The sequence below is a fragment of the Thauera sp. genome (genome assembly GCF_047601425.1).
Classification (GTDB): domain Bacteria; phylum Pseudomonadota; class Gammaproteobacteria; order Burkholderiales; family Rhodocyclaceae; genus Thauera.
Genome location: NZ_JASGJL010000001.1, coordinates 1,692,414 through 1,749,814 on the forward strand (window position 1 = coordinate 1,692,414; position 57,401 = coordinate 1,749,814).

A 57,401-nucleotide genomic window follows, 5' to 3' on the forward strand; every position below is an offset into this window, starting at 1 on the left:
GACACGCCGTCGATGATCGAATCGGGCCGCGCCAGGTAGACGAATTCGAACATGCACGGCGCCTGCACGGTCTGCTCGGCACACTGGCGGCTATGGAAGTTGCCATCGGTATCGATCAGCACCGCCTCGCCCGGCGCGACGTCGCGCAGCAGCTTGAAGCCCAGCACGTCGAGCGCCACCGATTCGGACGCCACCAGCCATTCGGTACCGGCTTCGGCCTCGTTGCGGCCGATCACCAGCGGACGGATGCCATAGGGGTCGCGGAAGGCGAGCAGGCCGTAGCCGGCGATCATCACCACCACGCCATAGGCGCCGCGGCAGCGGCGATGGACACCGGCGACGGCACGGAACACCGCCTCCTCGTCGAGCTTCAGGCCGTTACAGGCCGCCTGCAGCTCGTGCGCCAGCACGTTCAGCAGCACTTCGGAATCGCTGCTGGTGTTGATGTGGCGCAGGTCCGACAGGAAGATCTCGCGCTTGAGCGCGTCGGAATTCGTCAGGTTGCCGTTGTGCGCCAGCAGCAGGCCGAAAGGCGAATTGACGTAGAAGGGCTGGGCCTCCGCGGCGTTGTATGCAGAGCCCGCAGTCGGATAACGAACGTGCCCGATGCCCCAGTTGCCTTCGAGATTGCGCATGTTGCGCGTGCGGAACACGTCTCGCACCAGGCCCGAGCCCTTGTGCATGTGGAAACGCCCGCCTTCGGCGGTGGCGATGCCTGCCGCATCCTGCCCGCGGTGCTGCAGCACCTGGAGGCCATCGTACAGAAGCTGGTTCACCGGAGAGGTCGCGACGACCCCGAGAATTCCGCACATGAGGATTTCGCCTATCTGAATCGAATCTTGTCGGCCACCACTTCGGGCAGCCAGGGTTTGGCGGCAAGAACCGCCGTTTCCAACGGTGGCGAGAACAAGGCCTGCGACCACCAGGGCTCGCGGGACAGACCGGCGAGCCCGCCGATCAGCACCACCACCAGCGCCACCAGCAAGCCACGCGCGATGCCGAACAAGGCACCGAAGAAGCGATCGGTCGCGCCCAGGCCTGCAGCGCGCAGCAACTGGCGCAGCAGGTAGCGGACCAGCGCCACCAGAATCAACACGCCCACGACGACCAGTGCGCCGCCTGCCACCTGCCGCCACAAGGGTTCGGCAATGAACCCGGCAAAGACCCAAGCCGCCTGTTCGTTATAGCGCCAGGCAGCGAAAAGCGCGAGCACCCAGGCGGCCACGGCCATGACCTCGCTGACCAGGCCACGCCACATGCCCACAGCCGCGGACAAGGCCAGGATGCCGAGAAACACGTAGTCGAATACCGTCATGCGGAAGCAGTCAGCGCGGCGTGATCACGGTACTGTAACCCAGCGCCCGCAGTTGCTCGGCCATCTTGTCGGTGGCGCTCCTGCCGGTGACGGGGCCGACGCGCACGCGCGTGACGTTGCCGGCCTTTTCGGTATAGGCCGCAAAGCCCTGCTTCTTGAGATCGGCAGCAACGCGCGCAGCCTTGGCTGCATCGCCAAAGGCACCGATCTGCAGGACGAAGGTTTCGCCCTTGGACGCCTGGGCCTTCGGCACTTCGCGGCCTTCGATCGCTGCACGCGCGCGCGCGGCTTCGGCCGCTTCATCGGCAGCAGGCCGTGCCAGTGCAGGCTTGGGCGCTTCGGGCTTCGGCGCCGCAGGCCTCGTGGCAGGAACGGCCGGCGATCCGGTGGCCGGCAATCCGGCGGCCGGCACCTCTGCCCGGCTTTCGGGTTTCGCCGGCGCAGGCGGCGGCGCTTCGACGACCGAAGGCGGCGCCTGTTCCTCCGGCGCAGGCGTGGCTGCAGCCGCGAGTGCAGGTTCTTCCGCAGCCGCATTCGGACGCTGGCCGACAGCGGCATCGCGGTCCGGAATCGTGATCTGGATGTCGCCGCTGACCGGATGGGGCTCCTGCTCCATCATCATCGGCAGAATGATCGCAGCCAGCAGCGCAAGTGCGATCGCGCCCACCAGCCTGCGCCGGGCACGTTTCTTTATATCGAGGTTTTCTGCGTCGCTCACGAAACGATCTCGTCAGTGTCTGCCCGCTTTCACCACGTCGAGCACTTCGGCAACGGTCAGGAAGGAGCCGAAGGCCACGATTCTATCACCCTCCCCCGCCTCCTGCTGCGCCGCAGCATAGGCATCTTTCGGCGAAGGGAAGCAGCGGATGCCGGCTTCGACGCCTGCCATGTGCAGGCGCAGCGCCAGCTCCTCGGCCTTGAGGCCGCGCGGACCGGGCAGATCGGCAAGCAGCCAGTGATCGATCCGGCCCTTGAGCCGCGCCACGACACCTTCGACGTCCTTGTCACCAAGCATGCCAAGCACCGCCCAGGTTTCCGGATGAAAGCCCATGCTTCCCAGATTCTCGGCCAGCACGCCCGCAGCCTGAGGGTTGTGGGCAACGTCCAGCACCACCGCCGGACGGCCCGGCAGGACCTGGAAGCGGCCGGGCACCTCGACCAGCATCAGCCCCTGGCGAATGGCCTGCATCGACACGGGGATGCGCCCACGCACGGCATCGAGCACCGTCATCACCGCAGCAGCGTTGAGCAGTTGGTTGGCGCCGCGCAATGCCGGATAGGCGAGGCCGCCGCGCTTGACCAGCGCGCCCTGCGCCGGCGGCGCCTGGTAGCGCCAGTAGCCCCACTGCTGGCGGTCGCCGCCGAAGCCGAAATCGCGGCCGCTGATCCACAATTGCGCGCCGATCGCCTCGGCATGGTCGAGCAGCGTCGCCGGCGGTTGCGGATCGCCGCACACGGCGGGCCGACCGGCACGGAAGATGCCGGCCTTCTCGAAGCCGATCGCTTCCCGCGTGTCACCGAGGTAATCCATGTGGTCGAGCGCGATGCTGGTCACCAGCGCACAGTCGGCGTCGAACACATTCACCGCGTCCAGCCGGCCGCCCAGGCCGACTTCCAGGATGACGACGTCCGGCGCTTCCCTGCGGAACACTTCCCAGGCGGCCAGCGTGCCGTGCTCGAAGTAAGTCAGCGGCGTGTCGCCACGGGCGGCCTCGACCGCATCGAAAGCCTCGACCAGCACCCCGTCGGCAACCTCCCTGCCATCAACGCGGACGCGTTCGTTGTAGCGCAGCAGATGAGGCGAGGTGTAACAGCCGACACGATAGCCTTCAGCCAGCAGGACGGCCTCCAGCATTACGCAGCACGAACCCTTGCCATTGGTCCCGCCCACCGTGATCACCAGCGCATCGGGGTCGGGCCCGAGCGCAGCCCGTACCCGCGCGACACGCTCCAGCCCGAGCTGGATGGTCTGCGCATGGCGCTGCTCGAGCAGTTGCAGCCAGCCGGCCAGCGTGTGCGGCAAGACGGCAGCGGACGGAGAAACCATCAGGCAGCCGAAGCGCTGGGCTGACGCAGCAGCAGTGTCAGCAAGCGAGCCAGTTCCTGCCGCATCTCGCGGCGATCGACGATCAGGTCGATGGCGCCCTTCTCCAGCAGGAATTCTGCGCGCTGGAAACCTTCCGGCAGCTTCTCGCGCACCGTCTGCTCGATCACGCGCGGGCCGGCAAAACCGATCAGCGCGCCCGGCTCGGCAATGACCACGTCGCCCATGAAGGCGAAGCTGGCCGATACGCCTCCCATGGTCGGATCGGTCAGCACGGTGACGAAGGGCAGCCGGCGCTCGGCCAGACGCGTGATCGCCGCCGTGGTCTTGGCCATCTGCATCAGCGAGAACAGGCCTTCCTGCATGCGCGCACCCCCCGATGCGGTGATGCAGAGGAAAGGCACACGCTGTTCATAGGCGGCCTTCGCGCCACGAACAAAGCGTTCGCCGACCACCGAACCCATCGATCCACCGAGAAATTCGAACTCGAAGCAGGCCACCACCACCGGCACGCCGCCGATCAGGCCCTGCATCACGACCATCGCATCGGCCTCGCCGGTATCCGAGCCCGCTGCCGACAGGCGCTCGGGATATTTGCGCGAGTCCTTGAACTTCAGTGCATCGACCGGCCGTACTTCGGCACCGATCTCGACGCGCCCTTCGATGTCGAGCAGCATGTCCAGCCGCTGCCGCGCGCGCAACCGGTTGTGGTGCCCACACTTCGGGCACACGCCCTGGTTGCTGTCGAGGTCGGAACGATAGAGCACGGCTTCGCATGCGCTGCACTTGCTCCACAACCCTTCAGGAATCGTCGATTTGCCGCGCCCAGCACTGTCGCTGCGCTTGATCTTCGGCGGCAGCAGTTTCTGCAACCAACTCATGATTTCACTCCTGTTGCCGGCTCGATGGCATCGAGCGCTTCGCGGATGCCGCGCATGAAGACGGTGACGCGTGCGACGGCTTCGCCCTTCGGGGCCTGTTCGATTTCCTCGATGATCCGGCTGCCGATGACGACCGCGTCGGCCACGTCACCGATGCGCCGGGCGCTCTCGGCATCGCGGATGCCGAAGCCGACGCCGACCGGCATGCCGACCGCGGCACGGATCTGCGGAATGCGGCGCGCCACCTCGTCGATATCGAGCTTGCCGCTGCCGGTCACGCCTTTCAGCGAGACGTAGTAGATATAGCCGCTGCCCGCCGCGGCAACATCGGCGAAACGCTGCTCGGTCGAGGTCGGCGCCAGCAGGAAGATCGGATCCAGCCCCGCGGCCTTGGCCGCGCGGGTGAAGCCGGCACATTCCTCGGGCGGGTAATCGACCACCAGCACGCCATCCACGCCTGCTTCGCTGGCCGCGGCGACGAAGTTTTCGACCCCCATGGCTTCGATCGGGTTGGCGTAGCCCATCAGCACCACCGGCGTATCCACGTTCTCGGCGCGGAAGGCGCGGACGGTCTCGATCACCTTGCGCAGGCTCATCCCCTGCTCCAGCGCACGTTCCGATGCACGCTGGATGGTCGGGCCGTCGGCCATCGGGTCGGAGAAAGGCACGCCCAATTCGATGATGTCGGCGCCGCCTTCGACCAGCGCACGCATCAGGGGCAGCGTCAGCGCAGGCTCGGGAAAACCGGCGGTGACGAAGGGAATCAGCGCCTTGCGGCCTTCGGCCTGCAAACGCTGGAAAACGGTCTGGATTCTTGACATGTCAGGTCTCGATCACGCAGCGGGCCGCAAAGCGGCCCGGAGGAAGTTCAGAACTGGATGCCGGAACGTTCGGCGACGGTGTGCATGTCCTTGTCGCCACGGCCCGACAGATTCACCAGCAGGATCTTGTCGCGCGGCAGCGTCGGCGCCAGCTTGGCCGCATGGGCCAGTGCGTGCGAGGACTCCAGCGCCGGAATGATGCCTTCGTAGCGGCACAGGTCGTGGAAGGCCTGCAGCGCTTCGGCATCGGTCGCGGCGACGTACTCGGCGCGCTTCGAATCCTTCAGCCAGGCGTGCTCCGGCCCGACACCCGGATAGTCCAGGCCGGCGGAAATGGAATGCGTCTCGATGATCTGGCCGTCCTCGTCCTGCATCAGGTAGGTACGGTTGCCGTGCAGCACGCCAACGGGCGCATCGGTGGTCAGCGGTGCCGCATGACGCCCCGTTTCCAGGCCGTCGCCCGCTGCCTCGACCCCCACCAGGCGCACGCCTTCGGCGCCGATGTAGGGATGGAAGATGCCGATCGCGTTGGAACCGCCGCCGACGCAGGCGATCACGTAGTCGGGCTGGCGTCCGGCCATCTCCGGCATCTGCACCAGGCATTCCTTGCCGATCACGGTCTGGAAGTCGCGGACCAGCAGCGGATAGGGATGCGGGCCGGCCACGGTGCCGATGATGTAGAAGGTGTCGGCCACATTGGTGACCCAATCGCGCATCGCTTCGTTCAGCGCGTCCTTCAGGGTCTTCGAGCCGGACTCGACCGGCACCACGGTGGCGCCGAGCAGCTTCATGCGATAGACGTTGGCGGCCTGGCGCTTGACGTCCTCCGAACCCATGTAGACGACGCACTTCAGGCCGTAGCGTGCGGCGATGGTCGCGGTGGCGACGCCGTGCTGCCCCGCGCCGGTCTCGGCGATCACCCGCGGCTTGCCCATGCGGCGGGCGAGCAGCGCCTGACCGATGCAGTTATTGACCTTGTGTGCGCCGGTGTGGTTGAGGTCTTCGCGCTTGAGATAGATCTGCGCGCCGCCGAGCATCTCCGACCAGCGCTTGGCGTGGTAGATCGGGCTGGGACGGCCGACGTAGTGCTTGAGCTCGTATTCGAACTCGGCCATGAAGGTGGGGTCGGCCTGGCACGCGGCATAGGCCTCGCGCAGCTCGGCCAGTGCCGGCATCAGGGTCTCGGCGACGAAGATGCCGCCATGACGGCCGAAATGCCCGCTCGCGTCGGGAAACTGGTAAGGCGTGTCAGCCATCTGCTTGTCGAACTCCATCGATGAACGCGGCGATCCGGGCCGCATCCTTGATTCCCTTGCCGCTTTCGACTCCGCTCGACACGTCAACCGCCCACGGACGCAGGCGCCGAACCGCATCGGCGACGTTGTCCGCATCGAGCCCGCCGGAAAGCACGAGCGGCCGCACGAACCCGTCGGGAATGAGCGACCAGTCGAAAGTTCTTCCTCCGCCGCCATAGCCCTCGACGAATGCGTCGACGAGGATTCCGCTGGCGCGCGGATGCGAAGCCGCGAATTCTACCAGATCGACCCCCGGCCGCATCCTTGCAGCCTTGATCCATGGCCTGCCATGGCCAGCGCAATCGGCATCGGTTTCGTCGCCGTGGAATTGCAGCAACTGCAGCGGCACTCGCTCGAGCACGGCCCGGATCTCTTCCCGAGAAGGATTCACGAACAGGCCGACGGCGGTGATGAAAGGCGGCAGCAGAGCAACAAGCTCGGCCGCCTGATCGATGCCCACTGCGCGTAGACTGGGCGGATAGAAGACGAAACCGATCGCATCGGCGCCAAGTTCGACGGCGGCACGCACGTCCTGCGGGCGGGTCAAACCGCAGATCTTGATTCGGGTACGGGGCATTCAGATGAGGGGGAGCTGAGGCAGCGCGATGATACGCCCATCGCCTGGGAGCGGCCAGCGCGGCGGATAGGCCACGCCGCACAGGTACAGGCCGTCCGGCGCAAAGGTGGGCGCGGCGCGGCTGCGGTCGCACGCTTCGAGCAGCGTCCGCATCCAGCTCGCCGGATAACGCCCCTTGCCGACATAGACCAGCGCCCCGACCAGGTTGCGGATCATGTGGTGCAGGAAACCGTTGGCACGGAAATCGAACAGCAGGTACTCGCCCTGGCGGGCGACGCGGGCTTCATGCATGACACGCACCGGCGTCTTCGACTGGCAGCCGGCAGCACGGAAGGAGGAAAAATCGTGCGTGCCGACCAGGCATTCGGCCGCCTCGGCCATCCTCAGCTCGTCGAGCGGCACATGGAACCAGCCGACGCGCCCGGCCAGCATCGCCGGCCGGGTCGGGCTGTTGTGCAGGATGTAGCGGTACTGGCGCTCCACGGCGAGAAAGCGGGCATGGAAATCCTCATCCACCTCAACCGCCCAGCGCACCACGACCGCAGGCGGCAGCAAGGCATTGACGCCACGCACCCAGGCCGTCATCGGCCGTAGGGCATCGGTGTCGAAATGGGCGACCTGGGCGCTGGCGTGGACACCGGTATCAGTGCGTCCGGCGCAATGCAGCCGCACCGGCCCGGCGGCGATCTCCGTCAAGGCCTGCTCAAGCACGTCCTGTACCGTGCGGCCGTGCGCCTGGCTCTGCCAGCCACAGAAAGCGTCACCGGCATACTCGATGCCAAGCGCTATGCGGCCCATGGCAGCCCCAGCAAGAATACCGCCAGCCCCAGCAGCCCCAATGCAGCGGCAATGGCAGCATCCAGCAATCCCATGCGCTCGCGGACGAGCCTGACTGCTTGCAGCTCGCCACTGCCATCGTCGTCGCGCAGCCAGTCCTTCCAGTTCGTCGCGCTGCCGCGGGGCGTGGCCTCGACGAAGCGAAGCACCAGCATCAGGCGCAGGGCCAGATCACCGGCACGCAGGCCGATCACGGAAAAAGGACGGCTCAGGCTGTAGAGCCCGCCGACCAGGCGCTCAACCGGCAGACGTTCGAGCAGCAGCGCCACTGCGCACACCACCGCGACCAGACGCCCGGCATGGACCAGGGCCAGCAGCATCCCCTCGCGGCTGGGCGAGAGCTGTGGCCAGGGAGCGAATATCGCCTCGCCCGGCGTGAACCAGCCGAACAGCAGCACGATGGCGAACATCAGCACCCGTACCCGGCGCAGCAGGCGCAGCGCCCGGGCACGGGCGAAAGCAAGCGCAAGCGCCAGGCTGGCGGCGGCCACCCATGCCAGCGCCGCGGGGGGCAGGAACTGCACCGACGCCACACCGGCAAACCACAACGACAGCAGAAGTCCTGAATGCATGCCTGTAACAAGGAAGCCCCCAGCGGGAGCGAAGTGGAAGCAATATTTGCTTGAGGCGCGCTAGCCTGGGCGCACATTCTGCCCGCTGACGCTTCCTGCGGCAAAAAAGACGCGCCGCCGCAGAGCGGCGACTCTGCGGCGGCGCATCCGGACTCACGCTCAGGAAAGGCGTGCAATCATCTCGCGGGCTGCCGCCTGCTGCGTCGCGGAGCCCTCGCGCAGCACTTCATCCAGCAGTTCGAGCGCACCTTCCTTGTCACCCATGTCGTCATAGGCACGCGCCAGTTCGAGCTTGGTTTCCACCTCATCACCGGAAGGAGCCATATCGGCATCGAGCGTGTCGATCGAGCCGAAATCAACCTGGGACTGGCCAAGCTGCGTCGCTTCGATCGAGATCGGCACGGTCTTCCCTTCACCGGCCGAAGAGGTATCGAAGTTGTCAAGATCCAGATCGATCGAGGTCAGATCGAGACCCGCAGCACCTGATGCCGGCGGCGATAGCGGCGTATCGATGTCGAAATCGAAATCCAGCAAGCTGCTGTCGAAGCTTGTCTGCTCGATATCGACGACCGGCGCGGGCGTATCGTCCACTTCTGGCTGCGGGCTGCGGTTCGGCAGGCGTCAGATCGAGATCGGGCAGCTCGAAGTCGAGCGCGGACGCCAGCCCCACGTCCTCGGCAGGGCCCGAATCCGAAGGCACATCAGGCACGGTCGTGAGGCCTGCTGCGGCGCTGGTGGCACTGTCCGGTTCGTCGATCTCGAGATCGAAAGTCAGCCCTGCATCCTGCGGCGCTTCCGCCAGGGGCATCTCTGTCGGGGGCTCGTCGTCCAGATCGAGTTCGAAATCGATCACCCCGGTATCGAGCCCTCCGTCGGTTTCGGTCTCCGGCGCAGAAACGTCGGCAGCAGCTTCGATCGCAGCCAGGGTCTGCACAGGATCGGGCAAGGCGTCGTCGCCTTCCTTGTCGCCGCCCAGCTGGCTCAGGTCGCCAGGCACCATCCAGGTATCGCGCATCTGCGACTGGCTGGGTGCAGTCGGCAAGGAACTGGTGAAATCGAGATCGGCCAGTGATGCAGGCTCGGAAACCGGCACGGCCGCGGATTCAGCGATGGGGCCGTCGGCCGGCGCCGGCACCTCCGCCGCAGCAGCCGATCCGGCGGCGCTGGCAAGCGCAGCGGTTGCCGCCGCGCCCGCCGCAACACCCAGGGGCAGTTCGGTCGGAATCTCGCTCTCACCCGATTGTTCGGCATACAGGGGATTCTCGGCATCCAGCTTGCGGCCCATCGCCGCAGCCTTCTCCCAGTCGCTGCCCTGGCCGCCTGACTGCGCGAACAGCTCGGAGGCAACCGTCTCGAACTGGCGCGCATCCTTGCGCTGCGCATAGATCTCCAGCAGCTTGAGGTGAATGGCGGTACGCGACGGATCGGCCTTCAACGCGTCCTGCAGGATCTCCTCCGCCTGCACGTCGCGGCCATATGCCATGTAGACATCCGCTTCCGCGACCGGATCGACCCCTTCGTCGGCATCGATCGCCGACAGCCCGGTCTGACTGAAATCGGTCTGCATGATGCTGCTGGCACCGGTGTCGACACTCTGCCCGCCCGTCGCCGCGAACACGCTCTGTCCGCCCTGGGCCAGCTCGCTGACGGCCTCCGGCGCAGGGGCAACAGCAGCCTTGCGCCGATTCCGCAACTTGAGGCCGGCATAGCCGAGCAGCAAGGCCAGGATGCCGCCACCTCCTGCGATGACGGAGGGATCTTCCATCATCGACTCCATGAAGCTCGGCTCGGGCGGGGGCGGCGGTGGTGGAGCCCTGCGCACCGGCCGCTTCGGCGGCGGCGCGGCCGCTTCCTGTGCAGTGGCAGGCGGCGTGTCGCTCGCTTCAGCGGGCTTGGCATCGGCCACTTCGGCGGCATCAGGCTTGGCAGCCTCCGCGCTGGCGGCTTCGGCCGAAGCCGCCGCATTCTGAACTGGCTCGGCTGGCTGGGAAGCCGCTTCCGGTGCAGCTGCTGGCGCCTCGACCACGGCAGGCGTAGCCGCCACGGCCGCCGGCAGCTGTGGTTCGGGCGCGGCTGCCGGCGGCTGCGGCGTGGCCGACTGCCCGGCCGCCGGCGGCGCCCCCTCCGCCTCCTGCTGAAGCTGGGCGAGCGGCGCGCTACGCAATTCGAGCAGCTTCTTCATGTCGTTGATGCTCGCCTCGAGCTGAGCCAGCCTGGCATTGGCCTCTTCCAGCGCCCGCTCGCGCGCGGCCAGCTCTTCCTCCAGTGCCTGCAGGCGTCCGCTGGCATCGGCAGTGCCTTCCTGCGGCTGGCTGCGGGAAATCCTGACCTGGTCGCCACTATCGGCTGCCGCCTGCGGCTCTTCGACGCGCGGCACGATCCTGCCTGCACTCTGCTGTCCGGCCTCGGCCTGCTGCGCCGGTGCGCGGCGGGCTGCAGCGCCCGCCAGTCCGCGGCGATAGGCATCGAAGTCGGCCGAATGGACGCGGATTTCGCGCCGCGCCTCGGCAGGCGCAATGCTGCGGGCTGCATCGGCATCGGGCATGGCAAGCACTTCACCCGCGCGCAGGCGATTGATGTTGCCGCCATCGAAGGCATTGCGATTGGCCCGGTACAGCGCCACTAGCATCTGGTCGAGTGTCACGCCCGGCAGCGCATTGGCACTGGCAATCCGGTTCAGGGTATCGCCGCGGCGAACCGTGTAGGAATCGACCGGCACTCGCGCAGCAGGCGCCGGCACCGGCCGTGCCGACGCTTGGCGAGCTGCCGCGGGCATGGCGGGCATCTCGACGGCAGCCGCCAGCGGCTGGGGCGCAGTCAGATCGACCGGATCGAGCAGGAAAGTGTATTCCCGCGCAACACGGCCATTGGCCCAATCGAGTTCAACCAGGAGGTTGACAAAAGGATCATTGATCGGCCTGTCGCTGGACAGGCGAACGACAGGACGGGATGCCCGCGCATCGACGCTGACCCGGACTGCTGCGGCCGCGGCAGAGTACGCGATGCTTGCACGCTGGAAAGCTTCGGGCGGCGCGATTCTCGCAGTCAGCGATTGCAATTCCTGCGCAGTCGCATTGATCTGGATTTCAGCGCGCAGAGGCTGGCCCAAGCCGCTGAAGACGTTGATCTGCCCGAGGCCGGCCGCCTGGGAACCCAGCGGAATCGAAGCGACAGCCAGCGCGATCAGGGATGCCTTGAGCGAGGTTTTCATCTTGGTATTCAAACTGCATTTCCCCCGAAAGCCGAGCTTTTTTCGTCAAAAAGCATAGTGGTTTGGGCTAGGAATCTAGCATTTTCCCGAGCATGCCGCAGCAATCTGTAACGATTTGCCGAGCATCCACCGTGACTTAGTTCCGCGTAAACGACAGCTTCGGCAAAAAATGAAGGGGGCCGCAGCCCCCTTTGCCCGATCGTGCGGAACGTACCGCTCAGCGCTCGACGAGAATGCGCAGCATGCGGCGCAGCGGCTCGGCAGCGCCCCACAGCAACTGGTCTCCGACGGTGAAGGCACCGAGATAGTCCGGCCCCATCGCCATCTTGTGCAGGCGGCCGACCGGCACGGTCAGCGTGCCGGTGACGGCGGTCGGCGTCAGTTCGCGCTCGGTGATCTCACGCTCGTTGGCCACGACCTTCACCCACTGGTTGGCGCCGGCGATGATGTCGCTGATCTCGTCGAGCGGCACGTCCTTCTTCAGCTTGATGGTCAGCGCCTGCGAATGGCAGCGCATCGCGCCGATGCGCACGCACAGGCCGTCGATCGGGATCGAGCCCGGGGTGCGGAACGCCGGGTTGCCGAGGATCTTGTTGCACTCGGCGCCGCCCTTCCATTCTTCCTTGCTCTGGCCGTGCTCGACCGGCACATCGATCCACGGGATCAGGCTGCCGGCAAGCGGCGTGTTGCGGAAGTTCTTCTTCGGGAAGGCGTCGGAACGCATCGTCTCGGCGACCTTGCGGTCGATGTCGAGGATGGCCGAAGCCGGATCAGCCAGCAGATCCTTGACCGAGTCGTGGATCGTGCCCATCTGGCTGATCAGTTCGCGCATGTTCTGCGCGCCGGCGCCCGAGGCCGCCTGGTAGGTCATCGCCGAGATCCATTCGACCAGACCGTGGCGGAAGAGGCCGCCAAGGCCCATCAGCATCAGCGACACCGTGCAGTTGCCGCCGATCCAGTTGCGGCCGCCCTTGTCCAGCGCGGCGTCGATGACGTTGCGGTTGACCGGGTCGAGGATGATCACGGCATCGTCATTCATGCGCAGCGCGGACGCGGCGTCGATCCAGTGGCCGTTCCAGCCGGTGGCGCGCAGCTTGGGGAAGACTTCCTTGGTGTAGTCGCCGCCCTGGCAGGTCACGACGATGTCGCAGCTCTTCAGCGCGTCGATGTCCGTCGCGTCCTGCAAGGGCGCAGCCGCTTCCTTGCCGCCAAAGGCCGGCGCCTTGCCGCCAGCGTTCGAGGTGGAGAAATACACCGGCTCGATGAAGGCGAAGTCGCCTTCTTCGACCATCCGCTGCATCAGCACGGAACCGACCATGCCACGCCAGCCAACCAGACCGACTCGATTCATGTTCATCACTCTCAGCAAAAACGTTTTTTTCGAAGAATCCGTTCGGACTCGACAGCTTACAGGGCCGCGAGCACCGCGTCGCCCATTTCGCGCGTACCGACCCTTTGGGTGCCCGGCTCGTAGATGTCACCGGTGCGCAGGCCTTGCGCGAGCACCTTCTTGACCGCGTTCTCGATGCGCTGTGCCGCTGCTTCCTGATTGAAGGTGTAGCGCAGCAGCATCGCTGCCGACAGGATGGTGGCGAGCGGGTTGGCGACGCCCTTGCCGGCGATGTCCGGCGCCGAGCCGTGCGACGGTTCGTACAGGCCCTTGTTGTTGGCGTCGAGCGAGGCCGACGGCAGCATGCCGATGGAGCCGGTCAGCATCGAGGCTTCGTCCGACAGGATGTCGCCGAACATGTTGCCGGTGACCATCACGTCGAACTGCTTGGGCGCGCGCACCAGTTGCATCGCGGCGTTGTCGACCAGCATGTGGCTCAGTTCGACGTCCGGGTAGTCCTTGGCGACTTCCTCGGCGATGTCGCGCCACAACTGGGTGCATTCGAGCACGTTCATCTTGTCGACCGAGCACAGCTTCTTGCCGCGCTTCTGCGCCGCTTCGAAGGCCACCTTGAGGATGCGGCGGATTTCGTACTCGGCGTAGATCATGGTGTTCCAGCCCACGCGCTGCTGGGTGCCTTCAACTTCGCGGGTCTCGATGCCGCGCGGCTGGCCGAAGTAGATGTCGCCGGTCAGTTCGCGCACGATCAGGATGTCAAGGCCGGCAACGACCTCGGGCTTCAGCGAGGAAGCGTTGGCCAGTTCGGGATAGAGGATGGCCGGGCGCAGATTGGCGAACAGGCTCAGATCCTTGCGGATGCCGAGCAGGCCGCGTTCCGGACGCTGTTCGCGCGGCAGGTTGTCCCACTTCGGGCCGCCGACGGCGCCGAGCAGCACCGCGTCGGCTTCGCGCGCGAGCTTCTGCGTGGCTTCCGGATAGGGCGAGCCGGTCGCATCCACGGCGCAACCGCCGAGCAATGCTTCTTCCATCTCCAGCCCGAGGTCGAGCGCGTTCAGCACGCGCACCGCCTCTGCCATGATCTCCGGACCGATGCCGTCACCCGGCAGCACGCAAATCTTCATTCCGTCTTCTCTCCTGTTGGCCCGCGCCGTCACGGCTCAGGCAAAGTAATAGGGGTGCTCGGCGCGCCTACGTTCTTCGTATGCCTTGATCTTGTCTGCGTGGCGCAGCGTCAGGCCGATGTCGTCCCAGCCGTTGAGCAGGCATTCCTTGCGGAAGGGATCGATGTCGAAGCCGATCGCCTTGCCGTCCGGACGGGTGATGCTCTGCGCCGCCAGATCGACGACCAGGCGATAGCCTTCATTCGCCTCGCACTGGCGGAACAGCTCATCGACTTCGGCCGCATCCAGCTTGATCGGCAGCAGGCCGTTCTTGAAGCTGTTGTCGAAGAAGATGTCGGCGTAGCTCGGCCCGATCAGCACACGGAAGCCGTAGTCCTCAAGTGCCCAGGGCGCGTGCTCGCGCGAGCTGCCACAGCCGAAGTTGTCGCGCGTCAGCAGGATCTGCGCGCCCTGGTAGCGCGGCTGGTTGAGCACGAAGTCCGGGTTCAGCGGACGCTTGCTGTTGTCCTGGCCAGGCTGGCCGACGTCGAGATACCGCCATTCGTCGAAAGCGTTGGGTCCGAAGCCGCTGCGCTTGATCGACTTCAGGAATTGCTTGGGAATGATGGCGTCGGTGTCGACGTTGGCACGGTCGAGCGGCGCGACCAGGCCGTCGAGCTTGGTAAATGGATTCATTATTTCACTGCCCTCTGGATGGCTTCGCCACCCTTTTCGATATCCTTGCCAATGCCATGCACGATGTTGCAGGCGCCGAGCGACAGCCCGGCAAGCACGGCGGCGAGGACCATTGCTGCTCCTCTCATCGGGACACTCCTGGCGAACGCGCGGCTCAGCCGAGCTGGCGCACGTCAGTGAAGTGGCCGGTCACCGCGGCCGCCGCGGCCATCGCCGGGCTGACAAGATGCGTGCGGCCGCCGGCGCCCTGCCTGCCTTCGAAGTTGCGGTTCGAAGTCGAGGCGCAGCGTTCGCCCGGCTCCAGCCGGTCGGCGTTCATCGCCAGACACATCGAACAGCCCGGTTCACGCCACTCGAAGCCGGCAGCGGTAAAGACCTCGTGCAAGCCTTCCTCTTCGGCCTGGCGCTTGACCAGCCCGGAACCCGGCACCACCAGCACGCGCTTGACGCTGTCCGCCTTGCGCCGGCCCCTGGCCACTGCGGCCGCTTCGCGCAGGTCCTCGATGCGGGAGTTGGTACATGAACCGATGAAAACCTGGTCGACGGCGATCTCGGTGATCGGCGTGTTCGGCTCCAGCCCCATGTACTTCAGCGCCCGCTCGATGCCCTCGCGGCGAACCGGATCGGTCACCGCAGCCGGATCGGGCACACGGCCATCGACCGTGGTGACCATTTCGGGCGAAGTGCCCCAGGTCACCTGCGGTAGGATGTCCCCGGCCTTCAGTTCGACGACCTTGTCGAACTGCGCGCCTTCGTCGCTCTTCAGCGTGCGCCAGTAGGCCACCGCCTGCTCCCAGGCCTCGCCCTTGGGCGAGAACGGGCGATCCTTGAGGTATTCGATGGTGGTTTCATCCACACCGACCAGACCGGCGCGCGCGCCCGCCTCGATCGCCATGTTGCAGATCGTCATGCGGCCTTCCATCGACAACGAACGGATCGCGCTGCCGCCGAACTCCATCGCGTAGCCGGTGCCGCCGGCAGTGCCGATCCTGCCGATAATCGCCAGCACGACGTCCTTGGCGGTGACACCCTTGCCAAGCTGGCCGTTGACCTTGATCAGCAAGGTCTGCGACTTCTTCTGCAGCAGGCACTGCGTCGCCATCACGTGCTCGACTTCGGACGTGCCGATGCCGTGCGCCAGACAGGCGAAGGCGCCGTGCGTTGACGTGTGCGAATCGCCGCAGACGACGGTCATGCCTGGCAGCGTGGCGCCGTTTTCAGGGCCGATGACGTGCACGATGCCCTGGCGTTCGTCCTTGAACGGGAAGTAGGCCAGCGAGCCCACTTCGCGGATGTTGGCGTCCAGGGTCTCGACCTGCTGGCGCGACACCGGATCCAGGATGCCCTTCTCCCAATGGTCGGTAGGCGTGTTGTGGTCGGCGGTAGCGACGATCGAGCTGATCCGCCACGGCTTGCGCCCGGCCAGCTTCAGTCCTTCGAAAGCCTGCGGGCTGGTGACTTCGTGCACCAGGTGGCGATCGATGTAGATCAGGGCCGTGCCGTCTGCCTCTTCATGGACGACGTGGCTGGACCAGAGCTTTTCGTACAGGGTTTGCGCTGCCATCCCAAGTATTCCGTACAAAAGAGATTGATTATTTCACAAAGCTGCCGGGGCAGGCCATAGCCGGCCGGCCTCACGACCATTCAGCGCCGCGCCGCCTGGTACAACGGCATGACCCGCGCCGCGTATTCGCCCAGGTCGCGCTGGCGGGTGCTGTGCGACGGGTGGGTGGACAGCCACTGCGGCGGCGAGCCGGACGACTGCGCGGCCATCTTGTCCCACAAGCTGACCGCAGCCCGCGGATCGTAGCCGGCACGCGCAGCCAGTTCCACGCCCATGCGATCGGCCTCGGTTTCATGCTCGCGCGAATTCGGCAGCTCGAAGGTGACCTGCGCCACCTTGCCCATCAGGTCCTGGCCCACCTGCCCGACGCCGAGCACCGCGCCTGCCACCGACAGGCCGATGCCGGTCGCCATCGACTTCGAAATCTGCTCGCGGGCATGTTCGCGCAGAGCGTGGGCAATCTCGTGCCCCATCACCGCAGCAATTTCGTCGTCACTGAGCTTCAGGCGATCGATCAATCCGGTGTAGATCGCCATTTTGCCGCCGGCCATGCACCAGGCGTTGAGATCGTCGGAGGTCAGCACATTGACCTCCCAGTTCCAGGCCGGCGCATCCTTGCGGAACACACCGGTCTGCGACGTCAGCCGGCCAACGATGCGCCGCATGCGCTGCACCGTGGCCGCGTCGCGGTTCAACGCATTCTTGCTGCGCGCTTCGTTCATCACCTGCTGATACTGCTTGCTCGAGGCCTGCTCGACCTCTTGCGCCGACACCATCATCATCTGCGAACGCTGCACACCAACCGCGCCGCCCTGCGTGGTCTGCACCGTCTGGCAAGCGACCGTGATCGTCGCCGCCAACACGGCCGGCAACAGGCTTCCGTATATGGATTTCATGTCTTCACCACCTCCAGGCACATACCGATTCAGAAACTCCGCACCTCGTTCTGCACGGACGCAGGCCAGCCGCGCACAAGCCAGACGAGCCCCAGCAACGCGAACACGGAGCCGAAGGTGAAAGTCCACTCCGGCCCCGGATTGTCCCAAGTGTAACCACTGAACAAGGCCCCCAGCATGCCGCCGGCGCCGAATGAAATGCTGCCGTACAGCGCCTGTCCATGCGATTGGAGTCGGCCGGAGAACCATCGGTTCACCACTGCGATCGCTGCAGCGTGATAGGCACCGAAAGTCACGCCATGCAGCACTTGGGCGAACAGCAGCACCGGCAGGCTGCCCGCCCCCCAGCCAATCAGCACGAAGCGGAGCACCGCGCAGGCGAAGGCAAACACCAGGATGCTGCGCAGGCTGAAGCGCCGCGTGATGCGCGGCATCAGCATGAAGACGATGATCTCCGCCACCACGCCCAGTGTCCACATCCAGCCGACCAGTGCCTTGTCGTAGCCCGTGCCGACCAGATAGATCGAATAGAAGACGTAGAACGCACCGTGGGCAGCCGACATCAGGAAGCAAGCGCCCAACAGCGCCCTCACTTCGCGCCTCCGCAGCACGTTGCGCAAGCTCACCGCCTCATGTCCTGCCTGCACCGGTGCCACGTCGGGGACAAAGAAGGAACACAGCAGCACGCCGGCAAGGATCGCGGCCGCAACCCACAACACCGATTCGATGGCGACATGATCCAGCGCTTGCCCCAGCACCAGGACTGCGACGATGAAGCTGACCGACCCCCATACCCGCACGCTGCCGTAGCGGTGCCCTTCCGCCCCCAGATGGGAGAAAGTCAGCCCTTCGATCAGCGGCAACGCCGCACTCCAGAAGAAGGCCATCAACGCCATCGCCGCGAGCAGGCCGCCGAACCCGGTGGTCATGAAGAAACCTGTGAAACCGGCCAGGCTCATCAGCGCGGACAGCCGCAGGATCGTCACCCGCTTGCCGAAGCGCTCGGCAAGCCGGCTCCACATGTAGGGCGCGACGATGCGCATCAGCTGCATCATCGACATCAGCAAACCGATCTGCGCCGCACTCAGCGAGATCGACTGCAGGTAGAGCGCAAAATACGGCGAGAAGGCGCCGACAAAGCCGAAGTAGAAGAAGTAGTAGGCCGACAGGCGCCAGTAGGGAAACATGGGAGATACCGTCTTGCACATCCTGAACCGCCGCAACTACCTTATTCGAGCGGCTTCAGCCCGGGAGTGCCGAGCCGAGAAGACAGCGTTCGGGGCGGCAACATGGCCATGTTCGCGGCCCGGCCCGGGCTACAAGTCAACCGTTCACGCGATCATTCGAAGAACACCGACAACCGAGACGACAGCTACCCGGCTGCCCCTGCAAGCGGGCTTTTTCGCTCCGGCCAGCCCGGGCTCAGCGCGGCGAGGGCAGGCGCTGCTGCCCTCCGGGCGCCAGCGCGGCGATCTTCGGCGTCGCCGTCGTCACGTCCGCGCACTGGGCGCGATGGCGCAGTGCGTGGTCGATCAGCACCAGCGCCAGCATGGCCTCGGCGATCGGCGTCGCGCGGATGCCGACGCAGGGGTCGTGCCGGCCATGGGTATTGACGGTCAGCGGCTCGCCGCGGCGGTCGATCGAGCAGCGGTCGAGACGGATGCTGGAAGTCGGCTTGATCGCGATGCTGGCGATGATGTCCTGCCCGCTGGAAATGCCGCCCAGCACGCCACCGGCGTTGTTCGACAGGAAACCCTGCGGCGTCATTTCGTCGCCGTGCTCGGTGCCGCGCTGAACGACCGAAGCGAAGCCGGCGCCGATCTCGACGCCCTTGACCGCGTTGATGCTCATCATCGCGTAGGCGATGTCGGCATCCAGCCGGTCATAGACCGGTTCGCCCCAGCCCACCGGCACGCCGCTGGCAACCACGTCGATGCGCGCACCGATCGAGTCGCCCGACTTGCGCAGTTCGTCCATGTAAACCTCGAGCTGCGGCACGATGCCGGCATTGGGCGCGAAGAAGGGGTTGCGCTCGACTTCGTCCCAGCTCACGAACGGAATGTCAATCGGGCCAAGCGCCGTCATGCAGGCTCGGATGACGACGCCGTAGCGCTCCTTCAGCCATTTCTTCGCAATCGCACCGGCAGCGACCCGCACAGCAGTTTCGCGCGCCGACGAGCGGCCGCCGCCGCGGTAGTCGCGGACGCCGTATTTCTGCCAGTAGGGGTAGTCGGCATGGCCGGGACGGAAGGTGTCGGCGATGTTGCCGTAGTCGCGCGAGCGCTGGTCCTGGTTGCGGATCAGCAGGCCGATCGGCGTGCCGGTGGTGTGGCCTTCGAACACGCCCGACAGGATCTCTACTTCATCCGGCTCGCGGCGCTGGGTCACGTGCCGCGAGGTGCCGGGCTTGCGGCGATCGAGTTCGGCCTGGATGTCGGCTGCGCTCAGTGCCAGCCCCGGCGGGCATCCATCGACGACACAGCCGATCGCCGGGCCGTGCGATTCGCCGAAGGAGGTGACGGTGAAGAGGGTACCGAGCGTGTTTCCGGACATGGACTTCCTGCCTGATCAGCACAAAAAGGAAAAGGGATGGGACGCGAGTCTAGCACGCGCCCCATCCCCGTCAGTCGCTGCACCCCTGCGGGCGCGCGGGAGTCAGTGGAAGAAACCTTCCAGCCGCTCGAACACCTCGTGCTCGGCGCCGTGGCGGCGGACGTTCAGCACGTCCTCCAGCTTCTCGACCTGGCGCACCATCTGCTCCAGCCGGTGATCGTCGAACACCAGCAGCCAGATGCGCGAGCGCTTGCCGTCGGACACCGGCATGCACAGGATGCCTTCGACGTTGAAGGCACGGCGGGCAAAGAGATTGCAGATGTGGCTCATCACCCCAGGGTGGTTGTTCACATCCAGCTCGAGGACGACCTTGGCGCAAGCAGCTTGCGGCAGCGGGTCGGCAACCTGTTCGATCATCATCAGCCTCCGATCATTTCGGTGTTGGCGGCACCCGGCGGCACCATGGGATAGACGAATTGTTCGCGATCGATCGTCGCGTGGATCAGGCACGGACCGGGCTCATTGAGCGCCTCGGCCAGCGCCGCGCGCGGATCATCTGCCTTATCGAGATCGATCGCCGGCACACCGAAGCCCTCGGCGATCTTGACGAAATCAGGCTCGACCCGGTAGCGCGAGGCGAACCGGCGCTTGCCATAAAACAGCGTCTGCTGCTGGTACACCAGACCGAGCGCATTGTTGTTCATCAGCACGATCTTGACGTTGAGGCCCTCCTCGGCCAGCGTCGCGAGCTCCTGGATATTCATCTTGAAGCTGCCGTCACCGGTGAAGCACACCACCGTACGCTCCGGCTCGGCCAAGGCGGCACCCATCGCAGTCGGCAAGCCGAAACCCATCGTCCCCAGCCCGCCCGAGGTCAGCCACTGGCGAGGACGGCGGAAGGGATAGGCCTGGGCAACCCACATCTGGTGCTGGCCGACGTCGGTGGCGATCGCCGCCTCGTCGTCGAGCGCATCGGCCACTGCCTTGATCAGGCCGTAGTGACTGCGCGGGTTATCGATGTCGGGAAACTGCATCGGGTAGCGCTGCTTCAGTTCTGCAACCTTGTCCAGCCAGTCCGTACGCAGGGCCGTCTTGACGCGCGGCAGCAAGGCTTCGAGCGCCTCGGTCACGTCGGCATGGATGGCGACGTGGGCATTCTTGATCTTGTGCAGTTCCGAGCGGTCGACGTTGACGTGCACAATCTTCGCATTCGGGCAGAACTGCGCGGCACGGCCGATCGCGCGGTCGTCGAAACGGGCGCCGACACAGATCAGCAGATCCGCTTCCTCGAGCACGAAGTTGGTGTAGCGGGCGCCGTGCATGCCGAGCATGCCGACCGACAGCGGATGGTCGATCGGCATGGCGCCAAGCGCCATCAGCGTCATTGTCGTCGGCAGGCCGGCCTGTTCTGCCAGTCGCACGGCCAGTGGCGAGGCCCCGGAATGGATCACGCCGCCCCCCAGGTAGAGCACCGGGCGTGAAGCCTCGTTGATCATTCGCGCCGCCTCCTCGACGGCCGCCAGATCGAGCTGTGGCGGCATGTCGGCCACAGCCGGCAGGGGCAGCTCCTGAACTTCGACGCTCTGATTCTGGACGTCCTTCGGCACGTCGATCAGCACCGGGCCAGGGCGGCCGGACATGGCGATGCGGAAGGCATCGGGGACGACCTTCAGCAACTCCTCGGCAGAACGCACGAGGAAATTGTGCTTCGTGATCGGCACCGTGATGCCGTAGATGTTGACTTCCTGGAAAGCATCCGTGCCGATCATCGATTGCGGCACCTGGCCTGTGATGATCACCATCGGAATCGAGTCCAGGCAGGCGTCGGCGATCGCGGTGACGAGGTTGGTCGCGCCAGGGCCGCTGGAAGCGATGCACACTTGCGGCACACCAGTCACACGCGCCATGCCCTGGGCCATGAAGCCCGCGCCCTGCTCATGGCGCGCCAGCACATGGCGGATCTGGCTGCTGGCCGACAGGGCATCGTAAAACGGCAGGATGGCGCCGCCAGGCAGGCCGGCGACGGTCTGCACGCCCTGGCGTTCGAGAAGGCGCACGATCAGTTGCGCGCCGGTGAGTTGAGTCATGATGTTCTCCTTCTTCGTTTCAGCGACATCACCGGCGAGCTCGAGAATGCAAAACCCCCGCCGGGCTTGCGCGCCGACGGGGGTTTGGAATCCTGCAGTTCGAGTGTTCTGTCCCGTTACGACGCGCGCATGCCTACGCCTACTACACGTACGGCTACTACTACGGCGGAGAAGAAACGGGAAACGGGACGCATGGTGGCTCGAAATGAATTGCGCTTCGAATGAAACCACGAACACGCCTGCAACACAAGCGCTTCGTGAGCCAAAAACCTCGGCATCGGTGTACCAGATCGCACACGCCCCATCTCATGCCCGCCCATCGCGCAATTCCCGGCGCAGAATCTTGCCGACGTTGCTCTTTGGCAGTTCGTCGCGGAACTCGATCCGGTGAGGCACCTTGTAGCCGGTCAGGTTCTGCTGGCAGTAAGCGATCAGTTCCTTTTCCGTCAGGTTCGGATCCTTGCGCACGACGAAGACCTTGACCGTCTCGCCACTGCGCTCGTCGGGAACCCCGACCGCAGCAACTTCCATCACGCCCGGATGGCCGGCGACGACGTCCTCGACTTCGTTCGGATAGACGTTGAAGCCCGACACCAAGATCATGTCCTTCTTGCGATCGACGATCGAGATGAAGCCCTTGTCGTCGATCACCGCGATGTCGCCGGTACGCAGGAAACCATCCGGCGTGAAGGCGCGTGCCGTCTCCTCGGGAAGCTGCCAATAGCCCCGCATCACCTGCGGCCCGCGCACGCACAGCTCGCCGCGCTGGCCGACAGGCTGCTCGACGTCGGCATCGTCGCGGATACTGATCTCGGTCGATGGCACAGGCAGGCCAATGGCGTGGTTGAACTCGGGCAGATCGAGCGGATTGATCGTGACCGCAGGCGATGTCTCGGTCAGGCCATAGGCTTCGACCAGCGGGATCCCGGTCACCTTGCGCCATTTCTCGGCGACGGCCTGCTGCACGGCCATGCCGCCGCCGAGGGCAACACGCAGGTTCGAGAAGTCGAGCCTGGCAAAGTCGGAGTTGTTCAGCAAGGCGTTGAACAAGGTATTGACGCCTGTGATGACGGTGAACTTGTGCTTGCCCAGCTCCTTGACGAAACCAGGGATGTCACGCGGATTGGTGATCAGCACATTGACCGCGCCGATCTTGAAGAAGGTCAGGCAGTTCGCCGTCAGCGAGAAGATGTGGTACAGCGGCAGTGCGGTGATGATCACTTCCTCCCCCTCTTTCACGAAGGGGGCGATCCAGGCATGGGCCTGCTGCAGATTGGCGATGATGTTGCCGTGGGTCAGAATCGCGCCCTTCGCCTTGCCGGTCGTTCCACCCGTATATTGGAGGAAGGCGATGTTCTCATGCCCAAGTTCCACCGGCAGCAGGCGATGGCGCCCGCCTCGCGCCAGCGCATCGCTGAAGCGCACCGCGCCGTCGAGACGCCAGGACGGGACCATCTTCTTCACTCGGCGGACGACGAAATCGACCAGCATCGACTTCGGGAAACCCAACATCTCCCCAAGACTGGTGACGACCACATGCTTCACCGGTACCTGCGCACGCACCTGTTCGAGCGTATGGGCGAAATTCTCGACGATGACGATGGCGTCTGCACCCGCATCCCGCAACTGGTGCTCGAGTTCCCGCGCGGTGTACAGCGGATTGACGTTGACGACGGTATAGCCCGCACGCAGGGTGCCGAACAGTGCGACAGGATACTGCAGCAGATTGGGCATCATCAGTGCCACACGGGCACCGGCAGGCAGCTTCAGCTCCCCCTGCAGATAGCCGGCGAACTGCGCCGACAGGCGATCGAGCTCGGCGTAGGTGATGCCCTTGCCCATGCAGATATAGGCCGTGCGCGATGCGAAGCGGCGCACGCTCTGCTCGAAGAGATCGACCAGCGAACGGAACTCACTGGTGTCGATTTCGGCAGGCACGCCGGCAGGGTAGCTTTTCAGCCAGATCTTATCCACGGTATCTCCTCCTTTTGTTGGAAAAAAGCGGGTCGAACCAGGTTCGACCGGCCGCCCTCCCAAGGCGTCGGGCGGGAGCCCGTGGCCCCGCCTTCCATTCCAACTGCCATCCCGCCCCTGTTATGTGCTGCGGAGCGTGGATGCCGCGTACCTGAAGCGGTACGCATCGGAGGGGCAACGGCACAAGGCCGCTGCCGCTCTGGGGCTGCTCAGCCCCTCGCCTGTTTCAGCCCTCCTCTTCCTGTGAAGGCCAATTGCGGATGTAGTTCTTCAGCATCCGGTTCTCGAAGCTCTGCTCCTCAAGCACTGCCTTGGCGACGTCGTGGAAACTGACCACGCCGAGCAGGGTCTGCCCGTCCATCACCGGCAGATAACGCTGGTGATGCTCCACCATCAGGCGCCGCAGTTCGTCCATTTCCATGTTCGGCGACGCCGTCAGCGGATTGGCGATCATGACGTCCTCGATGGCGAGCGACTGCCAGTCTGACGCACCGCGCCGCACCCCCTGCAGGACTTCGCGGAAGGTCAGCATGCCGACCATCTGGCCACGCGAGAAGACCACGAGCGAACCGACGTCCTGCTCGTCCATGATTTCCACAGCCTCAGCGACACTCTTGTTCGGCGCAATGGTGAACAACACCTTGCCCTTGATCGCGAGAATTTCGCTAACCAGCATCTCGTCTCCCTGAGGATCATTCGCGTCATCGATGCGCCATCTTAGAGCATCGGCCGATGGCGGGGAAGGCACCCGGCCGCGCACCCCTGCGGCTCAGCGCTTCAGCTCGCCCAGCTTGCCCTTGACCTGCGCCCATTCCTCGGCATCCGGCAGGGAGTCCTTGCGTTCGACAATCGGTTTCCATTGCTTTGCAAGCTCGGCGTTCAAGGCGATGAACTGCTGCTGATCCGTCGGCACATCGTCCTCGGCGTAGATCGCCTCCACCGGGCATTCAGCCACGCACAACGTGCAGTCGATGCACTCCTCGGGATCGATCACGAGGAAATTGGGCCCTTCACGGAAGCAGTCCACCGGGCAGACATCGACGCAGTCGGTGTATTTGCAACGGATACAGGATTCGGTCACTACGTAAGCCATCACTCTCTCCAGCCAGAATCGGCCTCACCCATCGGCAGGCCGCAGCAAACGACAATATAGTGCAGCCGTTTGCGTTTTCACCACGCTCCACGCACGGAACCTCGTTTTCGGAGCATCGATTCTCTTGACGCGCGCCGCGTCATAGCATAAGTTTCGCCGAAATTCTTCGAGAGAAGGCTCTCTGCTTCTCTCCAGGCTAGGCGACTCTGCCTGCCCTGACCCCTCCATACCCGCAGTACCCCACGAGGCGCCTCTGCCTCGTCCATACCCGCCACCCTGATGTGAGGAATCATGAGCGAGCATATCCACTATGTGACCGACGGCAACTTCGACACTGAAGTGCTGCAGTCCCAGACCCCCGTCCTGGTCGATTACTGGGCCGAATGGTGCGGTCCGTGCAAGATGATCGCCCCGATCCTGGACGACGTCGCCAAGGACTATGCCGGCAAGCTCAAGGTTGCCAAGCTCAACATCGACGAAAACCAGGACACGCCAGCCAAGTACGGCATCCGCGGCATTCCCACGCTGATGCTGTTCAAGAACGGCAACATCGAGGCGACCAAAGTGGGCGCCCTTTCCAAATCTCAACTGACCGCCTTCATTGACAGCAACATCTAAGCCGGACCAGTCTCCGGCCCGTTCTCGCGGGGCTTCGCGCGCTCGTCGCCGCGGCGCGCGCAACCGCGACGGTAATCATCCCTCCCAGAATCCGCAGATCGAAGACGACCTGTTCGACGTCGAAAATGCCGGCGAGGAAAACTCCACGCCGCGCGACGCCAACGTCCCTGCCCTTCACCTGTCCGAGCTCAAGGCCCTGCACGTCAGCGAACTGCTGCAGATGGCCATGGAGAGCGGCGTCGAAGGCGCGAACAGGCTGCGCAAGCAGGAACTCGTCTTTGCGCTGCTGAAGAACCGTGCTCGCAAGGGCGAACCGATCTGTGGCGATGGCGCACTCGAAGTGCTGCCTGACGGCTTCGGCTTCCTGCGCTCCCCCGACACCTCGTATCTCGCCGGCACCGACGACATCTACGTCTCGCCATCGCAGATCCGGCGCTTCAACCTGCGCACCGGCGACACGATCGAAGGCGAGATCCGCACGCCGAAGGATGGCGAGCGCTACTTCGCGCTGACCAAGCTCGACCGCATCAACGGCCGCCCGCCGGAAGAATGCAAGAGCAAGATCCTGTTCGAGAACCTCACGCCCCTGCACCCGCAGGAATGCCTGAAGCTCGAACGCGACGTCCGCGGCGAGGAGAACATCACCAGCCGCGTGATCGACATGATCGCGCCGATCGGCAAGGGCCAGCGCGGCCTGCTCGTCGCCCCGCCCAAGAGCGGCAAGACAGTGATGCTGCAGCACATCGCCCATGCGATCACCTCCAACCACCCGGACGTCAAGCTGATCGTGCTGCTGATCGACGAGCGCCCGGAAGAAGTGACGGAAATGCAGCGTTCGGTGAAGGGCGAGGTCGTGGCCTCGACTTTCGACGAACCCGCCACCCGCCACGTCCAAGTCGCCGAGATGGTGATCGAGAAGGCCAAGCGCCTGACCGAGCACAAGTACGACGTGGTGATCCTGCTCGATTCACTGACCCGCCTCGCACGCGCCTACAACACCGTGGTGCCGGCTTCCGGCAAGGTGCTGACCGGCGGCGTCGATGCCAACGCCCTGCAGAAGCCCAAGCGCTTCTTCGGCGCCGCGCGCAACATCGAGGAAGGCGGTTCGCTGACCATCATCGCCAGCGCCCTGATCGACACCGGCAGCCGCATGGACGACGTGATTTACGAGGAATTCAAGGGCACCGGCAACATGGAGCTCCACCTCGACCGGCGCATGGCGGAAAAGCGCGTGTATCCGGCGATCAACGTCAACCGCTCGGGCACCCGTCGCGAAGAGCTGCTGCTCAAGCCGGATGTGCTGCAGAAGGTCTGGATCCTGCGCAAGCTGCTGTACGGCATGGACGACATCGACGCGATGGAATTCCTCCTCGACAAGATCAAGGCCACCAAGAGCAACGGCGAATTCTTCGACGCCATGCGCTCCGGCCGCGGTTGATCGGCACCGGCCTGCTTCGCCAGAGACGAACGCCACCCCTCGGGTGGCGTTCGTCTTTTCCCGGCAAGACAATCGCGGCGCCCGCATCTGCACCGCGCAGGCCCGCTCAGGAATAGTCGAAGAAACCCTTGCCGCTCTTGCGGCCGAGGTAACCGGCTTCCACCATCTCCACCAGCAGCGGTGCCGGACGGTACTTGGGATCCTTGAAACCCTCGAACAATACCTGCATCACCGCCAGCTCCACATCGAGGCCGATCAGGTCGCACAACGCCAGCGGACCGATCGGGTGATTGCAGCCCAGCTTCATCGCCTCGTCGATCTCGGCGGCCGTCGCCAGGCCTTCACCGAGCGCGAAGACCGCTTCGTTGATCATCGGGCATAGCATGCGATTGACGACGAAGCCCGGGCTGTTGCGCACCTTGACCGGCGTCTTGCCCAGCACCGCGGCAAAGGCTTCGACCTTGCCGTAGGTCTCGGTACTCGTCTGCAGGCCATTGATCAGCTCGACCAGCGCCATCATTGGCACCGGATTGAAGAAATGCATGCCAACCACCTGGCTCGGCCGCTTGGTCGCCGCTGCCAGCTTGGTGATCGAGATCGAAGAGGTATTGCTCGCCAGGATAGCATCGGGCCGCATCGCCGCGTCGAGCCTGGCGAACAGGTCGAGCTTCAGTTGCAGGCTCTCGGTCGCCGCCTCGATGACCAGATCGCAGTCTCCGAGCGCATCCACAGAGGTTGCCGTACTGATGCGCGCCATCGCCGCATCCTTCTGCTCGGCGCTCAGCTTGTCCTTCTTGATCAGGCGGTCGAGGCTCGACGCAATCGTCGCCAGGCCGCGTTGCACCTGCGCGTCACCGATGTCCATCATCACCACATCCAGCCCCGAAACCGCGCATGCCTGGGTAATGCCGTTACCCATCGTTCCCGCGCCCACCACACCGATCTTGCCGATACTCATCGTCTTCCTTCTCCAGTCAGGACTCTACTCACGCAATTTCCGCCCAGCTGCGGAATCCATACTGCCGCGTATGGAATAAGACTCTAGCGGATAAATCACGTCGATGCCAGCATGAACAACGCATCAGCATACCCAACTGCCGGCGGAAAGCGGCCTCCAACATCTTGATGAGCGCATGAACACCAGCGCACAGCCCCCGATCCGGGAGTGGATAGAAAAAAGCCCTTGTCCATTTCTGAACAAGGGCTTTCTGATATGGCGGAGTGGACGGGACTCGAACCCGCGACCCCCGGCGTGACAGGCCGGTATTCTAACCGACTGAACTACCACTCCGCACTGACCTGCACCGGCATTCCTGCCAGTTCTGCCTTTCAGCCACTCGGGCTGAAACGCCTTGTATGGCGTCCCCACGGGGATTCGAACCCCGGTTATCGCCGTGAAAGGGCGGTGTCCTAGGCCTCTAGACGATGGGGACTGCGGTACTGCAAAACTACTTCACTTCGTTTGGTGGAGGTAAGCGGGATCGAACCGCTGACCTCTTGCATGCCATGCAAGCGCTCTCCCAGCTGAGCTATACCCCCACAGTGAGCCGGTGATTATAGCAACCCCTGGAGCTCTTCGCAAGATTCTCGGCCTTTGAAAATCTTGCTCGAGCATGGCCCAAATGAAACTGGCGGAGTGGACGGGACTCGAACCCGCGACCCCCGGCGTGACAGGCCGGTATTCTAACCGACTGAACTACCACTCCGCACTGACCTGACCGGCATTCCTGCCAGTTCTGCCTTCCAGCCACTCGGGCTGAAACGCCTTGTATGGCGTCCCCACGGGGATTCGAACCCCGGTTATCGCCGTGAAAGGGCGGTGTCCTAGGCCTCTAGACGATGGGGACTGCAGTACTGCAAAACTACTTCACTTCGTTTGGTGGAGGTAAGCGGGATCGAACCGCTGACCTCTTGCATGCCATGCAAGCGCTCTCCCAGCTGAGCTATACCCCCGTCACCGAAGAGCGCGAATTATAGGATGCAGATTTCGGTCTGTAAACACCTATTTCAACATCAAGCCTTCTTTTCTTTCACCGCCAACACCTTGCCCGGATTCATCAAGCCGCTAGGGTCGAAAGCCTGCTTGATCGCCCTCATCATGTCGATCTCCACTGGCGACTTGTAGCGCGGCAACAGATCGCGCTTGAGCTGCCCCAGCCCATGTTCCGCCGAAATGGAGCCGCCAAGTCCGGCGACGAGATCGTGCACGATCCGGTTCGCCTCGGGAGTCAGGGAGATGAACTCCTGGTTGCCGGCAGCCTCGGGTTTCGACAGGTTGTAATGCAGGTTGCCATCACCAATATGGCCGAAGGCCACAATACGTACATCGGGCCAGGCAGCCTGCAGGGCGGCTCGGGCGCGCTCGAGGAACATTGGGATGCGGCTCACCGGCACGGAGACGTCGTGCTTTATGCTGAAGCCTTCTATCCGCTGCGCCTCGGAAATGTTCTCGCGCAAGGCCCACAAGGCATGTACCTGGGCAAGGCTGCCCGCGATCACGCCATCGATCGCCAGCCCCCGTTCGACGGCGAGGGCAAGCGCCTTTGCGAGCCGATCGTCGAGCGACACATCGGAACTGTCCGAGAGTTCGAGCAACACACTCCATTCCGCCCCGGAAGGCAATGGCGCCCGCATGCCTGGAATATGCGTCAGCACCAGATCGAGCGCACTGCGGCCGACCAGTTCGAAAGCCGTCACCCGGTCGCCGCACGTGTCGCGCATCAAGCCGAGCAGACCAACCGCCGACTGCGGGTCCGGTACCATGATCCAGGCCGTCGAGCGGCTGCGTGTGGCCGGAAACAGTTTCAGCACCGCGGCAGTGATCATGCCCAGGGTCCCTTCCGCTCCGACGAAAAGCTGCTTCAGATCGTAGCCGGTATTGTCCTTGCGCAAACCGCGCAGGCCATCCCAGATGCGGCCGTCGGGAAGCACCACCTCCAACCCGAGCACGAGTTCACGCATGTTGCCGTAGCGCAGAACCTGCACTCCACCAGCATTGGTCGAAAGATTGCCCCCGATCGTGCAACTTCCCTCGGATGCAAGCGACAGCGGAAACAGCCGGCCCGCAGCGGCAGCTGCCTGCTGGACCGCCATCAGGGTACATCCTGCTTCCACCGTGACGGTATTGTTGTCGGCATCGATGGCACGGATGCGATCGAGACGTCGCAGGCTCAACACCACCGCACGCCCATCGCACACTGGCGTCGCACCGCCGCACAAACCGGTATTGCCGCCCTGTGGAACCATCGGCACATCCATCGCAGCGCACTGACAGACCACGTCCGCAAGCTCTTGGGTCGTCGCCGGCAACACCACCGCGCGTGCAGTCCCTTTGTAACGTCCACGCCAATCGACAAGGTAAGGAGCCATATCGCCCGCATCGGTGAGCACATGGCTGTGACCGACGATCAGCCGCAATTCCTGAATGAACCCGTCCATGTTCAAGCTCCGGTTCAGCGTCCCACGCAGGCATGGCTGCCGGCCATCCGGCGATATTCAATCGGCGTCGTGGCCCAATACATAGCGCAGCAGGGGCCGCATGCGCATCACCGCCGCTTCACCCTCGGCGAGCGCTTCCGCTGCGCGGTGGTAATCCATCAAGCCAAGTTGGCCGACACGCGGCGAAATCATGACGTCTGCCGGCTCCCCTGCCAGGCGGCTGCGCGCAATCCGCACCTGCATGATGTTGATGCTCGAGCTGATGACGGATATCAGCGACGGAGCAGCCTCGTCAGTGCTGCCAATGCCATTGCCGAAGCCGAGCCGCGACAACAGGCGCTCGCTCCAGCCCGCTTCGGTTTCTTCGGAGGGAGTCGGTTCGATCGCGGCACGCTGGAAAGCACGGCCCACCATGTCCGAGCCGAGATCGACAGCAATCACGATATCGGCTCCCATCGCCCGGCACAGCGACACCGGTACGGGATTTACCAGGCCGCCATCGACCAGCAACCGCCCTTCGTGCATCACCGGCGTCATCAGCCCGGGCAAGGCGATCGAGGCCCGCACGGCCGCGGAGACACTGCCTTCCTGCAGCCAGATTTCCCGCCCGCTCGTCAGTTCGGTGGCGACGCAGGCAAAGCGCGTTTCCAGTTCGGAAAAGTCCCGATCGACGAAGTTGCGCTGGAAGAAACCGATGAGCTTGTCGCCCTTGATCAGCCCACCTCGCAGCGACACGTCGAGCAGCGAGACAACGTCCTGCCATTTGAGCGTTTCCGCCCACTGGGTGAGCTTGTCGAGATCGCCCGAGGCCGCTGCAGCGCCGACGAAGGCGCCGATCGAGCAACCGCAGATGATCCGGGGCCGAACCCCCTCCTCCGCCAGCGCTCGCAGCACGCCGAGATGCGCCCATCCGCGCGCCGCGCCGCTGCCCAGCGCAAGGCCGATGACCGGCTCGTGCCGGTGGAGCGGCTTGACGCGCGGCTTGACCGGCGCCTGCGGATCAGGCTCATCCATGGCGGATCACCCTGACGCCGGCCACAACATCAGTCGAGCCGCTCGGCGTAGAGATCGTGGACATCGCAATCGGTGATCCGCACACGGACGAAGTCGCCTGTCGCGAGGCCTTCGGCATCCGGGACGATCACCAGGCCGTCGATCTCCGGCGCATCGCCCGGCGACCTGGCCAGCGCGCCTTCCTCGTCGATGTCGTCGACCAGCACCGTCATCTCGCGGCCGATCCGCGCTTCGAGGCGCTGGGTGGAGATGTCTTCCTGGAAATCCATCAGGCGCGCGCGGCGCTCCTCGCGCACCTCGTCCGGCACCGCACCTTCCAGCTCATTGGCTGCCGCCCCTTCCACCGGGGAATAAGCGAAGGCGCCGACGCGGTCGAGCTGCGCTTCCTCGAGGAAGTTCAGCAGCATCTCGAAATCTTCCTCGGTCTCGCCGGGGAAGCCGGTGATGAAGGTCGAGCGGATCGTCAACTCCGGGCAGATGCTGCGCCACTTGCGCACGCGCTCGAGCACGTTCTCGGCATTGGCCGGGCGCTTCATCGCCTTCAGGATGCGCAGACTGGCATGCTGGAAAGGCACGTCGAGATAAGGCAGGATCTTGCCTTCGGCCATCAGTGGAATCAGTTCGTCCACACTCGGATACGGATACACATAGTGCATGCGGATCCAGATGCCGAGCTCGCCCAGCGCCTTGGCGAGATCGTAGAGCTTGGTCTTCAGCGGCTTGCCACCCCAGAAGCCGGTGCGGTACTTGACGTTGACACCGTAGGCCGAGGTGTCCTGCGAAATGACCAGGATTTCCTTGACGCCGGAAGCGGCCAGCGCCTCGGCCTCGCGCATCACCTCGTGGATCGGGCGGCTGACGAGATCGCCGCGCATCGACGGGATGATGCAGAAGGTGCAGCGGTGGTTGCAGCCTTCGGAAATCTTCAGATAGGCGTAGTGCTGCGGCGTCAGGCGGATGCCTTGCGGCGGCACCAGGTCGGTGAAGGGGTCGTGCGGCTTGGGCAGGTGCTTATGCACCGCGTGCATGACCTCTTCGGTGGCATGCGGACCGGTCACTGCCAACACCTGGGGATGGGCCGCCAGCACCACGTCATCCTTCACCCCCAGACAGCCGGTGACGATGACCTTGCCGTTCTCGTTCAGGGCTTCGCCGATGGCATCGAGCGACTCTTCCACTGCGGCGTCGATGAAGCCGCAGGTGTTGACCACGACGAGATCTGCGTCGTCATAGGAGCCTGTGATGGCATAGCCCTCGGCGCGCAGCCGGGTCAAAATGTGTTCGGAGTCGACCGTCGCCTTCGGACAGCCGAGCGATACGAAGCCGACGCGCGGCAGGTCCGAGGTCTTGAAAGTGCTCATGCTTGATTGGCCTGTCGGGGTCGGCGCAGGACGAGCCTGCGCAAGCGTGTCTTATCTGTGTGAGCCGCTCTTGTCCGAAGCCGGGCGGCCGGAAGGCGGGGTTTCGTCGCTCTGCACACCGTAATTCGGGAACTTGAAGCCGGTGAACATGTTGCGTGTCTGGCTTTCGAGCTGTTCCTGCATCTGCTCGAACATCTTCTTGGACTGATCGACGTAGGCGCCCATCATGCTCTGCAGCGCCGGCCCCTGGAAATTGAGGAACTGGGCCCAGAGATCCTGGCCGACCGGGCTGTTGTCGCCGTAGATGGAACGTGCCTGCTCCTGCAACTTGCCCTGCATGTCGGTGAAGGCCTTGATGTTGTTCTCAAGGTACTTGCCCATCATGCCCTGCATGGCATTGCCGTAGAAGCGGATCATGTGCGCCAGCAGGTCGCTGGTGAACATCGGCGCCCCACCCGCCTCTTCTTCCAGGATGATCTGCAGCAGGATGCTGCGCGTCAGATCCTCGTTGGTCTTGGCGTTGACGACCTGGAACTCCTCATGATTGAGGACGAGTTCCTTGACGTCGGCAAGCGTGATGTACGAACTGGTGCGGGTGTCGTACAGACGGCGGTTCGGATATTTCTTGATCAGGCGCGACTGCTCGGGCATTTCCCCATCTCCTCGGCGGTGGCCACTCCGCTCTTTGGTCTTGAATGTCAACTTCGATTATATCGCGCTGCGAAAACGAAACCCCGCCTTCCGACGGGGTTCCGTGATTTCGCGCATGACACGGTGCAGCATCAGCACATGTGCAGGCCACCGTTGATGTTGATGGTGGCGCCGGTGATGTAGCCAGCCTTGTCGGACGCCAGGTAGGCGCACAGGTCGCCGATTTCGTCCGGACGGCCCAGGCGCTTCATCGGCACGGTGTCGATGATGCTCTGACGGATGTCGTCGCGGATCGCCATGACCATGTCGGTGCCGATGTAGCCGGGTGCGATCGCATTGACCGTCACGCCCTTGGTGGCCAGCTCGGCCGCCAGGGCCTTGGTGAAGCCCAGCACGCCAGCCTTGGCGGTGGAATAGTTGGTCTGGCCGGCCTGGCCCTTGACGCCATTGACCGACGAGATGTTGACGATGCGGCCCCAGCCGCGCTCGGCCATCTTGGCGGACACGTGGTGGGTGACGTTGAACAGGCTGTTGAGGTTGGTGTTGATCACCGCATCCCACTGGTTCTTCTCCATCTTCGGGAAGAACTTGTCGCGGGTGATGCCGGCGTTGTTGACCAGCACGTCGATCGGGCCGACTTCGGCTTCGATCTTGGCAACCATCGCGGCGCAGGACTCGTAGTTGGAAACATCACCTTCGGCGGCGACGAAATCGAAGCCCAGGTCGCGTTGGGCAGCCAGCCAGCCATCCTTCTGGTCGAAGTTGGGCAGGCAGTTGGCCACGACCTTGAAGCCATCCTTGGCCAGCGATTGACAAATCGCGGTGCCGAGACCACCCATGGCGCCGGTGACGAGAGCGATTTTCTGCGACATCATGAAATCCTTCTGGATCTGTTTGCGTGACCGAGAAACCATCGCGAAACACGATCCGGACGGACCCCTCGGCGTTCTTGCGGCAGCGCATCAGCTGCTTTGCCATGGCATTATAACTATTGCCAGCAAATTTTGCTGCAACGCAATACGCCCAGGAATGGTGCGCACAATGAAAAGCGGCGCGCCCCGCAAGGGACGCGCCGCCTGTACATGGCGAACCGCAGAAGCGGATCAGAACATGTGCTGACCGCCGTTGATGGAGATGTTGGCACCGGTCACGAAGGCTGCCTCTTCCGAGGACAGGTAAGCGACCAGACCGGCGATCTCTTCCGGCTTGCCCAGACGGGACACCGGAATCTGCGGCAGGATCTTCGAGTCGAGGATCTCCTGCGGAATCGCCATCACCATCTTGGTGCCGATGTAGCCCGGCGAGATCGTGTTGACCGTCACGCCGTTGCGCGCCACTTCGAGCGCCAGCGCCTTGGTGAAACCATGCATGCCGGCCTTGGCGGCCGCATAGTTGGTCTGGCCGAAAGCACCCTTCTGGCCGTTGACCGACGACACGTTGATGACGCGGCCCCACTTGCGCTCGACCATGCCGTCCATGACCTGCTTGGTCATGTTGAACACCGAATCGAGGTTCGTGCTGATGACTGCATCCCAGTCGGCCTTGCTCATCTTCTTGAAGGTCATGTCGCGGGTGATGCCCGCGTTGTTGACCAGCACGTCCACCGGACCGACTTCGGCAGTCACCTGCTCGATGCAGGCCTTGGCCGAATCAAAGTCGGCGACGTCACAAGGGTAGGCCTTGAAGCCATAGCCCATGTTGTTCATCGTTTGCAGCCATTCGGCCGCCTTGCTGTTACCCGGCGAGTGGGTGGTGACGACCTTGTAGCCCAGTGCCGCAAGCTTGATGCAGATCGCTTCACCCAGACCGCCCATACCGCCAGTGACCAATGCAACTCTCGACATGAATTTCTCCTCTCCCTAATGGGTTTCTTATGGGGGCGGGTGGAACATGGACCGGGCAGCGCCCTCCCCACTCACTGCGGTCCCGTTGATCAACAACGCTCAGGCGCGCTCCTTCACGTAGCGCCCCGGCGCCGGCTCGATCGGCTCGTACTTGGTGCTGCCGAGGCGGCCACGTGCGGCAACCTGCTTGCCGCCATGCTGCCCCAGCCACTCGATCCAGTGCAACCACCAGCTGCCCTTCTGCTCGCCGGCTTGCTCCAGCCATTCGTCCGGATCGGTCGGCTTGCTCTCCGCCGTCCAGTAGCTGCGACGATTCTTCGAGGCCGGATTGATCGCCCCGGCGATGTGGCCGCTGGCGCCGAGCACGAAGGTGGTGTCGCCGCCGAGCAGGTTGCGCGCCAGATAGGCACTCTTCCACGGCACGATGTGGTCTTCGCGCGCGGCCATCAGATAAGCCGGCATGTCCACCTTCGCAAGGTCGATCTTTTCGCCCAGCATCTTGAGCTTGCCGGGAACGCGCAAGTTGTTCTCGAGATACATGTTTCGCAGATACCAGGCCAGGAACGGACCAGGCAGGTTGGTCGAATCGGAGTTCCAGTAAAGCAGATCGAACGCCTGGGGCTTGTTGCCCTTCAGGTAGTTGCCGACGACATACTGCCAGATCAGGTCGTTGGCACGCAGCGACGAAAACACATTGGCCAGTTCCTGACCGCGCAGCACTCCGCCCTTGCCGATCGTGGCTTCGCGTGTCGCGACACTCGCTTCGTCCACCAGGCAGCCGATCTCGCCGGCATCGGCAAAATCGAGCAGCGTCGTCATCAGCGTCAGGCTGGCGACAGGCTCTTCGCCCCTGGCACGCGCCACCGCCAGCGCAGAGGTGAGCAAGGTGCCACCGACGCAGAAGCCGAGCACGTTCGGCTTCTTGACCCGCGTCACCGAACGCACCACCTCGAGCGCCGTCAGCGGGCCCTTCTCGAGATATTCGTCCCAGGTATGGTGGCCACCGGATTCTGGCCGCGGATTCTTCCACGACACCAGGAACACCGTGAAACCCTGTTCGACGATGAAGCGAACCAGGGAATTCTCCGGCTGGAGATCCATGATGTAGAACTTGTTGATGCAGGGCGGAATGATCAGCAGCGGCACTTGCGCGACCTTCTCGGTCAGCGGCGAGTACTGAATCAGCTGCATCAACTCGTTCTCGAAAATCACCGACCCCGGGGTCAGCGCGAGATTGCGCCCGACCTCGAAGGCTTCGTCGTCGGTCATCGAGATGCGCCCCTTCTCGAGGTCGCCGAGCATGTTGCGCACGCCGCGCGCGATGCTCTCGCCCTTGGTCTCGATCGCGGTCTTGATGAACTCGGGGTTGGTCGCGGCGAAATTGGTCGGCGACAGCGCCTCGATGTACTGCCGGGTCAGAAATTGGATGCGTGATTTCGCGCGTCCGTCCGCGATCGGCAGCGCATCGGCCATCTCCTTGAGGAAACCGGCATTCAGCAGGTAGGCCTGGCGGACGTAGTCGAAAACGGGGCTCTCGGACCACTCCGGCGCGTTGAAGCGGCGATCACCCGGCTCAGGCCGCACCACCGGTGCAGCTTCGCCGTCAGGCTTGCGCGAAAGCATCGACGACCACAGCGCCACATGCTTTTCGGCGAACGCCTGCTGCATGCGCGCCATCTCGGCGGACTCCGGCATCGGCAGCTTGGGTACTGCAACACCCGAAGAGTCCTGCATCGCAACCTGCTGGCGCGCCAGCGCATCGAAGAAATTCTGCGCCATGGCCTGACCAGCTGCCAGCATTGCCTGCATGCCTGCCGTCAACTGACTGCCTGCGGAATCCGACATTCTTATCTCCTCTATCCACGGGCAACGGAACGCCTGTGGGTTTGCCTTGTTATCAGCGCCTGACTACCTCGGACGACCCGAACGGTAGAATGGCGCCATGTACCTTATCGCAATCGCCTGGCTTTATGTCGCGCTGCTGGCAAGCATCACCGAAAACACGGTCGTCGGGGGCGTGTTGACCTTCATTTTCTTCGGCCTTGCTCCAATGGCGTTGTTCTTCTGGCTGTTCGGAACACCGACCCGGCGGCGGCGACAGCGCGAGCGGGAATCGAGAGGGCTCAACGATAGAGCCGAATCGGACGCCGATCAATAGCCAGCGCTCAGCCACGCCTGCAAAAATGATCTAAGCCGGCGGCTCCAGCCAGACGAGCGTGGCAAAACGCCCTGTCTGCCGGTCCCGCCGATACGAGTAGAAGCGCTCCGGGTTCCCGACCGTACACACTCCGCCACCTTCGATGCGCTCGACGCCCGCCGCCAGCAGACGCTGCCGGGCCAGCATGAACAGATCCGCCAGCCATTTGCCCGGCGTCCGCGCCTGGACGAAAACCTGTGCAGCTTCGGGATTCATGCTCACGAACACCTCACGCACTTCGTCACCGACCTCGAAGCTGCCGGGCCCGATCGCAGGCCCGAGCCAGGCCCGCAAGCGGGCGGGCGGAACCGCCATCTTTGCGATCGCAGCCTCGAGCACACCGCCTGCCAATCCCCGCCAACCGGCATGGGCTGCCGCCACCACCGAGCCATCGTCGTCACAGAACAGCACCGGCAGGCAGTCTGCGGTCATGACGACACAGACCCGTCCCGGCTCGCGCGCCACCGCAGCATCTGCAACCGGCACGCCAGCCACAGGCACGTCCGCGTCGGCCACCGCACAGCCATGCACCTGCGACAGCCACAAGGGCTCGGCAGGCAGCATTTCCCTCAACATCGCGCGGTTGCGCGCAACCGCCTCCGGCTCGTCGCCGACATGCTCGCCAAGGTTGAAGCTGTCGTATGGAGGCAAACTGCAGCCGCCGAGGCGCGTGGTCAGCAAAGCCCGCACGTTGGCCGGCATGGACCAGTCGGGCCGGATCACGCCTGGAAAGGCGCCTGTCGACGAACCGCTCATGCTTCTGCCTTCACGCGTTTCAACAGCGTGGCGAAATCGGCTGCCATCGGCGCCTCCCACTGCATGAACTCCCCACTGGCCGGGTGTACCAGGCCGAGCTGGAAAGCATGCAGCGCCTGACGCACGAAGCCTTCGCATGCCGGATCGGGCAAGCGCCGCCCCCCATAGACCGGGTCACCCACCAGCGCATGGCCGATGTGCGCCATATGCACCCGTATCTGGTGCGTGCGCCCCGTTTCGAGCCGGCACTCCACCAAGGTCGTTCTTGCGAAGCGTTCGACCACCGCGTAATGGGTCAGCGCCGGACGCCCATTGCCGACCACCGCCATGCGCGTCCGCTGCGTCGGATGCCGCCCGATCGGCGCGTCGACACTCCCTCCCGAATGGAGCACGCCCTGCACCAATGCCCAGTAGTGCCGCGTCACCGTGCGCGCCTGCAACTGGCGGACCAGATCGGTCTGGGCCTGCAGTGTCTTGGCCACTACCAGCAGCCCGCTGGTGTCCTTGTCCAGCCGATGCACGATGCCGGCACGCGGCACTTCCGCCACCGCCGGGGCATGATGGAGCAAGGCATTGAGCAAGGTTCCGCTCCAGTTGCCGCTGCCCGGATGCACCACCAGCCCGGCAGGCTTGTCGATCACCAGCAGGTGCGCATCTTCGAACACCACCTGAAGCGGAATGTCTTCGGGCTGTTCCGCTCCTGGTGTGGGCACCGGCGCAGCATCGACTTCGACACACTCGCCGCCATGCACCTTGCTGCGCGCATCGGGAGACGCGCCATCGACGCGGATGCGCCCATCCTTCAGCCAGGCCTGCAGGCGGCTGCGGGAATGCTCGGGGAAAAGCCGGGCCAGAGCCTGGTCCAGCCGCAAGCCAGCCAGATCGACGGGAATCATCTGCACTACGGGCAGGTTCGACTCGTCGGCTGCTATATAATCGGCGCGTTCATTCAAGCGAGTTTCTTCGATGGCCAGGTTCACCCTTGGAAGTGTAGCGGGAAAAGCAGCGCTGATCGGCGCGCTGATGCTCGGCGGCTGCGGTCTGCTGCCCGAACAGGTCGATGAGACGACCGGCTGGAACGCCCAGCGACTCTACTCCGAAGCCAAGACCTCGATGTCCGAAGGCGCCTACGACCGCGCCATCCAGATGTTCGAAAAGCTCGAGGCGCGCTATCCCTATGGCCGTTATGCGCAGCAGGCCCAGATCGAGGTTGCCTACGCGTATTACAAGCAGGGCGAACAGGCACTGTCGCTGGCCGCGGCGGACCGCTTCATCAAGCTTCACCCCAACCACCCGAACGTGGACTACGTCTACTACCTGAAGGGGCTGGTGAACTTCAACGAGGATCTCGGCCTGCTCGCCGGCCTGTCGCGCCAGGATCTGTCCGAACGCGACCCCAAGGGCGCTCATGAAGCCTTCGAAAGCTTCCGCGACCTCGTCACGCGCTTCCCGGAAAGCCGCTACGCGGACGACTCCCGGGCACGCATGCAGTATTTGGTCAATTCGCTCGCTGCCCACGAAGTCCACGTCGCGCGCTACTACTACAATCGTGGCGCCTATGTCGCCGCGATCAACCGCGCCCAGACGGCCGTAGCCAACTTCCCCCAGGCGCCCTCCAACGAAGAGGCGCTGTTCCTGCTGGTCAAGAGCTACGACGCGCTCGGCATGACCCCGCTGCGTGACGATGCCGACCGGGTGATGCGCACCAATTTTCCCGATAGCGTTCTACTTCTCCGGCGGCCCGGAGAGCGACAAACCGTGGTGGCAGCTCTGGTAAGCCTTCGGGCTGGATGAAGGCGGGCACAACCCAGGCGCCTGGCCCTTCCATCGATCGGAGCAGGCCATGAGGTGGATTTATCTGGCTATCGCCATCGTCGCCGAGGTGATCGCCACCTCATCGCTGAAGGCGAGCGACGGTTTCACCAGGCTGTGGCCCTCCGCCTTGTCGGTAGCCGGCTACGGCCTGTCGTTCTTCTTTCTGTCGCTGACGCTCAGGACGGTCCCGGTCGGAATCGCCTATGCGATCTGGTCTGGCGCCGGCGTGGCGCTGATATCGCTCATTGCATGGCTGATGTTCGGGCAGAAGCTCGATGCTGCAGGCCTGATCGGCATCGGGCTCATCGTTGCCGGCGTCATCGTGCTCAACGTATTCTCGAAAACCGGCAGCCATTGAACTTCACTCCCCGACGCCTGCGCCGGGGTACCGCGACTCATTCAGCTCAACGCAGCAGTTCCGGCGGGATGGCGCACACCGGGATCGGATTGATCTTGTGCTGCATCGCACGGTGCAGGCGGTCGTAGATCTCGAACACTTCGCGCTCGCGACCGCTGAAATCCTCGGCACGGTGGCCGTCATGCACCGACATCGCCCATTCCAGCTCAGGGTAAGTAGCGCCCATCTGCTCTTCGTCGGTCCTGTCGGTATCCCACAAACCATCGGTCGGCGCCGCATCCTGGATGCTCTGCGGCACGTCCAGCGCCCTGGCCAGTTCATAAACCTGGGTCTTGAGCAGATCGGCAATCGGGCTGATGTTGACGCCGCCATCACCGTACTTGGTGAAAAAACCGACGCCGAAATCCTCGACCTTGTTGCCGGTACCGGTCACCAGCAGGCCATGCTGCTGGGCGTGGTAATACAGCGCAATCATGCGCAGGCGGCTGCGGGCATTGGCCAGCGCCAGATGGGTATGCGGCTGGCTCTCGTCGTCGATGCCGACAGCACGGACGAAGGCATCGAAAGTGCCGCTCAAATCGACCCACTGCTCTTCCACATTGCTGTAGCGCCCTCTCAGCTGCCCGATGTGCTCCTGGGCACGGCTCACCTGGTCCGCCTTCTGGCGGATCGGCATTTCCAGCACCAGGGTTTGCAGTCCGGTCCTGGCGGCCAGCGTGGAAACCACGGCGGAATCGATGCCGCCCGACACCCCCACCACGAAGCCGTTTACACCAGCCTTGACCGCATAGTCCCTCAGCCACCGGACGATATGGTCGATCACCGCCGTCGTCTGCATGATTCATCCCCGTCGATAGAATTGTGCACGGCAGCAATATACTGCCATTGCCGGCTGCCTGGAAAGAATGGCGCGGCGCCTCCGGCATCGATGCAGCAAACAGCGGGAAATCAGCATCGCATCGACAACCCAAAAAAAGAGCGGCCCGAAGGCCGCTCAAGCTGCTGTCTGCATCCGCGGCGCCAGGCACCCCGACACAGTGAAACTCATTCGGTAAACGGCAGGGGCTGCATGCCGAAACCTTCATCCAGATCGCGGATCTGCAACAGAAGCCCATCCAGCTCGTTCTGCAGGCGCTGCAGTTCCTCTACCTCGAGAAGACGAAGCCCTTCGACCAGCACACCCCTCGCCGGCGACGGCGCTCGGCCGAGCATGGCCTCCCCTTCGTCGGTGAGGTACAGCCGCACCACCCGCTGGTCGGCACTGGTGCGCTCCTTGCGGATCAGGCCGCTGGTCTCGAGGCGATCGACCATGTTGGACGCCGTTCAACTGATGCAGCGCCATGCGCTTCGCCAGTTCCCCGACGCGCAGCCCCGGCGCCTCGATCAGCTCCTGCAGCACCCACAGCTGTGCCCCCGTCACACCACTCTGCCGCTCGATCCATTGGGAATGCCGCTGGGCAGTCCGGATCAGAACCCTGAAACGCTGAAGAACCGACAGCGGTGTCGCCGGAGGCGCGGGTTTCTTTGTCTTCTGTTGCGTTTCCGCCATTTGAATCTTGCTCCAACTATATTTGCCTGAATCAGTATTGTCAAAATTACTGTAAAACCGCACGCTCGCGCCCCGCATGGTAGCGATATCGTCCACCTTCCGCATGATGGGGATGTCGCATCGCCGCATCATGTAGCCGACACGCCACTCCCCCACTGCCCGAACATGGACACGCCGCAGTCCCCTCCCCCTTCCGATACGCGCACCCCCCTCTTATCGAATCCGTTTCGCAGCCTCGCCCGTGGTGGCCGCCGCTATGCATTGCCCTGGCTTTCCATCCGGCGCTGGCACAAGCGCCTGCTGCTGGTCGGCGCGGCACTGTTCGCGGGCCTGATCGCAATCGGCTTCGCACTCGGCGCCGACACGGCGATCGAAATCCATTCGCACATCATGAAGGAGCGGCCCTGGCTCACGCTGCTGGTCGCACCGGCGGGCTTCGCCGCGGTGGCGTGGATTTCGCGCAGATTTTTCCCCGGCACCGAGGGCAGCGGCATTCCCCAGGCAATTGCCGCATCGCAGTCGGACGACCGCAGGGTGCGGCGGCAATTCCTGTCGCTGCGGATCGCCCTGGCCAAGGTCGTACTGACCCTGGGCGGCCTGCTGTCGGGCGCCTCCATCGGCCGTGAAGGGCCGTCGGTGCAGGTCGGCGCATCGGTGATGCACATGCTGGCAAAACGCCGGCGCATCGCCTCCAGCCGAGATCTGATCGTCGCCGGCAGCGGCGCAGGCATCGCGGCGGCATTCAACACCCCGCTGGGGGGCATCATGTTCGCAATCGAGGAGATGTGCCGCCACCGGGTGTTCCAGGCCAACAGCACCACGCTGACCGCGGTGATCTTCGCCGGCCTGATGTCGCTGGCCGTTCTGGGCAACTACACCTATTTCGGCCGCACCCCGGCGGCGCTGAGCTGGCCCGACGGCATCTGGCCGGTACTGGCCTGCGGCATCGCCGGCGGTCTGCTGGGCGGCGGTTTCTCTCGCCTGCTGATCGCCTCGGTACGCGGCCTGCCGGGCAGGCTCGGCGCGTTCGCGCAATCGCGCCCGGTCGCCTTCGCCGCCGCCTGCGGACTGGCGACAGGCATCATCGGCCTCGCCAGCGGCGGCATCACCTACGGTACGGGATACGCCGAATCCAAGGCTGCGCTCGAAGCGTCGGCGGCGCTGCCGATGCTGTTCTTCGCCATGAAGCTGGCCGTGATCTGGCTGGCTTTCGTCTCACGCATTCCGGGCGGAATCTTCGCCCCCGCGCTCGCGGTCGGCGCCGGCCTGGGTTCGGACATTGCCGCCCTGCTGCCGGGCGGCACCGAGGTTGACGCCGCCATCATGGTGCTCGGCATGGTGGCCTTCCTCGCCGCGATGACGCAGACCCCGATAACGTCCTTCGTCATCGTCATGGAGATGACCGCCAACCACGAGATGCTGCTGCCGCTGATGGCGACCGCCGTGGTTGCCCACGGCGTTTCACGCTCGGTGGCGCCGGTACCGCTCTACCACGCCCTCGCCTACCCCATGCTGCGGCGGGCCGAGGGGCGGGTGTCTCCCGCCGCCCCGGCAAAAGACGCTTAGCGGATACCCGCGCGCTGGATCAGCGCCTGCAGTTCGCCGACGATGCCGCGGCGGAACAGCAGCACGCAGATGACGAAGATCACGCCCATGATCACGGTGACCCACGAGCCCACCGAATCGGCCAGCTCGGTCTGCAGCGAGACGATGGTGGCTGCGCCGACCAGCGGGCCGAGAATGGTGCCCAGGCCGCCGAGCAGGGTCATCAGCACCACCTCGCCCGACATGTGCCAATGCACGTCGGTCAGGGAGGCAAGCTGGAACACCAGGGTCTTGGTCGCACCGGCCAGGCCGGCCAGCGAAGCCGACAGCACGAAGGCCAGCAGCTTGAACTTGGCCACGTCGTAGCCCAGCGACACCGCGCGCGGCTCGTTCTCGCGGATCGCCTTCAGGATCTGGCCGAAGGGCGAATGGATAGCGCGGTAGATGATCGCAAAGCCGATGCAGAACACCGCGAAGACGAAGTAGTACATGGCGATGTTGTTCGACAGGTCGATGATGCCGAACAGGTGGCCGCGCGGCACGCCCTGCAGGCCGTCCTCGCCGCCGGTCGCCTTCCACTGCAGCACGATGAAATACACCATCTGCGACAGCGCCAGCGTGATCATGGCGAAGTAGATGCCGGTACGCCGGATCGCCAGCACGCCGAACACCCAGCCCAGCGCCCCCGCCGCCAGCGTGCCGCCGATGACGCCGACTTCGGGCGTCACGCCGAGATCGCGCACCAGCATGCCGCAGATGTAGCCCGCGCTGCCGAGAAAGGCCGCATGGCCGAAGGACAGCAGGCCGACGAAGCCCAGCAGCAGGTTGAACGCGCAGGCGAACAGGCCGAAGCAGAGGATCTTCATCAGGAAGGTCGGGTACATCGCGAACGGCGCCACCAGCCCGATCACGAACAGCACGCCGAACAGCAGCGGCGTGGCGCGGGCGAACATCGAATTCGTATTGTTCATCTGTCTCTTTTCCCCGGTTCGCTCAAGCTGCCTTGCCGAACAGCCCGGCCGGCCGCACCAGCAGCACGATCACCATGATCACGAACACCACCACCGCCGAAGCCTCGGGGTAGAACACCCGTGTCAGGCCTTCGATCAGGCCGAGGCCGAGGCCGGTCAGGATCGACCCCATGATCGAACCCATGCCGCCGATCACCACCACGGCGAACACGACGATGATCAGGTTCGCCCCCATCAGCGGATTCACCTGATAGACCGGCGCCGCCAGCACCCCGGCAAAAGCCGCCAGCGCAACGCCGAAGCCGTAGGTGAAAGTGATCAGCAGCGGCACGTTGATGCCCAGCGCCTGCACGATCTGAGGATTTTCTGTACCGGCGCGCAGATAGGCGCCGAGCTTGGTCTTTTCGATGACGAACCAGGTGCCGAAGCACACCGTCAGCGCCGCCACCACGACCCAGCCGCGGTAGATCGGCATGAACATGAAACCGAGGTTGACGCCGCCCTGCAGCGCTTCAGGCACCGGATAGGACTGGCCGGAGATGCCGTACTGGTCGCGGAACAGGCCTTCGAAGATCAGCGCCAGACCGAAGGTCAGCAGCAGGCCGTAGAGATGGTCCAGCTTGTACAGCTTGCGCAGCATCGTGCGCTCGATCAGCACGCCGAGAGCGCCGATGACGATCGGCGACAGCAACAGCGCCACCCAGTAATTGACGCCGAACTTGGTCAGCGCGATCCAGGCGACGAAAGCCCCCATCATGTACTGCGCCCCATGGGCGAAGTTGATGATGTTGAGCAGGCCGAAGATGATCGCCAGGCCGAGGCTGAGGATGGCGTAGAACGAGCCGTTGATCAGGCCGACGAGCAACTGGCTGCCGAGCAGCGCACTGGGGACACCGAATATTTCCATACGAGACTCCCGCACCGGAACGGGCACTCCGTTCCGGTGCGCAGCGAAATGCGGTTCTTTCCGCGATCAGATCACTTCTTGACAAGCGGGCAGACCGATTCGGACAAGGGCAGGAAAGCCTCCTCGGCCGGAATCGTCGCGCGGATGTGGTAGTAGTCCCACGGCCCCTTGGATTCGGCCGGCGTCTTGACCTGGGCCAGGTACATGTCATGCACCATGCGGCCATCCTCGCGGATACGGCCGTTCTTGCCGAAGAAGTCCTTGATCGGCGTCTTCTTCATCTGCGCCATGACCTTGCCCGCATCGTCCGTGCCGACGGCATTGACCGCGCGCAGGTAATGCAGCACCGACGAATACTGGCCCGCCTGCACCATCGTCGGCATCTTCTTGTGCTTGTCGAAGAAGCGCTTCGACCAGGCCCGCGTCTCGTCGTCGAGATCCCAGTAGAAGCCGGTGGTCAGGTACATCGTCTGCGCGGCCTGCAGGCCCAGCGAATGCACGTCGGAGATGAACAGCAGCAGGCCCGCCAGTTGTTGCTTGGGCGTGATGCCGAACTCGGCCGCCTGCTTGATCGCGTTGGTGGTGTCGGCGCCGGCGTTGGCCAGGCCGATGATCTGCGCGCCCGAAGCCTGCGCCTGCAGCAGGAAGGACGAGAAATCCGACGCCGGGAAGGGGTGGCGCACCGAGCCCAGCACCTTGCCGCCGTTGGCGACGACGACCGCGGACGAATCCTTCTCCAGCGACTGGCCGAAGGCGTAGTCGGCGGTCAGGAAGAACCAGTTCTTGCCGCCCTGCTGCGTCACCGCCTTGGCCGTGCCGTTGGCCAGCGCATAGGTGTCATAGGTGTAGTGCACGGTACGGTCGTTGCACTGCTCGTTGGTGATCGGCGTGGACGCCGGGCCGCTCATCAGCGCGATGCGGTCCATTTCCTTGGCGATCTTCATCACCGCCAGCGCGGTGGAGGTGGTCACCAGCTCGGTCACGGTGTCAACGCCGTCTCGCTCGAACCACTGGCGTGCCCTGTTCGATGCGACGTCGGCCTTGTTCTGGTGGTCGGCGGACACCATCTCGATCTTGAACGCCGGCTTGGCCTCGGCGATGAAATCGTCGATCGCCATCTGCGTGGCAACCACCGTGCCCGGCCCGGCCACGTCGGAATACGTGCCCGACATGTCGGTCAACACCGCGATCTTCACCGCATTGCCGGAAATCTGCGCGCTCGCGGCACCGGACAGCATTGCAAAAGCGGCCGCGCAGGCCAGGGTCGTCAGCTTCTTCATCTGCATCGTGGTCTCCCGTCTCTTCCTTCTCGGTTGTGATACGCAGGGCTGGGCAGAATTCCGCTCAAACCCCAAGCGTCTGGTGCAACCAGTCCATCTTGCCGGGCAGTTCCTCGGCGCTGATGGTGGCAATGATCTCCCCGTGCTCCAGCACGTAGTGGCGGTCGGCCAGCGGCGCGGCAAAACGGAAGTTCTGCTCGACCAGCACGATCGTGAAACCGCGCGACTTCAACTCGATGATGACTTCGCCCAGCTTCTTGACGATGACCGGCGCCAGCCCTTCGGTGATCTCGTCGAGCAGCAGCAGCTTGGCCCCGGTGCGCAGCACCCGCGCCATCGCCAGCATCTGCTGCTCGCCGCCGGACAGCTTGGTACCCGGGCTGTTGCGGCGTTCGAGCAGGTTGGGGAACATCCTGTAAATCTCATCCACCGACATCCCGCCGCTGGCCACCTGCGGCGGCAGCATCAGGTTCTCCTCGCAGGACAGCGACGCGAAGATGGCCCGCTCCTCGGGCACGTAGCCGACGCCATAGCGCGCCATGCGGTGCGTCGGCTCGGCGATCACTTCCTTGCCATTGACCATGATCGAGCCGCTGCGCCGCCCGACCAGGCCGAGGATGGACTTCAGCGTCGTCGACCGGCCCGAGCCGTTGCGCCCGAGCAGGGTCACGCATTCACCGCGCGCCACCTGCAGATCGATGCCGTGCAGGATGTGGGATTCGCCGTAGAAGGCATGCAGATCGTGGATCCGCAGCATTTCGGGGTGGGGATGGAAAGCGCTGGTCATGTCTGCGTTCGCAACGGATCAGTGGTGGGCATCGTTGATGTCCTCGGAGCCCACATAGGCTTCGAGCACCTTCGGATTCTTCGACACCTCGGCATAAGGCCCTTCGGCCAGGATGCTGCCGCGGGTGAGCACGGTGATGCGGTCGCACAGGTTGGAGACCACCGACAGGTTGTGCTCCACCATCAGGATGGTCCGGTTGGCCGATACCTTGCGGATCAGGTCGACCACACGCGCAATGTCCTCGCTGCCCATGCCCTGGGTGGGCTCGTCAAGCAGCATCATCTTGGGCTCGAGCGCCAGCGTGGTGGCGATCTCCAGCGCACGCTTGCGGCCGTAGGGCATCTCGGCCGTCACCGTGTCGGCAAAGCCGGCCAGGTCGACCGATTCGAGCAATTCCATCGCCCGGTCGTCGAGCACGCTGAGCGACTTCTTCGAGCGCCAGAAGTGGAACTCCGTGCCCAGCGAGCGCTGCAGGCCGATGCGCACGTTCTCGAGCACCGTCAGGTTCGGGAAGGTCGCCGAGATCTGGAACGAGCGCACCATGCCGCGCCGCGCGGTGGCCACCGGCGCCTCGCGGGTGATGTCCTGGCCTTCGAACAGGATCGTGCCCGAGGTCGGCGGCAGGAATTTGGTCAGCAGGTTGAAGACCGTGGTCTTGCCCGCGCCATTGGGGCCGATCAGGGCGTGGATATGCCCCTTCTGCACTTTCAGGTCGACATTCGACACGGCGACGAAGCCCTTGAACTCCTTCGTCAGGCCGCTCGTTTCGAGGATGAACTCGCTCATGTTCCGTTCCGGGAGGCCGCCGCCGCGACTGTCGCGGGGGCGTGTTTGTTCTTGCGCATCAGCTTATATCTTTTTTTTATAGTTCGGCAATTTTCCTTCAGGCGCCCACCCAGGCAAGCGTCGTTTACCCCGATTGCGTACCGCCTGCGCCGGGCAGCGGCACACCACCCCTGCACGAGCCATGTACCGCCGCCACGGCCAGCAGGGCTCCACAAAAGCAAAACGCCTTGCTGATGACAGGCATCAGCAAGGCGCCAGCTTCGAACATTGCGGCTCAAGCATCCGGTCAGTAGCGCTCCGGCACGTACATTTCCGCGGGCACGGGATGGCGGATGTAGTCCGGGTTATAGACGCGCGGCGGCAGCTTGACCTCGGGATATGGAATGGCCTCGTAGGGAATCTGCCCCAGCAAATGGTTGATGCAGTTCAGCCGCGCCTTCTTCTTGTCCACCGCCTGCACCACCCACCACGGCGCCTCGGGGATGTGCGTCCGCTCGATCATGGTTTCCTTGGCCTTGGTGTAGGCTTCCCAGCGGCGGCGCGACTCCACGTCCATCGGGCTCAGCTTCCACTGCTTCAGCGGGTCGTGGATGCGAGCCAGGAAACGCGCCTCCTGCTCGTCGTCGGTGATCGAGAACCAGTACTTGATCAGGCGGATGCCCGAACGCACCAGCATGCGCTCGAATTCCGGCACCGAGCGGAAGAATTCCTCGTACTGGTCCTCGTCGCAGAAGCCCATCACGCGCTCGACGCCGGCGCGGTTGTACCAGCTGCGGTCGAACAGCACGATCTCGCCGCCGGCGGGCAGGTGCGTCACGTAGCGCTGGAAATACCATTGCGTGCGCTCGCGGTCGTTGGGCGCAGGCAGCGCAGCCACTCGGCACACGCGCGGATTCAGGCGCTGGGTGATGCGCTTGATCACACCGCCCTTGCCCGCCGAATCACGGCCTTCGAAGATCACGACCACCTTCTCGCCGCTGCGCTGCACCCAGTCCTGCAACTTGACCAGTTCACCCTGCAGGCGCAGCAGTTCACGGAAATAGGTCCGCCGGCCCAGTTCGCCCGCCGGCGCATCGTCGTCGATGCCCAGGGCTTCGAGCACGCTGGCGTCGCCCAGGCGCATGTCGTCGATTTCCTGTTCGAGCTCTTCGTCGTAGCTGTCGAGGACGTCGAGCCCGATGCTGCGCAGGACTTGTTCATTGCGGTTGAAATCGGCGCGGTCTTCCATGGTTGGTGTCCGTATGCAGGAAGGCAGCAGGCTACAAGGCGATTGTGTCGGTTGTGTGACGCAGCCCCGCCTTCTTCACCGCCAGAACCCCCGTAAAATCAGCAATGAAGAAACCCTCGCTCCGGTCCATGCCCGTCAAATACGCATGCCGGACCGCTCAAGACACCCGGAACCACATGAACCACCAAACCCTGTCGTCCTTCATCTGGTCAGTGGCCGACCTGCTGCGCGGCGACTACAAGCAAAGCGAATACGGCCGCGTCATCCTGCCCTTCACCGTGCTGCGGCGGCTGGACTGCGTGCTCGAAGCCACCAAGCCCGCGGTGCTGGCCGAGTTCGAAGCCAAGACCCGCGCCGGCCTGAACCCCGACCCCTTCCTGCTGCGCAAGGCGGGCCAGAGCTTCTACAACACCTCACCGCTGGACCTGGGCAAGCTGCTCGGCGACCAGGACCACATCCGCCAGAACCTCTACGCCTACATCCAGGCTTTCTCGCCGGCGGCGCGCGACATCTTCGAGCGCTTCGACTTCCACACCCAGGTCGAGCGCCTGGCCAAGGCCAACCTGCTCTACCTCGTCACCGAGAAGTTCGCCAACATCGACCTCCACCCCGAAGTGGTCGACAACGCCAGCATGGGCCTGGTGTTCGAGGAACTGATCCGCAAGTTCGCCGAAATCTCCAACGAAACTGCCGGCGAGCACTTCACCCCGCGCGAAGTCATCCGCCTGATGGTGAACCTGCTGTTCATCGAGGACGACGACGTGCTCACCCCCGGCAACGCCGTGGTGCGCACCATCTACGACCCCACCGCGGGCACCGGCGGCATGCTGTCGGTGGCCGGCGAGCACCTGCAGCAGCACAACCCGCAGGCGCGGCTGACCATGTACGGCCAGGAACTCAACGACGAGTCCTACGCCATCTGCAAGGCCGACATGCTGATCAAGGGCCAGGACGTCGCCAACATCGTCGCCGGCAACACCCTCAGCGACGACGGCCACGCCCAACGCAAGTTCGACTACATGCTCTCCAACCCGCCCTTCGGCGTGGAATGGAAGAAGGTCGAAGAAGGCGGTACGCCAGGAACACGAACAGAAAGGCTTCGACGGCCGCTTCGGCCCTGGCCTGCCGCGCGTATCCGACGGCTCGATGCTGTTCCTGATGCACCTGCTGTCCAAGATGCGCCCGGCGCAAGACGGAGGCAGCCGCTTCGGCATCGTGCTCAACGGCTCGCCGCTCTTCACCGGCGGCGCCGGCAGCGGCGAAAGCGAAATCCGCCGCTACGTGCTGGAAAACGACCTGGTGGAAGCCATCATCGGCCTGCCCGCCGACATGTTCTACAACACCGGCATCGCCACCTACGTCTGGATCCTGTCCAACAGGAAACCCGCCGCCCGCCGGGGCTTCGTCCAGCTCATCGACGCCAGCGGCTTCTGGCAGAAATTGCGCAAGAGCCTGGGCTCCAAGCGCAAGGAAATGAGCGACGCCCACATCGCCACCGTCACCCGGCTGTTCGGCGACTTCACCGAAGCCGAATGGATCACCGTGCTCGACGCCGCCGGCCAGCCCGTGGGCGAACCCCAGCTCATCACCGAGGCCGACACCCCGCCGCCCGCCCTCGAAGGCGGCCGGCTCAAGCGCGTGCCGGTCGCACGCATCTTCCGCAACGAGGAATTCGGCTACACCACCATCACCGTCGAACGCCCCCTGCGCGACGAAGCCGGCAACGTGGTGCTGAGCCTCAAGGGCAAGCAGAAAGGCAAACCCCAGCCCGACAGTGCCCTGCGCGACACCGAAAACGTGCCGCTCGCCGAAGACATCGGCGAGTACTTCCGCCGCGAAGTGCTGCCTCACGCGCCCGACGCCTGGATCGACGAGGCCAGAAGCAAGGTCGGCTACGAAATCCCGTTCAACCGCCACTTCTACGTCTTCGAGCCGCCGCGCAGCCTGCACGTGATCGACGAGGAACTGAAGGCGGTGTCGGCCAACATCATGCGGATGCTGGGAGAACTGGCGGAATGACGGACTACCTACACATCCTCAACACGCTGGACGAGAACGAGCGCCTGGAAGCCAAGCGCGGCAGCGAGATCGGCCCCTCCGTGCTGGAAACCATTTGCGCCTTCGCCAACGAACCCGGTTTGCAGGGCGGCATCTTGTTGCTGGGCATCGTGCGTGACGAAGCCGACCCGCAGTCCGCCTATGTGGCAGAAGGCGTGGCGCAGCCCGATGCCCTGGGTGCCAGCCTCGCCACCCAATGCCGCGAGCAGTTCAACCTGCCGGTGCGCGTACACATCGCCAGCGAACAGATCAACAGCAAGACCGTGCTGGTCGTCACCGTGCCCGAGGCGCAGCCCGGCGACAAACCCGTCTTCATCAAATCACGCGGCCTGCCCAGGGGCGCATTCCGTCGCGTGGGCAGCACCGACCAGCAATGCACCGAAGACGACCTGCTGGCCCTGTACCAGGCGCGGCAGATCGAAGCCTTCGACACCACCGTGATGCCCGACGCCACGCTGGCCGACCTGGCCCCCGAAGCCATCGACGACTACCGCAAAACACGCGCCAGCGCCAACCCCGACGCCGAGGAACTGCGCTGGAGCGACGAAGACCTGCTCGAATCGCTGGGCTGCGCCCGCCGCAGTAAAGACAGCAACGGCGCATTGCAGCCCACCCTTGCAGGCGTGCTGCTGTTCGGCAAACAGCAGGCGCTGCGCCGCCTGCTGCCCACGACGCGCGTGGACTACATCCGCGTGCCCGGCAAAGACTGGATACCCGACCCCGAGCGCCGCTTCGACTCGCTGGAAATCCGCGACTACCTGTTCCGCGCCATCCGCCGCGCCCTGGCCGCCGTGCTGGACGACCTGCCCAACGCCTTCGCCCTGGCCGAAGGCGACGCCCAGCGCACCGACACCCCGCCCATCCCCCAGCGCGTGCTGCGCGAAGGCATCGTCAACGCGCTGATGCACCGCAGCTACCGCAGCCACGCGCCCATCCAGATCATTCGCTATTCCAACCGCATCGAAATCCGCAACCCCGGCCACTCGCTCAAACCGCCGGAACACCTGGGCGAACCCGGCTCGGTGCCGCGCAACCCGCGCATCGCCGCCGTGCTGCTGGACACCAAATTCGCCGAAGCCAAAGGCAGCGGCATCCGCGTGATGCGCGAAATGATGGTGGCCGCCGGGCTGGAACCGCCGCTGTTCGAGTCCCAGCGCGGCAACGACAGTTTTGTGACCCGCTACTACTTTCAGCACTTTCTCAATGAAGAAGCCGTGCAATGGCTGAGCCGCTTGCGCGGCCTGCAACTGAGCGACGAAGAAGCCCGTGCACTCGTGGCCGTGCGCGAGCAGGGGGCCATCGACAACGCCATGTACCGCGAACTGAACCGCGTGGACACCCTGACCGCCAGCCAAGCCCTGCGGCGGCTGCGCGATGCCGGGCTGCTGGAGCAAAAAGGGCGCGGCGCGGCCACCTACTATGTGCCGACGGCGTGGCTGCTGGCGAAAGACGAGGCGGCGGGGGGCTTATCCAGTAAGCCTGATGGCGGCTTATCTAGCAAGCTAGGAGGCTTATCATACCAGTCTGAGGGTTTATCTAGCAGGGTCGAGGGCTTATCTAGTAAGGCTGAAGGCTTATCTAGTAACCCCTTGTGGCAGGCATTGCCACCCGGCTTGCAGGCCCAAGTTGCCGCCTTGGGGCAACGCGCCTCACGTGATCAAGTCCATGACGCGCTGATTGCCTTGTGCAGACACCGCTCCTGGCAAGCGGTTGAGCTGGGCATTTTGTTCGGGCGCAACCCCGCCTATCTGAGCACGCAATACCTGCGCCCGCTGGTTCATGCGGGTGTGCTGGCCTACACCATGCCGGACATGCCCAGCCATCCGCATCAAGCGTATCGGGCTGTGGAAGGAGAAAAGGCATGAGTTTGCCGAGGTATGGGGGGTACAAGGACAGCGGGGTGAAGTGGCTTGGAGATTTACCAAACCACTGGCAAATCGTTCCACTTTGGACGCTTTTCCGGCGCACAAAGCGAACCGGATTTGATGGCGAGCAGTTATTGTCTGTTTATCGCGATCATGGCGTTGTGCCGAAGGCCAGCCGTGATGACAACAACAATAAGCCATCTGACGATCTCTCTGTTTATCAATTGGTTGAGCAGGGCGACCTTGCTATCAACAAGATGAAGGCATGGCAAGGCTCTGTTGCCATCTCGGAATACCGAGGCATCGTCAGTCCTGCGTATTTCATTTATGAAGCGACGCATGGTGAAGATTCCCGTTTTCTGCATTACCTGCTTCGGTCTGCACGCTACATCACCGGCTATCTCTCCATATCCAAGGGCATTCGCGTCAATCAATGGGATTTGGAGCCTCAGTACCACTCTCGCATGCCCGTGCTGCTGCCGCCAAAGGACGAACAAACCGCCATCGCCACCTTCCTCGACCACGAAACCGCCAAAATCGACGCGCTGATTGCCGAGCAGGAAAAACTCATTGCCCTGCTGGCCGAAAAGCGCCAGGCCACCATCTCCCACGCCGTCACCAAAGGGCTCAACCCCAACGCCCCGATGAAGGATTCCGGTGTGGCGTGGCTGGGGGAAGTACCGGAGCATTGGGGGGTGACAAGGTTGAAATTCGTAGCCAATGTCCAGACAGGGATTGCCAAAGGCAAAGATGTTGCTGGCAAGGAAACGATCACAGTGCCATATCTCAGGGTCGCTAATGTCCAAGATGGATTTCTTGCGTTGAACGATGTTGCGACGCTGGATATAGAACCAGATCAGTTGAATAGATACCGCTTACTTCCGGGCGATGTCCTCATGAATGAAGGTGGCGACTTTGACAAACTAGGTCGAGGTGCTATATGGCATGGTGAAATTACTGATTGCATCCATCAGAACCATGTTTTTGCAGTCCGCCCCTATGCTGTTCATTCGGAATGGCTGAATCAAATTACTAGCGCGGATTACGCGCAGTTTTACTTCATGGGGCGTTCTAAACAAAGTACGAATCTAGCCTCGATCTCTTCATCGAACATCATGGAGCTACCAGTGCTGTTTCCACCAGATGAAGAGCAGACGTTAATCTTGAGATTCCTTCATGCAGAGATGGAAAAGCTCGATTCTTTGAGAAAAGAAGCGTTGTGTGCTGTTGATTTGCTCAGAGAACGCCGCTCTGCCCTTATCACCGCCGCCGTCACCGGCCAGATCGACGTCCGCAACGTAGTCCAAGAGATTCCCGCATGAGCGATATCCAGCTTTTCCGGCTCCAGAACGACACCGCCACCGAACTGACCGCCTCGGCGGCGCTGCTGGAGCGGACATACCAGGAGGGGTGAGCTTTCATCTCCTCACCACACCACCGATAAACACACTGGACTCGGAGAAAGAATGTCCACTTCACCCTCCCGAAGAAAGCAGTCACGCTGGAACCGCCGCCAGCGCAAGAAGCACCATGCAGGCGAGTTTCAGGAACTCAGCTTTTCGTTCTGGTTGCGCTTTGAACCGGCATTGACGGAAGACCAACTGGATGCCTTCATTGACGCAGCCATCGACATGTTCGAAGCCAACGACCTCTATATCGGCGGGCTGGGCGGCAGCGCACCGACCTTGTTGACCAGTGGGATCGTCGTCGCCGGCAAAGGCTCCGTCACCGAAGCGCAACGCCAGACCGTGCTGGCCTGGATGCAGGCATGGCCGGGAACGGCACAGGTCAAGGCGACCGAGTTGCGGGATGTCTGGTACGGGGATTTCGACGACTTCGATACTGAAGACGCCACTTGAGTTCTATCAACAGGCTGTCTTGGGCTTCCAGCAAGGGCATCTTCGGCCTAAGACAGCAGCCGCTCCCTTATGAGACTTGACGTTCACCACATATATTAATGAGACTTAGTCGATGAAGTGGAAGGTAGAACTGCGAAACATCTCAGGGGATAGACGACTACTTGCGGACGTTCTAAGTAAGCTGTCAATCACTCTGATCGGCGATAATCAAGACACCTACTTCACGGGCACAGTTTTGGACCGCCTTGAGACCCCCTCAGATGTACGCAAGTACGCTTCGAGGCTACAACTTATCGTCCATCATGCATCCACCTATGAGCCTCGTATCAATCTTGGCTTCAAGATAGGTTGCATAATGGAAACAATGCCTTGCGGCCCCGATAAACAGCACTACTTCCTGAAGATCCGTGACGCTGTTCATACACAATATGTCACAAGGGCCGCACTGACCGTAACGCCCGACGAAAGTATTTCAGTAGAAGAGCGCCAGCTCATGAAAGAGCAATGCGCTGAACGGGAATATCAGGAACGTCGTCTTATTGCGGCAAATCGGATTGTCTCTGCGGCAATTGACAACCGAGCGTATACAGCTCAAAGGCTACTGGCTGGAGATCTATTGCCATTGTCTCTTGGGCATATTGCAGATCTCATCAAAGATGATCTTGGCTCGCGAATAACTGACCTTGCATCAAATAATGAGTGGAAGCGATTTTATCGATCCATCAATCATCCAGATGTTTTTGGCGAAAACGCCAGACACATTGTTTCAAAAGATGATCCACCGCCAAACCCCATGACATTGTCCGAAGCGCGTAATTTCATTCACAGGGTCACGGAAAAATGGCTGGCAGCCAAAACTGCCTCAATGGGCGTGTAAAAGTGATGCGTTTACGCCCGGCATTCTGGTCAAACCCAACTCTCGACTGTTCGTGAGGGAAAGCACGCACGATCTTACCAACAATCACACGCCTGCAAACTAAAACACCTGATATCTCTGCCATGAGCCTTCACCACGAACACCACTTCGAAGCCGAAATCTGCACCCATCTCGCAGCCAACGGCTGGCTCTACGCCGAAGGCGACTCTGCCCTGTTCGACCGCGGCACCGGCCTGTTCCTGCCCGACCTGCTGGCCTGGATGGAAGCAACCCAGCCCGAGAGCCTGCAAGGCCTCACCAAAACCCACGGCACCGCCCTGCCCCGGGTGCTGGCCGAGCGCGTGCGCAAGAACCTGAACGAGCGCGGCACGCTGGACGTGCTGCGGCGCGGCGTGGAAATGGTGGGCCTGCGCGAACCGCTGGTGCTGGCGCAGTTCAAGCCGGCGCTGGCGATCAACCCGGCCATACAGGTGCGCTATGCCGCCAACCGGCTGCGGGTGCTGCGGCAGGTGTGCCACTCGCCGAACAAGCCGAAGGATGCGCTGGATCTGGTGTTGTTCCTCAACGGCATCGCGGTGGCGACAGCCGAGTTGAAGTCCGACTTCACGCAGAGCGTGTTCGATGCGGTGGATCAGTACCGCTTCGACCGTCACCCGCAGCCGAAAGGCGGCGTGATGGAACCGCTGCTGGGTTTTCCCGGCGGAGCGCTGGTGCATTTCGCGGTGAGCCAGTCGGAAGTGATGATGACGACGCGGCTGGCCGGCCCGGCCACCACTTTCCTGCCCTTCAACCGCGGCAATGCCGGCGGTGCCGGTAACGCACCGAATCCGGACGGTTTCGCCACCGCCTATCTGTGGGAGGAAGTATGGGCGCGCGATAGCTGGCTGGACATCCTGCACCGTTATCTGATTGGCAAGCGCAACGACAGGAAGCAGCTCGAACGCGTGATCTTTCCGCGCTACCACCAGCTCGACGCCACCCGCAGACTGGTGGCGGACGTGCTCGCGAGTGCCAACGCCGGCAGTCCCGGCCGGCGCTACCTGATCCAGCATTCGGCCGGTTCGGGCAAGACCAATTCCATTGCCTGGAGCGCGCACTTCCTCGCCGACCTGCACGACGCCGGACACAACAAGCTGTTCGACAGCGTGCTCGTCGTCTCCGACCGCAATGTGCTGGATGCGCAGTTGCAGGAAGCCATCTTCGACTTCGAGCGCACCACTGGCGTGGTGGCCAGCATCACCGGCGAGCACGACAGCAAGAGCGCCCAGCTTTCGCAGGCGCTGAAGGACGGCAAGAAGATCATCGTCTGCACCATCCAGACCTTTCCGTTCG

General features: G+C 63.7%; 54 protein-coding genes, 6 tRNA genes and 2 pseudogenes (2 of these 62 cut by a window edge). 13 read left to right on the top strand and 49 right to left on the bottom strand.

Annotation, left to right across the window (positions count from 1 at the left end):
- From purF to fdxA, 25 genes are all read right to left on the bottom strand, one after another.
- Positions 1-812 carry the 5' portion of an amidophosphoribosyltransferase gene (gene purF / locus QM748_RS08235; RefSeq protein WP_415246509.1) on the bottom strand. Its footprint begins 724 nt before the window's first position, so only the first 812 of its 1,536 coding nucleotides appear in the window; it begins with the start codon at positions 810-812; the stop codon falls past the left edge of the window.
- An 11-nt stretch (positions 813-823) separates the two neighbouring features.
- Positions 824-1,315, bottom strand: coding sequence for a CvpA family protein (locus QM748_RS08240; protein WP_415246510.1), 492 nt, complete (start codon positions 1,313-1,315; stop codon positions 824-826).
- Positions 1,316-1,325: 10 nt separating this feature from the next.
- Complete coding sequence (locus QM748_RS08245) at positions 1,326-2,033, bottom strand: SPOR domain-containing protein (RefSeq protein ID WP_415246511.1); 708 nt, start codon at positions 2,031-2,033, stop codon at positions 1,326-1,328.
- A gap of 12 nt (positions 2,034-2,045) precedes the next feature.
- Positions 2,046-3,362, bottom strand: coding sequence for a bifunctional tetrahydrofolate synthase/dihydrofolate synthase (gene folC / locus QM748_RS08250; protein ID WP_415246512.1), 1,317 nt, complete (start codon positions 3,360-3,362; stop codon positions 2,046-2,048).
- Positions 3,362-4,240, bottom strand: a complete 879-nt coding sequence (accD, locus tag QM748_RS08255; RefSeq protein WP_415246513.1) for an acetyl-CoA carboxylase, carboxyltransferase subunit beta — start codon at positions 4,238-4,240, stop codon at positions 3,362-3,364. Before accD ends, folC begins: the two co-directional genes overlap by 1 nt.
- Positions 4,237-5,061, bottom strand: coding sequence for a tryptophan synthase subunit alpha (gene trpA / locus QM748_RS08260; protein ID WP_415246514.1), 825 nt, complete (start codon positions 5,059-5,061; stop codon positions 4,237-4,239). The genes accD and trpA overlap by 4 nt, the downstream gene beginning before the upstream one ends.
- 47 nt (positions 5,062-5,108) lie before the next feature.
- Positions 5,109-6,317, bottom strand: a complete 1,209-nt coding sequence (gene trpB / locus QM748_RS08265) for a tryptophan synthase subunit beta (protein WP_415246515.1) — start codon at positions 6,315-6,317, stop codon at positions 5,109-5,111.
- The gene (locus tag QM748_RS08270) at positions 6,310-6,933 is read right to left on the bottom strand and encodes a phosphoribosylanthranilate isomerase (RefSeq protein WP_415246516.1); all 624 of its coding nucleotides are present in this window, start codon (positions 6,931-6,933) and stop codon (positions 6,310-6,312) included. Before QM748_RS08270 ends, trpB begins: the two co-directional genes overlap by 8 nt.
- A complete protein-coding gene (truA, locus tag QM748_RS08275; protein WP_415246517.1) occupies positions 6,934-7,731 on the bottom strand; it encodes a tRNA pseudouridine(38-40) synthase TruA in 798 nt (265 codons plus the stop codon). It abuts the gene before it with no gap.
- Positions 7,719-8,342 carry a CbiQ family ECF transporter T component gene (locus tag QM748_RS08280; RefSeq protein ID WP_415246518.1) on the bottom strand — a complete coding sequence of 208 codons (624 nt, stop codon included), beginning with the start codon at positions 8,340-8,342 and terminating at the stop codon, positions 7,719-7,721. The genes truA and QM748_RS08280 overlap by 13 nt, the downstream gene beginning before the upstream one ends.
- Positions 8,343-8,501: 159 nt before the next feature.
- Positions 8,502-8,876, bottom strand: a complete 375-nt coding sequence (locus QM748_RS08285) for a tetratricopeptide repeat protein (RefSeq protein ID WP_415246519.1) — start codon at positions 8,874-8,876, stop codon at positions 8,502-8,504.
- Entirely contained in the window at positions 8,782-11,553 is a 2,772-nt protein-coding gene (locus tag QM748_RS08290) for a FimV family protein (RefSeq protein WP_415246520.1), read from the bottom strand. The genes QM748_RS08285 and QM748_RS08290 overlap by 95 nt, the downstream gene beginning before the upstream one ends.
- Before the next feature lie 217 nt (positions 11,554-11,770).
- Entirely contained in the window at positions 11,771-12,904 is a 1,134-nt protein-coding gene (gene asd / locus QM748_RS08295; RefSeq protein ID WP_415246521.1) for an aspartate-semialdehyde dehydrogenase, read from the bottom strand.
- A gap of 56 nt (positions 12,905-12,960) precedes the next feature.
- Positions 12,961-14,025: a 3-isopropylmalate dehydrogenase gene (gene leuB / locus QM748_RS08300; protein WP_415246522.1), complete on the bottom strand. Its 1,065-nt coding sequence runs from the start codon at positions 14,023-14,025 to the stop codon at positions 12,961-12,963.
- A gap of 36 nt (positions 14,026-14,061) precedes the next feature.
- Positions 14,062-14,700 (bottom strand): 3-isopropylmalate dehydratase small subunit, encoded by a 639-nt coding sequence (leuD, locus tag QM748_RS08305; protein WP_415246523.1) that lies wholly within the window; start codon positions 14,698-14,700, stop codon positions 14,062-14,064.
- Positions 14,700-14,813 (bottom strand): entericidin A/B family lipoprotein, encoded by a 114-nt coding sequence (locus QM748_RS08310; protein WP_415246524.1) that lies wholly within the window; start codon positions 14,811-14,813, stop codon positions 14,700-14,702. The genes leuD and QM748_RS08310 overlap by 1 nt, the downstream gene beginning before the upstream one ends.
- 41 nt (positions 14,814-14,854) lie before the next feature.
- Positions 14,855-16,264, bottom strand: a complete 1,410-nt coding sequence (leuC, locus tag QM748_RS08315; protein ID WP_415246525.1) for a 3-isopropylmalate dehydratase large subunit — start codon at positions 16,262-16,264, stop codon at positions 14,855-14,857.
- A gap of 80 nt (positions 16,265-16,344) precedes the next feature.
- Positions 16,345-17,160 carry a M48 family metallopeptidase gene (locus QM748_RS08320; protein WP_415246526.1) on the bottom strand — a complete coding sequence of 272 codons (816 nt, stop codon included), beginning with the start codon at positions 17,158-17,160 and terminating at the stop codon, positions 16,345-16,347.
- A 29-nt stretch (positions 17,161-17,189) separates the two neighbouring features.
- Positions 17,190-18,347, bottom strand: coding sequence for an MFS transporter (locus tag QM748_RS08325; RefSeq protein WP_415246527.1), 1,158 nt, complete (start codon positions 18,345-18,347; stop codon positions 17,190-17,192).
- Between the two features lie 235 nt (positions 18,348-18,582).
- Positions 18,583-19,713 carry a chorismate synthase gene (aroC, locus tag QM748_RS08330; RefSeq protein ID WP_415246528.1) on the bottom strand — a complete coding sequence of 377 codons (1,131 nt, stop codon included), beginning with the start codon at positions 19,711-19,713 and terminating at the stop codon, positions 18,583-18,585.
- A gap of 102 nt (positions 19,714-19,815) precedes the next feature.
- Positions 19,816-20,133, bottom strand: coding sequence for an acetolactate synthase small subunit (ilvN, locus tag QM748_RS08335; protein WP_415246529.1), 318 nt, complete (start codon positions 20,131-20,133; stop codon positions 19,816-19,818).
- Complete coding sequence (ilvB, locus tag QM748_RS08340; protein ID WP_415246530.1) at positions 20,133-21,800, bottom strand: acetolactate synthase large subunit; 1,668 nt, start codon at positions 21,798-21,800, stop codon at positions 20,133-20,135. Before ilvB ends, ilvN begins: the two co-directional genes overlap by 1 nt.
- Before the next feature lie 306 nt (positions 21,801-22,106).
- Complete coding sequence (locus tag QM748_RS08345) at positions 22,107-23,774, bottom strand: long-chain-fatty-acid--CoA ligase (protein ID WP_415246531.1); 1,668 nt, start codon at positions 23,772-23,774, stop codon at positions 22,107-22,109.
- Between the two features lie 226 nt (positions 23,775-24,000).
- Positions 24,001-24,450, bottom strand: coding sequence for a CBS domain-containing protein (locus QM748_RS08350; protein WP_415246532.1), 450 nt, complete (start codon positions 24,448-24,450; stop codon positions 24,001-24,003).
- Between the two features lie 93 nt (positions 24,451-24,543).
- Positions 24,544-24,867 (bottom strand): ferredoxin FdxA, encoded by a 324-nt coding sequence (gene fdxA / locus QM748_RS08355; protein ID WP_415246533.1) that lies wholly within the window; start codon positions 24,865-24,867, stop codon positions 24,544-24,546.
- Between the two features lie 291 nt (positions 24,868-25,158).
- On the opposite strand from fdxA, the gene trxA reads away from it, so the two are divergent.
- On the top strand, positions 25,159-25,485 hold the full coding sequence (gene trxA, locus QM748_RS08360) for a thioredoxin TrxA (protein WP_415246534.1): 327 nt from the start codon (positions 25,159-25,161) through the stop codon (positions 25,483-25,485).
- A gap of 178 nt (positions 25,486-25,663) precedes the next feature.
- The gene (gene rho, locus QM748_RS08365) at positions 25,664-26,923 is read left to right on the top strand and encodes a transcription termination factor Rho (protein ID WP_415248040.1); all 1,260 of its coding nucleotides are present in this window, start codon (positions 25,664-25,666) and stop codon (positions 26,921-26,923) included.
- A gap of 106 nt (positions 26,924-27,029) precedes the next feature.
- Here rho and QM748_RS08370 read toward each other — a convergent pair whose 3' ends face one another.
- From QM748_RS08370 to QM748_RS08435, 14 genes are all read right to left on the bottom strand, one after another.
- Positions 27,030-27,881 carry a 3-hydroxybutyryl-CoA dehydrogenase gene (locus QM748_RS08370; protein ID WP_415246535.1) on the bottom strand — a complete coding sequence of 284 codons (852 nt, stop codon included), beginning with the start codon at positions 27,879-27,881 and terminating at the stop codon, positions 27,030-27,032.
- 256 nt (positions 27,882-28,137) lie between these two features.
- Positions 28,138-28,214: transfer RNA gene (locus QM748_RS08375), tRNA-Asp, on the bottom strand.
- Between the two features lie 66 nt (positions 28,215-28,280).
- A tRNA-Glu gene (locus tag QM748_RS08380) sits at positions 28,281-28,356 on the bottom strand.
- Positions 28,357-28,386: 30 nt separating this feature from the next.
- Positions 28,387-28,462: transfer RNA gene (locus QM748_RS08385), tRNA-Ala, on the bottom strand.
- Positions 28,463-28,552: 90 nt separating this feature from the next.
- Positions 28,553-28,629, bottom strand: a tRNA-Asp gene (locus tag QM748_RS08390).
- Positions 28,630-28,694: 65 nt separating this feature from the next.
- Positions 28,695-28,770, bottom strand: a tRNA-Glu gene (locus QM748_RS08395).
- Between the two features lie 30 nt (positions 28,771-28,800).
- Positions 28,801-28,876, bottom strand: a tRNA-Ala gene (locus tag QM748_RS08400).
- 60 nt (positions 28,877-28,936) lie between these two features.
- Positions 28,937-30,361 carry an FAD-binding oxidoreductase gene (locus tag QM748_RS08405; protein ID WP_415246536.1) on the bottom strand — a complete coding sequence of 475 codons (1,425 nt, stop codon included), beginning with the start codon at positions 30,359-30,361 and terminating at the stop codon, positions 28,937-28,939.
- A 57-nt stretch (positions 30,362-30,418) separates the two neighbouring features.
- Complete coding sequence (gene rssA / locus QM748_RS08410) at positions 30,419-31,375, bottom strand: patatin-like phospholipase RssA (protein WP_415246537.1); 957 nt, start codon at positions 31,373-31,375, stop codon at positions 30,419-30,421.
- 29 nt (positions 31,376-31,404) lie between these two features.
- Positions 31,405-32,736: a 30S ribosomal protein S12 methylthiotransferase RimO gene (rimO, locus tag QM748_RS08415; RefSeq protein ID WP_415246538.1), complete on the bottom strand. Its 1,332-nt coding sequence runs from the start codon at positions 32,734-32,736 to the stop codon at positions 31,405-31,407.
- 51 nt (positions 32,737-32,787) lie between these two features.
- Complete coding sequence (gene phaR / locus QM748_RS08420) at positions 32,788-33,387, bottom strand: polyhydroxyalkanoate synthesis repressor PhaR (protein WP_415246539.1); 600 nt, start codon at positions 33,385-33,387, stop codon at positions 32,788-32,790.
- Between the two features lie 131 nt (positions 33,388-33,518).
- Entirely contained in the window at positions 33,519-34,259 is a 741-nt protein-coding gene (locus QM748_RS08425) for a beta-ketoacyl-ACP reductase (protein ID WP_415248041.1), read from the bottom strand.
- Between the two features lie 231 nt (positions 34,260-34,490).
- Positions 34,491-35,231, bottom strand: a complete 741-nt coding sequence (gene phbB / locus QM748_RS08430) for an acetoacetyl-CoA reductase (RefSeq protein WP_415246540.1) — start codon at positions 35,229-35,231, stop codon at positions 34,491-34,493.
- A gap of 99 nt (positions 35,232-35,330) precedes the next feature.
- Complete coding sequence (locus QM748_RS08435) at positions 35,331-37,076, bottom strand: PHA/PHB synthase family protein (protein WP_415246541.1); 1,746 nt, start codon at positions 37,074-37,076, stop codon at positions 35,331-35,333.
- Positions 37,077-37,173: 97 nt separating this feature from the next.
- Between QM748_RS08435 and QM748_RS08440 the strand changes: the two genes are divergently transcribed.
- Entirely contained in the window at positions 37,174-37,389 is a 216-nt protein-coding gene (locus tag QM748_RS08440) for a hypothetical protein (RefSeq protein WP_068637007.1), read from the top strand.
- 30 nt (positions 37,390-37,419) lie between these two features.
- On the opposite strand, the gene pgeF is transcribed toward QM748_RS08440, so the two are convergent.
- Positions 37,420-38,184: a peptidoglycan editing factor PgeF gene (gene pgeF / locus QM748_RS08445; protein ID WP_415246542.1), complete on the bottom strand. Its 765-nt coding sequence runs from the start codon at positions 38,182-38,184 to the stop codon at positions 37,420-37,422.
- Complete coding sequence (rluD, locus tag QM748_RS08450; RefSeq protein WP_415246543.1) at positions 38,181-39,137, bottom strand: 23S rRNA pseudouridine(1911/1915/1917) synthase RluD; 957 nt, start codon at positions 39,135-39,137, stop codon at positions 38,181-38,183. The genes pgeF and rluD overlap by 4 nt, the downstream gene beginning before the upstream one ends.
- A gap of 13 nt (positions 39,138-39,150) precedes the next feature.
- Here rluD and QM748_RS08455 point away from each other — a divergent pair, with 13 nt between their 5' ends.
- Positions 39,151-39,978, top strand: a complete 828-nt coding sequence (locus tag QM748_RS08455; protein ID WP_415246544.1) for an outer membrane protein assembly factor BamD — start codon at positions 39,151-39,153, stop codon at positions 39,976-39,978.
- Between the two features lie 49 nt (positions 39,979-40,027).
- Positions 40,028-40,357, top strand: a complete 330-nt coding sequence (locus QM748_RS08460; protein WP_415246545.1) for a DMT family transporter — start codon at positions 40,028-40,030, stop codon at positions 40,355-40,357.
- A 46-nt stretch (positions 40,358-40,403) separates the two neighbouring features.
- On the opposite strand, the gene nadE is transcribed toward QM748_RS08460, so the two are convergent.
- Positions 40,404-41,195 (bottom strand): NAD(+) synthase, encoded by a 792-nt coding sequence (gene nadE, locus QM748_RS08465; RefSeq protein WP_415246546.1) that lies wholly within the window; start codon positions 41,193-41,195, stop codon positions 40,404-40,406.
- Positions 41,196-41,401: 206 nt separating this feature from the next.
- Positions 41,402-41,906 (bottom strand): annotated as a pseudogene (locus QM748_RS08470) (MarR family winged helix-turn-helix transcriptional regulator).
- Positions 41,907-42,167: 261 nt separating this feature from the next.
- Here QM748_RS08470 and QM748_RS08475 point away from each other — a divergent pair.
- Positions 42,168-43,472 carry a chloride channel protein gene (locus QM748_RS08475; protein WP_415246547.1) on the top strand — a complete coding sequence of 435 codons (1,305 nt, stop codon included), beginning with the start codon at positions 42,168-42,170 and terminating at the stop codon, positions 43,470-43,472.
- Here the strand turns inward: QM748_RS08475 and QM748_RS08480 are convergent.
- The 6 genes from QM748_RS08480 to ppk2 all read right to left on the bottom strand — a co-directional run bounded on the left by QM748_RS08480 (position 43,469) and on the right by ppk2 (position 49,410).
- Positions 43,469-44,422, bottom strand: a complete 954-nt coding sequence (locus QM748_RS08480) for a branched-chain amino acid ABC transporter permease (protein ID WP_415246548.1) — start codon at positions 44,420-44,422, stop codon at positions 43,469-43,471. The two genes, QM748_RS08475 and QM748_RS08480, sit on opposite strands and share 4 nt — an antisense overlap.
- Before the next feature lie 22 nt (positions 44,423-44,444).
- Positions 44,445-45,329: a branched-chain amino acid ABC transporter permease gene (locus tag QM748_RS08485; RefSeq protein ID WP_415246549.1), complete on the bottom strand. Its 885-nt coding sequence runs from the start codon at positions 45,327-45,329 to the stop codon at positions 44,445-44,447.
- Between the two features lie 71 nt (positions 45,330-45,400).
- Entirely contained in the window at positions 45,401-46,615 is a 1,215-nt protein-coding gene (locus QM748_RS08490; RefSeq protein WP_415246550.1) for an ABC transporter substrate-binding protein, read from the bottom strand.
- Positions 46,616-46,673: 58 nt separating this feature from the next.
- The gene (locus tag QM748_RS08495; protein WP_415246551.1) at positions 46,674-47,396 is read right to left on the bottom strand and encodes an ABC transporter ATP-binding protein; all 723 of its coding nucleotides are present in this window, start codon (positions 47,394-47,396) and stop codon (positions 46,674-46,676) included.
- Between the two features lie 18 nt (positions 47,397-47,414).
- Complete coding sequence (locus QM748_RS08500; RefSeq protein ID WP_415246552.1) at positions 47,415-48,182, bottom strand: ABC transporter ATP-binding protein; 768 nt, start codon at positions 48,180-48,182, stop codon at positions 47,415-47,417.
- Positions 48,183-48,468: 286 nt separating this feature from the next.
- A complete protein-coding gene (gene ppk2, locus QM748_RS08505) occupies positions 48,469-49,410 on the bottom strand; it encodes a polyphosphate kinase 2 (protein ID WP_415246553.1) in 942 nt (313 codons plus the stop codon).
- A gap of 176 nt (positions 49,411-49,586) precedes the next feature.
- Between ppk2 and QM748_RS08510 the strand changes: the two are divergent.
- From QM748_RS08510 to QM748_RS08540, 7 genes and pseudogenes are all read left to right on the top strand, one after another.
- Positions 49,587-50,408: pseudogene (locus QM748_RS08510) on the top strand (type I restriction-modification system subunit M); the annotation flags it as partial.
- Between the two features lie 148 nt (positions 50,409-50,556).
- Positions 50,557-51,429, top strand: coding sequence for an HsdM family class I SAM-dependent methyltransferase (locus QM748_RS08515; RefSeq protein ID WP_415248042.1), 873 nt, complete (start codon positions 50,557-50,559; stop codon positions 51,427-51,429).
- A complete protein-coding gene (locus QM748_RS08520; protein WP_415248043.1) occupies positions 51,426-53,333 on the top strand; it encodes an ATP-binding protein in 1,908 nt (635 codons plus the stop codon). Before QM748_RS08515 ends, QM748_RS08520 begins: the two co-directional genes overlap by 4 nt.
- Entirely contained in the window at positions 53,330-54,655 is a 1,326-nt protein-coding gene (locus QM748_RS08525) for a restriction endonuclease subunit S (RefSeq protein ID WP_415246554.1), read from the top strand. Before QM748_RS08520 ends, QM748_RS08525 begins: the two co-directional genes overlap by 4 nt.
- A gap of 144 nt (positions 54,656-54,799) precedes the next feature.
- Positions 54,800-55,192 (top strand): YggL family protein, encoded by a 393-nt coding sequence (locus QM748_RS08530; RefSeq protein ID WP_415246555.1) that lies wholly within the window; start codon positions 54,800-54,802, stop codon positions 55,190-55,192.
- 112 nt (positions 55,193-55,304) lie between these two features.
- Positions 55,305-56,069, top strand: coding sequence for a hypothetical protein (locus tag QM748_RS08535; RefSeq protein WP_415246556.1), 765 nt, complete (start codon positions 55,305-55,307; stop codon positions 56,067-56,069).
- A gap of 122 nt (positions 56,070-56,191) precedes the next feature.
- Positions 56,192-57,401: the start of a type I restriction endonuclease subunit R gene (locus QM748_RS08540; RefSeq protein WP_415246557.1), read on the top strand. Its footprint extends 1,925 nt past the window's final position; only the first 1,210 of its 3,135 coding nucleotides appear in the window; the start codon lies at positions 56,192-56,194; its stop codon lies off the right edge, out of view.

Coding starts and splice junctions, on each gene's coding strand:
- QM748_RS08240 (WP_415246510.1), bottom strand. CDS start 1,315: ATGACGGTATTCGACTACGTGTTTCTCGGCATCCTGGCCTTGTCCGCG.
- folC (WP_415246512.1), bottom strand. CDS start 3,362: ATGGTTTCTCCGTCCGCTGCCGTCTTGCCGCACACGCTGGCCGGCTGG.
- accD (WP_415246513.1), bottom strand. CDS start 4,240: ATGAGTTGGTTGCAGAAACTGCTGCCGCCGAAGATCAAGCGCAGCGAC.
- trpA (WP_415246514.1), bottom strand. CDS start 5,061: ATGTCAAGAATCCAGACCGTTTTCCAGCGTTTGCAGGCCGAAGGCCGC.
- trpB (WP_415246515.1), bottom strand. CDS start 6,317: ATGGCTGACACGCCTTACCAGTTTCCCGACGCGAGCGGGCATTTCGGC.
- QM748_RS08270 (WP_415246516.1), bottom strand. CDS start 6,933: ATGCCCCGTACCCGAATCAAGATCTGCGGTTTGACCCGCCCGCAGGAC.
- truA (WP_415246517.1), bottom strand. CDS start 7,731: ATGGGCCGCATAGCGCTTGGCATCGAGTATGCCGGTGACGCTTTCTGT.
- QM748_RS08280 (WP_415246518.1), bottom strand. CDS start 8,342: ATGCATTCAGGACTTCTGCTGTCGTTGTGGTTTGCCGGTGTGGCGTCG.
- QM748_RS08290 (WP_415246520.1), bottom strand. CDS start 11,553: ATGAAAACCTCGCTCAAGGCATCCCTGATCGCGCTGGCTGTCGCTTCG.
- asd (WP_415246521.1), bottom strand. CDS start 12,904: ATGAATCGAGTCGGTCTGGTTGGCTGGCGTGGCATGGTCGGTTCCGTG.
- leuB (WP_415246522.1), bottom strand. CDS start 14,025: ATGAAGATTTGCGTGCTGCCGGGTGACGGCATCGGTCCGGAGATCATG.
- leuD (WP_415246523.1), bottom strand. CDS start 14,700: ATGAATCCATTTACCAAGCTCGACGGCCTGGTCGCGCCGCTCGACCGT.
- QM748_RS08310 (WP_415246524.1), bottom strand. CDS start 14,813: ATGGTCCTCGCCGCCGTGCTTGCCGGGCTGTCGCTCGGCGCCTGCAAC.
- leuC (WP_415246525.1), bottom strand. CDS start 16,264: ATGGCAGCGCAAACCCTGTACGAAAAGCTCTGGTCCAGCCACGTCGTC.
- QM748_RS08320 (WP_415246526.1), bottom strand. CDS start 17,160: ATGAAATCCATATACGGAAGCCTGTTGCCGGCCGTGTTGGCGGCGACG.
- QM748_RS08325 (WP_415246527.1), bottom strand. CDS start 18,347: ATGTTTCCCTACTGGCGCCTGTCGGCCTACTACTTCTTCTACTTCGGC.
- aroC (WP_415246528.1), bottom strand. CDS start 19,713: ATGTCCGGAAACACGCTCGGTACCCTCTTCACCGTCACCTCCTTCGGC.
- ilvN (WP_415246529.1), bottom strand. CDS start 20,133: ATGATGATCGAACAGGTTGCCGACCCGCTGCCGCAAGCTGCTTGCGCC.
- ilvB (WP_415246530.1), bottom strand. CDS start 21,800: ATGACTCAACTCACCGGCGCGCAACTGATCGTGCGCCTTCTCGAACGC.
- QM748_RS08350 (WP_415246532.1), bottom strand. CDS start 24,450: ATGCTGGTTAGCGAAATTCTCGCGATCAAGGGCAAGGTGTTGTTCACC.
- fdxA (WP_415246533.1), bottom strand. CDS start 24,867: ATGGCTTACGTAGTGACCGAATCCTGTATCCGTTGCAAATACACCGAC.
- trxA (WP_415246534.1), top strand. CDS start 25,159: ATGAGCGAGCATATCCACTATGTGACCGACGGCAACTTCGACACTGAA.
- QM748_RS08370 (WP_415246535.1), bottom strand. CDS start 27,881: ATGAGTATCGGCAAGATCGGTGTGGTGGGCGCGGGAACGATGGGTAAC.
- QM748_RS08405 (WP_415246536.1), bottom strand. CDS start 30,361: ATGGACGGGTTCATTCAGGAATTGCGGCTGATCGTCGGTCACAGCCAT.
- rssA (WP_415246537.1), bottom strand. CDS start 31,375: ATGGATGAGCCTGATCCGCAGGCGCCGGTCAAGCCGCGCGTCAAGCCG.
- rimO (WP_415246538.1), bottom strand. CDS start 32,736: ATGAGCACTTTCAAGACCTCGGACCTGCCGCGCGTCGGCTTCGTATCG.
- phaR (WP_415246539.1), bottom strand. CDS start 33,387: ATGCCCGAGCAGTCGCGCCTGATCAAGAAATATCCGAACCGCCGTCTG.
- QM748_RS08425 (WP_415248041.1), bottom strand. CDS start 34,259: ATGTCGCAGAAAATCGCTCTCGTCACCGGCGCCATGGGTGGTCTCGGC.
- phbB (WP_415246540.1), bottom strand. CDS start 35,231: ATGTCGAGAGTTGCATTGGTCACTGGCGGTATGGGCGGTCTGGGTGAA.
- QM748_RS08435 (WP_415246541.1), bottom strand. CDS start 37,076: ATGTCGGATTCCGCAGGCAGTCAGTTGACGGCAGGCATGCAGGCAATG.
- QM748_RS08440 (WP_068637007.1), top strand. CDS start 37,174: ATGTACCTTATCGCAATCGCCTGGCTTTATGTCGCGCTGCTGGCAAGC.
- pgeF (WP_415246542.1), bottom strand. CDS start 38,184: ATGAGCGGTTCGTCGACAGGCGCCTTTCCAGGCGTGATCCGGCCCGAC.
- QM748_RS08455 (WP_415246544.1), top strand. CDS start 39,151: ATGGCCAGGTTCACCCTTGGAAGTGTAGCGGGAAAAGCAGCGCTGATC.
- QM748_RS08460 (WP_415246545.1), top strand. CDS start 40,028: ATGAGGTGGATTTATCTGGCTATCGCCATCGTCGCCGAGGTGATCGCC.
- nadE (WP_415246546.1), bottom strand. CDS start 41,195: ATGCAGACGACGGCGGTGATCGACCATATCGTCCGGTGGCTGAGGGAC.
- QM748_RS08480 (WP_415246548.1), bottom strand. CDS start 44,422: ATGAACAATACGAATTCGATGTTCGCCCGCGCCACGCCGCTGCTGTTC.
- QM748_RS08485 (WP_415246549.1), bottom strand. CDS start 45,329: ATGGAAATATTCGGTGTCCCCAGTGCGCTGCTCGGCAGCCAGTTGCTC.
- QM748_RS08490 (WP_415246550.1), bottom strand. CDS start 46,615: ATGCAGATGAAGAAGCTGACGACCCTGGCCTGCGCGGCCGCTTTTGCA.
- QM748_RS08495 (WP_415246551.1), bottom strand. CDS start 47,396: ATGACCAGCGCTTTCCATCCCCACCCCGAAATGCTGCGGATCCACGAT.
- QM748_RS08500 (WP_415246552.1), bottom strand. CDS start 48,182: ATGAGCGAGTTCATCCTCGAAACGAGCGGCCTGACGAAGGAGTTCAAG.
- ppk2 (WP_415246553.1), bottom strand. CDS start 49,410: ATGGAAGACCGCGCCGATTTCAACCGCAATGAACAAGTCCTGCGCAGC.
- QM748_RS08515 (WP_415248042.1), top strand. CDS start 50,557: ATGCTGTTCCTGATGCACCTGCTGTCCAAGATGCGCCCGGCGCAAGAC.
- QM748_RS08520 (WP_415248043.1), top strand. CDS start 51,426: ATGACGGACTACCTACACATCCTCAACACGCTGGACGAGAACGAGCGC.
- QM748_RS08525 (WP_415246554.1), top strand. CDS start 53,330: ATGAGTTTGCCGAGGTATGGGGGGTACAAGGACAGCGGGGTGAAGTGG.
- QM748_RS08530 (WP_415246555.1), top strand. CDS start 54,800: ATGTCCACTTCACCCTCCCGAAGAAAGCAGTCACGCTGGAACCGCCGC.
- QM748_RS08535 (WP_415246556.1), top strand. CDS start 55,305: ATGAAGTGGAAGGTAGAACTGCGAAACATCTCAGGGGATAGACGACTA.